This window comes from Vibrio azureus (assembly GCF_002849855.1).
In the GTDB taxonomy this organism is placed as follows: Bacteria; Pseudomonadota; Gammaproteobacteria; order Enterobacterales; family Vibrionaceae; genus Vibrio; species Vibrio azureus.
Map to the genome: position 1 here is coordinate 1,268,772 of NZ_CP018617.1, position 57,671 is coordinate 1,326,442.

Consider the following 57,671-nt stretch of genomic DNA (forward strand, 5'->3'; position numbering starts at 1 on the left):
CAGTATCAGTTACCACAGTAGCAGAGGCAGAAGAAAGCCCCATACCAATCGCAAGTGCTAGCACACTAGGTACAAAAGCAAATTTACTTTTTATCATTTTAAGTATTCCATCATATTTATAAAAAATTGCTATAGCGAACGGACCTCAAGGCGCCTTACATAGAACATGTCGTCTTGGGACCTAAGATGTCGCTATATTTATGTTTTTATTTTTTAATGACAATCTATGGATGTAACTGAATGTAATGGAAGTAAAAATGGAAAATATCTCTCAAAAAAAAGTGGCGGCTTTTCTATAAATTTTGCAAAAATTGGAGTTATTAATAAGTTTAATAAAAGGTGCGAAGTTGGCCTCACTTCTTAGCCTTCTAATATCTCATTAATATCTAATATTTCTCGACAAAATCCAATTAACCTGCGCAATAACCCCAGTAAAACAAAGGTCAATATAAAAAACATTAACCAATAGAAATAACTTTTACATATTTTTACAATCTGAGCAAAGCTGCATGATGGACAAAAAACATATCGTATTGATAAATAATGAAATAGTCATGAGAAGCCTCTATTGCTTTATCTATGGCATAGTTTTGTCTCATAAATCGTTTAAAACTGATCAATATCTAAAATGCTGAGTATAAATGTGCAACAAATTGTCAATTTCAAGTTCAGAGCACAGATACTAGTTAAAAGAATTGGATAATGATCCTTCGATTCAATCCGTTACTCAAACATCACCTATGGAGAAGTAGAATATGCCTTTACGCACCACTACAGCGATCATGCTTTTGGGAATGAGTCTTAACGTACAAGCAAGTGCAGATTGCGAGGTCTCAATTGATGCTAATGATGCGATGCAGTTTTCATCTAAAACCTTGAGCGTACCAGCAAGCTGTAAAGAAGTGACATTGACACTTAATCATACAGGCAAGATGCCAGCTCAATCGATGGGCCACAATTTGGTCATTACCGATACTGATAAGGTTCAAGCAGTGGGTACAGAGGGAATGTCGGCAGGCTTAGAAAATAACTACATCAAGCCCAATGATGAGCGTGTCTACGCCTCAACTAAGGTCATTGGAGGCGGAGAAAGTACATCAATGACATTTAACACAGAGAAGATGTCTCCAGATGGTGACTACACATTCTTCTGCTCTTTCCCTGGACATTGGGCCATTATGCAAGGCAAATTTGAGCTTACAAATTGATTGATGGTTCAACTTAGTTAGAGCAAATTAAGTTACAATAAATCAGTGATAGCAAGGTCTCACAGGGGGCATGGTGGTATACCCCCCTGTTACTATTGGTATACCCAAATGACCTCAAGATGCTTGATTCAGAGCTATGACACTGTTACAACCGAAAACGGTGTAGGCTTATAGATAAAATACCCTTGCACCTTGTTCACTCCACAGCTTTTTACAAACTCGTATTCCTCTAGTGTCTCAACGCCTTCTGCCACCACTTCACAATGGGTGATATTGCCTAACTTAGCCACCAGCGAATACAGTTCTCTCCCTTTCTCATCTGTAGCATCAAGCAGTAATGAACGATCTAATTTGATTTTATCAAATGGGTACTTAAGCAAGTGAGGAAAAGAGGCATAACCGGTTCCAAAATCATCCATTGCGATGCGAATGCCCTGCTCGTGAAGCGCTTTCATGGTGTTAGTTAAAGATACTTTATCACTTAAAATTGCCTCTTCAGTAATTTCAATCTCCAACCATTGCGACGGTATCTCATAGTGTTTTAATCGAGCAAGTAAATGAGGAACAAATGATTCTTGCTCTATCGAAGCCACCGAAATGTTAATAGCAACCCTACACTCAGGCGAAAGATCCATGGCTTTCATGTTGCCCAATACTTTTTCAATCACTAACTTGTCGAGTAAAGGCATGGCATTCAAAATTTGAAAATCATGAATAAAAGTTGGTGGGCACACTTGACCATCTTTGTCGATGTACCTTAACAAAGCTTCGTAAGAATAAAGGTTCTGGTCATCACAAGATTGTAGCTTTTGATAAAACATCACCAGCTCTCCCTGAGATAAGATTGTGTTAAGGCGCTTCTGTGCAAGCGATTTACTCAAGCTGGTTTTATTAGAATCTTTTACACTATCTAAAAGCGAGGTAAAAATAGAACGGTCAATATCACTATATTCAGGAGATGTGCGGCGTAAGGCACAACTTTGACCTGCGAAGGCAAGGTAAAATGGCCGATAAATCAAGATCCCTAATACGATGATAACGAACTGGAGGAGCGCACCTTCAAACTGGTCCCCCATCGCAAGATAACCACTGAACAGAGGGGGGGTCATCCAGTTAGTAATGGTTTCAACATGAGGGACCAGCCCTGAGGCAATCGCGAAATAAGTAATAATGAAGCTCACCAAAGGTACCAGAACAAAAGGAATAATCAATAATGGGTTAAAGATAATAGGTAAGCCAAAAATGAGCACTTCATTGATGTTAAACATCACTAAAGGCAGTGCTGCCAAACACAACATCAAGTGATGCCGCTGTTTAGTAAAAAGCAAAACACATAGCAATAAGCTGATACTATTACCCGAGCCTCCCATCGAGAGAAAAGCATCATAAAACCCTTGGCTGATAATATTAAGTGGCTCATCTCCAGCTTGCCAAGCCGAGACATTGGCCTCTGTCGCGGCAAAAAGTTTTTGCTTCACCGTAAACAACATATTATGACCATTGATTCCAATCGCCCCTAGCAGCCCTAGGATGGTTTGGTAAAGTAATCCGCCTTCCAAAGTCATTGGATTGAGTTCAAAGCTTAAAATTGTATCTCCAGAAAATACCATCACAAAAGTGGTAATGTGAGACAGTGCTAAAGCCAGCATAATAAATGCAAAAAAGTGCAGCACATGTTTCATCAACGCACTAGCAAAATCCAGAGCCTGTGGCTCAAGCAGCCGCACATGAAACATTCTTAGATATGAAAAAGTGATCATCGCACTCAGAAGTGCCAACAAGGGGTTATTGGGCAAACGAAAGGTCTGCGATAAGCTATTGTTATCGATCGAAACTAGGTAAAACAAAATCAGCGAATAGATAATGCATACCGCACTAGAGGCACGTGTTTTATATGACAAGTAATAGCCCGCAACAATACAAAATGCAGTGGGGTAAAGATTGACTAAAATATCTGCAACATGAAATAAAACTTGAGCCCCTTCCATCCAACCACTTAAACGAAACAAGTGACCAAGAAAAATAGCTAACGCATTTGACATGGTCAAAGGCAGAAGCAGCAGAGCGATAGAAGCAAGATCGGTAAAGTAAGATTTAGAGGCTGAACGCTGCGATTCGGTTTTAGAAAACCAATGCTGATAAAAATCTAACTGAAAGATTGAGCGGATTTGCATAAGGCATCTTTTGGTTAAAAAATCACTCCGGTTGTACATTTTACAACCGACCCTTTCCCAACTCATTGACCATAGGTGGTGACGGTCCTTTTGGTTGGTGTTCTGACTACTACAAACGTGTCGATCCCTTTTTCTAATTCAACGGCTTAAAAGCACCTGAACGGAAATATTTTGGCGACCCACGACTAACTGTAATATAGGGAGCGTAATTTAACGACTATATGCAACAAGATCCATTAGCATATTTTATGGTGACAATAGCAAATGGTAAACTTAGTGCTCGTGAACCAAGGGGAAACGCTGTTCATATAACTCCATAAAGTCTTTTCTAATCAGCTCTTCTAAATGATTGGCTTTATCGGTAGGACAGAAGATCATGACATGAACGATCTGCTCACCATTAATATTGCTAGAGATGTGTATGTGCGGCTCTGCTCCCGGCAGGTCCACCCCTGCGTGCTTCTCTATCATGGTATTGTAGCGATGAGCCACATCACTAAAGTAACTGCAATGCTCTTCTATCTTATCGTGCAAGATGGGTAAAATTGGGTATAGATTCACAAAGTCTTTCACAACAACCGAAAAGTTATGGTAAACGTAGCGCTTCATGAAGTTCAAGTTCTTCACCGGATAAGTAAAAAACATGCTATTTGGCAAGGTGGCCGTTTTCCCTGTGTAATGATATTGACCATGGTGAAGATCAATTTCTTGTATCACTGTCGCCATCATATTGTGTTCAATGACCTCACCACACAATTTACCGACTTCTATCCAATCACCGACACGAAAAGATCGAGAGCTTGCTCTCTGAATAGAACCGGTAAAACACAGAATGATCTCTTTTGAAGCAACCACAATTGCGACAGCAATAGCTGTAACACTTAAGGCAAACTCATTGATTTCAGATTGCCAAAGCATAAAAATAATGATCAGAGTAATAACAAAACTGCCATTTTTTGTCCTCGACATCCAATTACGCTGACTTTCTGTAATGAAAGCATCATCGCCACGGATTTGAGATAAAATGACTCGACGGAGAAGGGAGATGACAAGCAGAATAAGCACTGTCAGAATGATTTTGTGTGTAAAAAGAAAATTAACGGCTAACTGCAATGTCTCCATATCTTAGCTTCCTAATTGCTTCAGATTGGTCGTCTATATATTCGAAAATAACATGTTTAAATACAATATTATGGCATCACTTTATCAGAAAGGGAGCCGTACTATACTCAAATGAACTCAAGATAGTTGGAGCGGCTCCCTTTCTCATTTATTTAGTGAACGGGGGTAGCATTTGTTTGATTAAACTGGCCAAAGTGTTGTTCAAGTACTTCTGGCGTCAACTTACCTTCTGCTTCTAATTTTTTAAGCTTTGCGACCACTTCTTTTTGCTCTTCCAAAGAAGGCAACTTGACATCTTTCTCTTGAGCCGCTTCCTGAGCAATCATCTCAAGTTCAGTTTCGAAATCTTTCATTATTCTTACCTACTTATTATGGCCATATCGCCATTAACAATATCGTCTATCACCAAGTAGCCTCAAGGCACTTGGGTATATTCTATCCAACTCTGTTGTTTGAAGCTACAAAGCATCGCTTGCAAGTACGGTGTCGTCATTAACGTACTGCGAATCATTCTGCAATAAATTTTGCATTACAATGGCTTAGGCAGTAAATTTATCCTATCTCCAAGAGCATGGAACACACAAAGATAAATCTTAGACACAAATTTTACTCAGTAAAGGGAACTTTTACCTTTATGGAAGTGACCAATATTCAATGAAAAAAATCGATGGATAACGCAGAGAGTCTACAATGCATAAAACCAACTTTAATTCTCTTCAACACTATCTTGAGTCCCAAATCCTTGGCCAACCTAATTTAGTAAAACAATTACTCATTGCACTGCTTGCTGATGGGCATATATTAGTTGAAGGCCCTCCTGGACTGGCTAAAACGAGAGCCGTAAAATCACTATCTGATTGTGTTGAAGGTGACTTTCACCGTATTCAATTTACGCCAGATCTCCTTCCAGCAGACTTAACAGGAACTGATATTTTCCGTCCTGAAACGGGTGAATTCACCTTTCAATCTGGACCGATCTTTAATTCATTGATCCTTGCTGACGAAATAAACCGTGCACCAGCAAAAGTACAAGCTGCCATGTTAGAAGCCATGGCCGAAAAACAAGTCACCGCTGGCCGCAATACGTATGCACTACCCGAGCTATTTTTAGTCATGGCAACGCAAAACCCTATTGAGCAAGAAGGGACCTATCCATTGCCGGAAGCTCAGCTCGACCGTTTCTTGCTGCATTTAGATGTGGATTACCCAGACGCTGAACATGAGTTGGCCATTCTGCGCATTAACCGTGGTGAAGCAAAAGGTGACACTGCGATTGAGCGTCCAACTCTCACTCAACAAGATATTTTTACGGCACGTAAAGAAGTCCTCAATATTCACATGGCAGACACCATTGAGCAGTATATCGTACGCCTTGTCATGGCGACTCGTCAGCCCGGAGACTATGACTCAGAGCTTGAAAATTGGCTATCGATGGGCGTCAGTCCACGAGCAACAATCGCCCTCGATCGTTGTGCTCGTGCTCACGCATGGCTAAGTGGTCGCGACTTTGTTTCTCCTGAAGATGTTCAAGCCATGGCTTACCCCGTTCTTCGCCATCGCTTGCTGTTAAGCTACCACGCTCAAGCTGAGGGAGTGACAGCAAACCAAATTATCAGCAAGCTCCTAAACCTTGTAGGAAGCGCTTAATAGGTGATAAACATGTCGATATCACATGCACTACCACCTCACGCCAATGGGGTGACCTTAACCCTAGAAGAGTTGCTTCAGTACCGGACCCAATCTGTGCGTTGGTTACCTCCTGCTCAAAGTATTTGGTCACAAATGAGCGGCAACCACACAAGTCGTCAAAAAGGCCGCGGAATGGACTTTATGGAAGTCAGACAATACCAACCGGGTGACGATATCCGCAGTATTGATTGGCGAGTAACGGCAAGAACAGGCAAAGCTCATACAAAACTGTTTGCGGAAGATAAAGAACAAGCGGTCATCCTGTATATCGACTTGAGTCCAAGCTTATATTTTGGTTCTAAATATGTTCTTAAATCGATTCAGCTAGCTCACTTCGCAAGTGTCATGATTTGGCTCACGTTAGCTAAAAAAGACCGAATTGGCGCCGTAATTGATGATGGACAGAAATGCTTGGAATTTCGCCCATCTTCGTTACAAAAGCAGGGGCTGAGGATTTTAGATGCAATAGTAAACACACACAACCGGATGCTCGCGGCTCAAGAAGCCAACCCTGTTCGTCAGCAAAACTATCAGGCCGCAATTGAAACTTTGCATAATTTAACTCCCAAAGGGAGCGAAATTATTATGCTGAGTGATTTCTCTCAAATGAAAGAGAATGAGTTATTGCAATTGCGTCAGCTCAGCCAACATAACAGCGTCAGAACCGTCCAGTTTTATGATCCATTAGAACATGGAGAAACAGCGTTTCGTGGACAAGCAAAAGCATCAGATGGACAACGTAGCCAGTGGTTTAATTTTGGTTCTAAGACTCAACGGCGAGCCTTAGAGTCCAGTTTTCTGACGCACCAGAAAGAAATCAAGCAACGTTGTCACTCTATGGCGATCCCTTTTCACGGTCTATCCAGTGGTTTACCTTTGATTCAACAGCTAAGCTAACCATCGTTTACCCTATGGAGTATTAAAGTAATAATTCATGATGACAACAAATAATCCAAGCTTAGATTTAGCCCCTATTATCGTGCCAGAGTCTGTAAACTGGTTTCCTCTCGCATGGGGTTGGTGGGTTGTAATCAGTGGTGTTGTGTTTCTTTTCATCATCATTTCACTGTTTATAAAATCACGAGCGAAACGGCTACAGGCCAAAAAAACAGCCTTGCGTCTACTGACTGATCCAGATGTTTCACATACACCTTCTTCTGCATTACAAGTGCTACGGCAAGTCACATTCAGTTACTTTCCTCGAGAAGAAGTGGCAGCATTAACAGGAAGCGCGTGGTATCAATTTTTGGATAGTCATAGCAAAGACTCTCGCTTCGTCGATAAACAACAACAATGGCAAGCTGCGTTGTATCAAAACTCTCAAACAGAGCAGGATCAAGAGTTAATTGATGACTGTATTTTTTGGGTTAAACACGCACTTCCAGTAAAGAAAAAGGCAAAAATTCGTGACTGAGAACACTCTGATACCGAGTCTTGCACAATGGGCTAATATCGAGTTTATCTGGTGGTGGGCAATCTTCTTATTGCCTTTACCGTGGCTGGTTTATTGGCTCATTCCTGCAGAAACTCAGCAAGCTGAAATCAAACTTGCTTATTTACCGAACGGACAAGATGGCCAAAAGCCAAAACAGCTTATCGCTAAAGGCTTATCTGCCTGTATCTGGATCTTACTTGTCGTGGCTTGCTCAAGGCCTGTTTGGTATGGTGACCCTATTGAATTTCAACCAAAATATCGAGACATGATGCTTGTCGTCGATTTGTCTGGCTCAATGCAACAGCAGGATATGAATCTAAATGGCGAGTATATCGACCGTTTAAGTGCTGTCAAAAATGTCTTGTCTGACTTTGTCGCTAAACGACAAGGCGATCGGCTCGGACTGGTTTTATTTGGTGATCATGCCTACCTTCAAACGCCCCTTACCGCTGATCGTAAAACGGTTATACAACAAATCAACCAAGCTGTTATTGGCTTAGTCGGTGAAAGAACAGCGATTGGTGATGGCATTGGCCTAGGAACCAAAACTTTTGTTGATGGTGATGCTCCTCAACGTGTCATGATTTTATTGAGTGATGGAAGTAATACCGCGGGCGTTTTAGACCCTGTGGAAGCGGCTGAAATCGCCAAGAAATACAACGCAACAATCTACACTGTCGGTGTTGGTGCGGGTGAAATGATGGTCAAAGAGTTTTTCATGACGCGTAAGGTCAATACCGCTGCCGATCTTGATGAGAAAACCCTGACTCAAATTGCGCAAATGACCGGAGGCCAATACTTCCGAGCTCGAGATACCCAAGAGCTAGAAAAGATTTATGACACCATCAATCAGCTAGAGCCCGTCTCAAGTGACACACAAACTTGGCGACCTCAATCAGAATGGTTCACATATCCACTATTTGCCGCCCTACTCCTATCTGTATTTTTATTTATTTTGAGGAGGAAACATGGCTGAGTTTACTTTTCTCTCGCCTTATTGGTTGTTAGGACTGATACTCATTCCTATTGTCATCGCGATAAATAGCCGCTATCAAGTCCAGCGATCCTCACTGATTGCCCCTCACCTAGCTAAAGCCTTGGGGCAAGCCGTTAAGAAAAAGCATTACTCTGCTATATGGGCGGGAGCATGGATGATCGCTTGCATCGCACTGTCTGGACCAAGCTGGCAGGAGAACGCGTTGCCTAGTTTTAAATTAGGTCAGAATCGAGTCTTAGTTTTGGATATGTCCCGTTCTATGTATGCGACCGATATCAAGCCAAACCGACTAACCCAGACTCGCTATAAAGCTCTTGACCTACTCCCCAAATGGAAGGAAGGCGCAACGGGGCTCGTTGCTTATGCTGGTGATGCCTATACTCTAAGTCCTCTAACAACCGATTCAAACACTCTGGCGGGCATTATCGAACATTTGTCTCCAGAATTAATGCCGTTTCAAGGTTCAAACCTAGCCTCTGCGATTAAAACCTCTCTGGAACAGTTGACTCAAGCCGGCGTTGATCAGGGTGACATTATTCTGTTGGCTGATGACTTAAGTACTCAAGAGCTCTCCGATTCACTCGCGCTACTTCAAGGTAAAAAAGTTCGAGTTTCTGTTCTTGCGGTTGGTACAGCAGATGGCGCTCCAATTGCCCTTCCAGATGGCTCTTTAATGAAAAATCGTCAAGGTAATACTGTAATTGCTAAAACCAACCTCAAAAATTTACAAAAGCTCGCCAGAGACACAGGTGGCTTATTTGTTCCTATTCAACATAACAATCGTGATGTTGAAAATATTGCGGCTTTTACAAATTCAGCCAATGACAGTATGACCACAACTAAAAATGAAGATATGCAGACTAACTCGCGTATCAATGATGGCTTTTGGTTACTGCCGATCCTACTGATACCAGCTGTTTTCTTGTTCCGTAAAGGAATGATATGGATGGTGTTTATCACGGTTATGCCCTTTACCATGTCACACAAAGCACAAGCCAACCCATTCTTAAATCAAGATCAGCAAGGTCAACAGTGGTATCAGCAAGGAGAGTTTGAGAAAGCTCAGCAAACCTTTACTGACCCAACTTGGCAAGGTGCCGCAAGCTACCAAGCAGGAGACTACCAAGCTGCCATTAATTCCTTCAAAAACAACACAACGCTTGAAGGGCGTTATAACTTAGCCAATGCATTAGCCCAAAATGCTCAGTTACAAGACGCGGCGGACCTGTACAAACAACTACTTAAAGAGAAACCTGATTTTGAATCGGCAAAAAAGAATCTCGCTATTGTCGAAGAAAAACTTAAGGAACAGCAACAGGACCAGCAACAACAACAGCAAGACCAGCAACAACAACAGCAGGACCAGCAACAACAGCAGCAGGACCAGCAACAACAGCAGCAGGACCAGCAACAACAACAGCAGGACCAGCAGCAACAACAGCAGGACCAGCAGCAACAACAGCAGGACCAGCAGCAACAACAGCAGGACCAGCAACAACAACAGCAGGACCAGCAGCAGCAAGCAGCAGAAAAAAGTGACACCCAAGAAGAAAAAGAAAAGCAGCAAAGCGGAGAGCAAGATAAATCGGACTCTAAGCAAGAAAATGCAGAGCAAAAAGCCGAGCTGGAGGGAGAGCCAGAGCAAGATCAACCAACAGACAAGCCTTATCTGGACGATCCTGAATTCCGCCGTTTAGAAGCCGTAGAAAACGCTCGTGATCCAAGCTTTTTAATTCGAGCTCAAATGCAGTTGCAAGCGCAACAAAAACAATCTCCACAAAAATCAAATAAGGAGTGGTAAGTCTATGTTCAAGCAAGGCGCAAAATTGGTCTTTGTTTTTGTGGCCAGCCTAATCGCTAACTGTTCAGCGATTGCTCAGACCCTTCAAGCAAGTGTCAATACAACACAAGTCGCTAAAAATGAAGTCATTAATCTGAGAATCATTGCCGATACTGAGCAAAGCTCAGACGCGATCAACTTTGATGTATTAGAAAAAGACTTTTTCTTAGGTCAACCTAGATATGGTCGTTCAAGTAACAGCATCAATGGCCAAAAAAGCGTCCGCACAGAATGGAGTATTTCTATCGCTCCAATCAGAGAAGGTGACGTCACCATACCAAGCTTTTCAATAGATGGAATGAAAACACGGCCCATCATGCTACGCGTTTCAGCAAATAAAGCGGAACCGGAATTGGATGATTTATTTCAATTTAATCTTAACTTAAGTAATAAAGTATTATACCCAAAACAGTCAGCAACATTGAAAATTCAACTTTTGATCAATGTTGATCCTCGTCGTCTTGATAATCCTGTTATCGTGCCACCTTCTGTCAATGGAATGCATATTGAGGCAGCCAGTGACATGAGACAAGGTAAGCGCATCATTGATGGACTTGAGGTCAATGTTGTAGAACAAGATTTTCAACTGACCGCCGAGCAACCAGGAACGTTTGAACTTAATGGACCGAGGTTAACGGGCTCTTATATTTACAGTGATCGACAAACTGGCTCAACCAAGATCATGCCGATCAACACAAAAGCTGAGCAAATTCCAATCACCGTTAAACAAATACCGAGCAGCTTCGAAGGTAATTGGCTTCCCGCTTCTGCTTTAGAAATGACGCAGACTTGGCAAGACGAGCAAGGTAATTATCTTTCTAACACTTCAGTAAATAACATCAAGCAAGGCTCATCGATAACTCGTACTATTCGCATTAGAGCAAGAGGGACGCAATCTGAGTACTTGCCAAGAGTGAATATCTCATATCCTGATTCTTTGAGAGTATATCCAGAGCAACCACAATTTGATACCGCACCTGATGGAACACTCACCATGGTAGTCAAACAAGTTTTAATCCCGACTAAAGCTGGTGAATTGGCGTTACCGGGTTATAACGTAAAATGGTGGAACAGCCAACGTGACCAAGCCAGACAAAGTAACCTCACAGGGCTAAAATTGAATGTGGAGAAGAGCGATAGTGGACTGCTCACGCTGCCTGACCTCAATCCTAACCTCCAAGCTGCCCCCACAGTCGCCACAAACACCAGCCAAATTGGAGTTGACCCCATCTGGCGAACTCTAACCATTATTTTTGCTCTTTTATGGTTGCTCTCCTCTGCCACGGCTTTTGCTTTATGGAAAAATAAAGGAGTGCGACCATCTCATAGTAAAAACAGTAAAAGTGATGGTTCGGCTCAGTCCCTAGAGCAAATCATCAAGCAAGGTGATTGTGCAAAAATAGAGCAAGCCGTTAATCAGCATCTTAAACATTATGTAAATCATGCTGAACCTGATGCTCTTGAAGCCATTAAAGAAGAGCTCAAAATGATGAACCAAGCGCATTTTGGAACCAATAAAGTGGACTGGACGTCAGACTCCTTGCTCAACAAGCTCAAAAAGTTGAGTAAGCCACAACAAAGTACATCGACCACTTCACTAGAAAAGCTCTAACTCGACAGTCCTAGAACAGCAAAATAGGATATTAAACACATGGCGGCAAATAACGCCGCCATGTGTTAGGGACAAGTAGGTTTATTCCTCTCATCCTATTTCGCTCAACCTATATCACCTGTGTAGTGACATCGCTCTGAATCAAGCATCTTGCAGTCACTTGGGTAGAATGACTGAAAAAAAGCCCCTCAGTTAGAGGGGCAAATATATACCATCGCTTATCGTTATTTTTATCCGTACACCGCACAAGCCCACTTTATGAAGCAAGCTCGCGTTGTAAAAATAATTCACAGCGTGAGTGATAACCTGACGCTTACTTAACCAAAATCACCATTAACATAACCTTGAGTACGGTCATCTTGTGGGTTGCTAAAAATAGTATTGGTATCATTATGCTCAACCAACTCCCCCATCAGAAAAAATGCCGTTCGGTCGGAGATACGACGTGCTTGCTGCATCGAGTGAGTCACAATAACGATGGTGTAATCTTTTTTTAACTCTTCCATCAACTCTTCAATTTTATGTGTGGCAATAGGGTCAAGAGCAGAAGTCGGCTCATCCATTAAGATCACATCGGGTTCCATCGCTATCGTACGAGCAATACACAAGCGTTGCTGCTGACCTCCTGATAGACCAAATGCATGCGATTTCAGGCGATCTTTGACTTCATCCCACAGAGCAGCACCACGCAATGAACGCTCAACGATTTCATCAATATGCTTTTTATCTTTGACGCCTTGTGCCCTTAAACCATAAGCCACATTCTCATAGATGCTCATAGGAAAAGGGTTTGGTTTTTGGAACACCATCCCGACTTTTATCCTTAAATCTGCAACATCGATATTGCCATAAATATCTTCACCATCCATCGTCAGCTTACCGGTAATTTTCACTCCCTCGATAAGATCGTTCATGCGATTTAAACAACGCAACAATGTCGATTTTCCGCACCCTGATGGACCAATAAGTGCCGTGACTTGACGGACGGGGATCGGCAAATTAATCGATTTTAACGCTTGGTTCTGACCATAGAATAAATTGAGGCCTTCAATATCAAACTTGTTCATTTTTCTAAATCTCACAATGTATTTTGTATCTTAACGTGCTGTTTTCTTTATTTATACCCAAGCATCTTGAGGTTACTTGGGTATAACTAGTTAGTAGTTTGCACGATTAAGACGTCGGGCAATCAGTTTCGTTAATGTATTGATAATGAGAACGACAACAATTAAAACCGTTGCTGTTCCATAGGCTTGATTCCATTCATCAATAGTAAATAGCTCAGTGGTCAACTTATATAAGTGAACAGTAAGGGTTCTCCCAGAATCTAATAGCGAATCAGGAATACGAGCAACCATACCAGCGGTTAAAAACACAGGCGCTGATTCTCCAATAACTCGACCAATACTCAGGATCACCGAGGTCAAAATGCCAGGGATAGCACTGGGTAAAATCAATCGCCAAATCGTATAAGTTTTTGATGCGCCAAGACCATACGAACCTTCACGGTACGTCTGTGGCACCGCCATTAACGCTTCTTCTGTTGTACGAATAATGACAGGAAGAATGAGGATACTTAATGTCAGCGCCCCTGATAAAATCGAGAATCCTAACCCCAATATGGCGACAAAGAATGTCATACCAAAAAGACCAAAGATAATAGAAGGTATGCCCGCAAGGGACTCCGTACAGAATCGGATCACCTTAACCAATCGACTACCGACTTTGGCGTATTCGGTTAAATAGATTGCTGTCATAATACCGATTGGTGCTGCTACGGAAATCGATGCGATGACCATGTAAATAGTCGATACAATCATCGGAAAGATACCGTGCTCATCACCAGTACGAGTATAGTTATCGGTAATGAACTTCCAATCTACGTGTTGTAAACCATTCGATAAGATGTACCACATAATCCAGAATAGAAAGCCGACAGTTAGGGCGGCTGAAGCCCACACCAAAGCGTGAAAAATTTTGTCTTTACGCTGGCGAGTTTGCTTTAATTTTACGCGATTCATATTTGCCTCTATTTTATTCAGCGTCTATTTCGCTTTTTCTCGGTTAAAGTAAAGAAGTAGCGCATTTAACGTCATAATAAACACTAAAAGGACCACACCGGTCGCGTAAAGCGCATTGGCATGCACACCGCTTGCATAAGACATTTCAATCGCAATATTTGCCGTCAATGTCCGAGCTGAATCCAAAATTCCTTCAGGCATCGCAGGTGCATTCCCCATCACCATAATAATGGCCATCGTTTCGCCTAATGCTCTGCCAATACCTAAGATCACCCCCGTCATAATGCCTGAACGAGCAGCAGGAACGAGTAATTTGAAAATTGTATATACCTTGGATGCTCCAAGCGCTAACGATCCTTCTTTGTAGGTTTTGGGCACTGCTCGAATCGACGTTTCAGAAACGGTAATCACCGTCGGCAGGATCATAATGCCTAAGACGATGATGCCAGCTAAAATCGTATTACCAGCAGGGACATCAAAGACATTTTGAATCAGTGGCACAATGATCACGAGGCCAAAAAAGCCATAAACAACCGAAGGAATCCCAGCAAGCAACTCAACCGCTGGACGTATGATATTCGCTAATCGCTTAGGGGCGATTTCTGCAATAAAGATAGCGGTTAACACCCCAATAGGCACGCCAACGATAACCGCTCCTGCCGTAGAAGCGACAGAAGCCACAATCATGGTTGCGACACCATACAAGGCAGGAGGTAACCAATGCTGCCCTAAAACGATGCCAGAGACGCCAGCCTCTTGGAAAGCAGGAATACTCTCTTTAATAATAAAATAAGCAATAATGGCTAGCGATAAAATACCGATGACAGCACTAGTCAAAAACAGGCCATGAAAAATGCGTTCTTTCCAATCAACTCGACGTTTAGTGCGCAAAGCGGATTTAGGACGAGAAATTGTCTCGGTGGTAATAAATTTTTTACTGTCTGTTGCGATGGTCATTTAAAAATCTCACGGTTCTCAGTGATGCCTTTGAACACAATCGATAAATAGGCTCAGCCCGAAGATGTAGGCTGAGCAAAGAGTCAATCAAACAAAATTAGTTAATGGCAATGTAGCCATTTTGCTCAACAAGCGCTTGAGCTTCTTTGGTTAGCATCCAATCTAAAAATTGTTGAGCTTGAGCAGAAGGTTGGCCATCTTTGTACAATACCAAGAACGGGCGAGCGACTTTGTAAGAGCCATTCTTAACATTATCAACCGATGCTTGAACGCCATCGATAGGCAGCGCTAGAACAGATTTATCTACGGTACCTAAAGAGATATAACCAATTGCGTATGGGTTAGAAGCAACCATGGTTTTCAATGCGCCATTACCATTCGCAACCTGGGCACGTTGTGAGATAGCAGAAACTTTCTTACCCGCTAATTTCATTTTTAGGGACATGATGTCTTCAAATGCACCACGAGTGCCTGAAGCAGTATCACGAGTGATGGTGACGATAGGTTTATCAGCCCCCCCCACCTCTTTCCAGTTGGTCACTTCCCCTTTATAAATAGCCGTTACTTGTTCAGCAGTAAGACCTGGCAGTTGGTTTTGAGGGTTTACCACAACAGCAATACCATCAAGGGCCACTTTCTCTTCTTTCAATGTGGGCTCTTGTTCAGAATCTTTGAGATTACGAGAAGACATACCTAAGTCAGCAGAACCATTTTTTGCGGCTTTAACACCAGCAGAAGAGCCTGGACCTTGTACTTCTATAAATACATCTGGATGAGTTTTCATATAGGTTTCAGAGAAAACTTCCATCAGTGGCGTAACACTACTTGAACCTACAGCAGAGATTGTTTCTTTGGCAGAAACAGAAGTTACAGCCATTAACCCTAGAAGTGCAAGAGCACCTGTTACTGTCTTTTTCATCACAATTTCCTTTAATGCGCTTATTGACGCCGTTGTATTTAACTGGACGATAGACACTTTAGGATTTGAGTGTGACATTTATGTTGCAGTTGTTTGAAACCTCTATGACATCTATAACCAAATCATCTTAAGGTGCTTGGGTATAGGCACACTGAATTGCAATATCGATTTGTTTTGAGGGATAAAAAAGTCCGAGCAAGCTCGGACTTAGTCGTATTCTTTGTTAATGGCTCAAGCCACATTGACTTTAATCGTCTGAACTTGGCTCAACAGGCTTCTTTTTAGGGATAAAGACATTATCACCCACTGCAACATTTTGATAAAAGCCTTTGTCACGTTTGACTGGCTTCTTCGATGTTTTCTTCGCCGGAGCTTTTGCTTTATTCGGCGCAGCTTTCTTACCACGGAAGTCTGGTTTACGCGGTTTTAATCCTTTGAACTTACCTTTAAGTCCTTCAAGTGTCGAAAAACTAAGGTCTTGCTGCAGATAAGCTTCTACACGTTTAAAGCTGTCCCAATCTTTAGGGCCCACCAATGAAATAGCATCGCCTTTATTACCCGCTCGTCCCGTTCTTCCGACTCGGTGAACATACTCCTCTGTATGCTTTGGCATATCAAAGTTGATGACATGAGTGACAGTCGAAATATCTAAACCACGAGACGCAACATCTGTCGTCACCAATATTTTAAACACGGCACGTTCAAATTGACTCATGATGGTATTGCGTTGAGTCTGATTTAAATTGCCACTCAGAGCAATAGCCTTGAGTTTCTTCTCATTTAGCTTGGCGGTTAGCCGATCTGTATCATCTCGGGTCGCCGTAAAGATGATCACTTGACGATACTCGGCGTCTTCAAGCACACGATCCAGAATCGCTTCTTTATGATCTAAGTGGTCACACAGATAAAATGTCTGAGTGATGTCTTTGTGCTCTTCATTAGAAACACCAATTGCAATACGCTTAGGATCATTGAGCATTTCAGAGGCAATATCGTTGACCTCAGCATGATCTAACGTTGCTGAGAACATCAAGGTTTGACGACGACGATGCTTAGCCGCTTTATGAATTCGACGCAGTTCCGGAGCAAAGCCTAAATCAAGCATACGATCCGCTTCATCAAGCACCAATGTTTCTAAGCCATCTAGGTACAGAGAGCGGTGCTCCAAATGGTCAGCCAAACGTCCTGGCGTTGCGACAATAAATTTAGGGTATCGACGCAATGCTTTCACTTGGTCATTAAAGTTTTCACCACCAAGAATTAATGCAGCCTCGTAAGATAGCCCCATGAGCATAGAACGCAATTCACCATATACTTGCTTCGCTAACTCTCGCGTTGGAGCAAGAATCACAGCCCTTGGATCTTTCGCAGTAAACGACTTGTTTTTGAGAGATTTATGAAGCATAGGCAATACAAAAGCCAAAGTCTTACCTGAACCCGTTTTAGAAGATGCCAGTAGATCCTTGCCTGCAATAGCAACGGGGATAGCCTGTTGCTGTATGTCAGTCGCTTTTTTAAAATCGTAATGTTTTAGGTTCTTCAACAATCGGTTGTCTAGGCCTAGATCTTTAAATTGCAAAGTATTCTCCAATCAATAGTCGGTGTCTGAGCGCTGTCCATATCATTTTTACTCTAGGGTCTGCTATTTTCCAGATAAACTTGAGTATCCGTAAGGTATCAAAACCTTCGGTAATGGTCATCAAGAGTGCTCAACAGACTCTAGCACAGCACAAAATAAAAGCGCGCTATGATAACGCAAACCCTAGGAGTATAGATAGAGATCACACAAACTAAATTGTATTAGAAGGCCGAATATTTACCATTTGGCGTTTACATTAACTACAATTGATACTAACTCGTTGATAGTAAAGATATAGAGACACACTACTTATAAGACTGTGTACCGTGAAAAAGTCATTAATTTATAAAAACATACTCAATTGATTCAACCCATGTATTGGGTTCTCTATGAAATACTTGGTTTTTTTTGACTTTTGCTACATCATATACTGATAGATTCATTCTATACTCGCTCTACTTATGTGAGGATTTTTCTCACGGTGTAGAACTTTCATTCAAAGCAAGGAGTTCATTTATGAACAAAACGTTGATTGCAGCTGCAGCTACTTCTGTTTTTCTTCTAGCAGGTTGTGCGTCTTCTGACGATGCTACAACATCTAAACTAAACGAGCTAAGCAACCAAGTTAGTGAGCTAAGCCAAAACGTTCAATCTCTTCAATCTGACGTACAAAAATCAGGTGCAGCAGCAATGGCAGCACAAGAAGAAGCTGAACGCGCTAACGATCGTATCGATAACATCGCTCAGTCTTACACTAAGTAAGACCGACCTTAAAATATAACCTTTATTTATCATTAGGTTATATTTTTATAAGGGTTTAAATGGCGGTGAAGTGGCGACGAAGTTTGATGTCGCCACTTTTGTTTTTACGGTTGTACGACCGCCTCAGAAGTTTAACGCAATATCTCTTTCAGCCTCAGCCAGCCCTAGCTTTAACAACGCTTACATTTCACGTCCGGCTAAACATGCCATAATTCCTTCCATTGACTTTCAACCTAGTTCTAGCCGAGAAAGTGAAAGGCAGTGAGCGGAACTCCGAGTTATTGGGGTAAAAAGAGAGCCCATTTTGATGGCCAAACTCTCTGTTATCGTTGATTAATCGTCGATACAGCTGCCTTCAAATGACCAAAACCAGTAGTTCTGATACGGGTCAGCACCCCAGCTATCTTGTATCGCAATAAAGCGGTTGCCCCAATACTTCACTGAAGAACCTTCAGAGTAGTAGTCGTAAGGTGACCACTCTTGAAGCGATTCGCACTGTTCTTGTAGCCCTGAGGTTTGATGAGCTTCCCATTGGTCCATAATCTCACCTGATTTAGCATCTACGAGCGTGATAAAATGAGAATGGTGTAGATTGTTCATTTTCACTGCATCGATTTTGTAGATAAGGTACGCGATATTCTGTTCATCAAGCCAGATCATAAGTTCAGCGTGAGCATCATTCTCTGAAGGCGCATTAGATGTAAAATCATGATGAATACCAGTTGCGATTTCAATCGCTTGGTTGACACTGATCATTGGTATTGTCGAGTTCAAATCGTTTTCTATCCCAACGACTACATTGCCGTCTATCGATTGAACAAAACCTGTCGCGGAGAGCTCTACTACAACAGATTGGCCATACACAGGAACGCCGTAATGCAACTGCTGTTTACGAACTAACGTTTTTTGGCCAATATCCACTTGATTCATGTTTTGATAACTCAGCTCAGTACTTATTGAGGTATAGTGTGATTCACCAGCGATATTGAGTGCTCTAGAGAGATCAGTTTGAGTGTATTCCACAACTTGAGCTGCCTGTGAAACGAACGCGAAAGGGACAAGCGATAATAAAATGACGTTTCGCATAATTAACCTTTTACTATGTTTATGTATGTTCTTGTTTACTTTTGCTGGTCTCATCCCCGCCCACACTTTCAATCAGCGCAAAGGTAAAACATTTGAAAAAAGTTTAATCTCGTCTGTTACGACTGCAAATAGTCACCTTACAGAACAGAGTAAACTTTCTGCCTTGTGGCCTCTTTCATAATTTGCTTACCCTACTGGCGCAACAACAATCGAATCGTTAAAAACTCATGTAGACTCCAAAACCAGCTGCTATCGCCTCTTACGCCATATATCTCCACCGTCATTAGGCGAGGTTTACAGCGACATGGCTAAAATAGCGTAGATGGTTTTCTGGCACTTGTTACTAAAACAGCCAAATGAGTAAACAATTACACCTAATGAATCACAGCCCTAACTCACTTCATGTTTGAGCAGCCTATGAAAATACAGATGGTGGTGGAGGGGATTACCCGGTACTCCAGCCCAAAGATTTATATTCCTCAAACGTCAGCTTGCAAAGCTTAAGTAGGTTTTGTGCAATGAAAGATTGAAGATCTAAGACTAGGTAAGTAAGCAGCACAACCTAGGTTACGTTGTAACTTGGGTTGAGCTCACTTTGCTTAATCATGCCTGAAAGAGGGCCGCTCAACGACTTTACTTAACATAATGTTATTAATGCGTACCGACAGTGTTATAACAAAGCGAAAATGTCCTGTGTAGGCTGTGACGATCTCTGGAAACATTATTAACCAGAGAATAAAAATGAGGTGCTCATAAGAACACCTCAGATATAACTTTACTTGTTGCAACAGACCGATTTAGAGTGGAATAAGACCTAATTCGATGTCATACAACCAGGGGGCCGGTGTTTGCCAATTAAAATAAGTGAGCCTTTGCGAGGGTGTTAGTTTGCTTTCAGCACCTTCTGGATAGTTGACACAACAACAAGGTTCAGGCTTGTCGATCCCGATCATATCCCTCTCCTCGAAAACTATCGCTTCGATAAACTCATCTAAATTTGAGCCTAAAAAGTATAGCTCTCCCTCTAAGTAATAAAAATCACCATTTTTATCTATATATAAGTAACCTGCAAATTCAGAGTGTTCGCCAATTGGGTAAAAATCTACAGGAAACTTAAAGTCTTCTATAGCTTCAACAACATATTCTTTTGCAAGATCAAAATCCTTACTCGTTAGAAGTAAAGGTCTCTTATAACCATCGTCATCAATTAAAGTGAGACCATATATGTTTCTTAGAATGCTTTTGACATTGTCATTGATTGAATACGTTGAATATTCTTCAGGTAATTCAACCATACGCTCACTACTCCAGCCCATGGAGGTTAAATACTCTTCAGTTCTTTTTTTCATTATCTATTACTTCATTTTTTACACCGTCAAATGGGTCAGTTTGATTTTTGGTTACGTAATGATGAGCCGAAACTGAGGGTACAGGAGAGCTCCGCCTTCCTTAATGAACTCTTCAATATCTTTGGAATTTACGCATGAAAAGAGGTGCTCAGTTAGGCACCTCAGACACATCTTTAATTTTTGCAACAAGCCCGCTTAAACAATAGATATTATGGGTTAGTAATTAAGATTCATTAGCCAGTAGCCAAGCTCGGAGCAGTTGGGATAGTTGTTCACACTGTTCATTTGACAGAGGTTCAAGCATCTTTTTTTCATTAACTAAGTGATCCTCTAGAGCTTTATTAACATGGATGGAGCCCTCTGGGGTAAGAACAACACGACAGCTTCTTCTATCTTCTGAGTTAGCAATACGTTCAATAAACCCTCTTTGTACAAGTTTTTCAATACGTGTGCTCATAGCACCAGAAGATAACATTAATGTTTGATAGAGCTCAGTTGGTGTCATGGGTTCATTGAAGCGCCGAAGTGTAGTTAAGATGTCAAACTCCACTGAACTTAATGAATGTTTTTTAAATGTAGCATTGATTTTACTATCAAACATTCTACTCATTCGGCTGAGTCGGCCAACTACTGCCATCGGTGAACAATCCAAATCTGGTCTTTGATGATGCCACTGCACCAACAAACGGTCGACATGGTCATATTGCATTTTTACTCCTCATTTGTTTTTACAAAAAGAAACTTGAAAAAAGCTTCTTGGGATGCGGCCTTGCCAAACTATCTTGTTTGAAAGATACCTTTCTAAAAGCATGCTTGATTCTATCATCTATATGAGTGTGTGCGGTGGTATGGCCCTATCCTACATAAGAAGTTACGCCGTTATCAATTCACCCGGACAACTTGATGAAACTTACGTCAGGGTGGAAGGCAAATGGCATTACCTCTATCGAGCCATCAATAAACGCGGGGAAACGGTGGATTTTTTCTTCTCTCACAAGCGTAATAAAGAGGCCGCTTATCAATTTCTCAAATGCTGCTTACGTCGCTACAAAGCCCTCAATGAACTCTTCAATATCTTTGAAAGATACGCATGAAAAGAGGTGCTCAGATAGACACCTCAGACACATATTCAATTTTTGCAACAAGCCCAGAAAAAGTATCTTGAAACCTGAAACACATATTACAAGGTTTTTCTAGCAAATAGTCGTAATAACCTCCCCCAAACTACTCATGTACTATCTCACCAGTTGCTTTTTTTTGGTTAAATGCAACAGCTATCAATATGAGTAATAATGCTACCCAAGTGTTTAAACCAACATGTTCATGAGCGAAAGCAAAGCCAATCAATACACCGAAGGTTGGGACAAGGTAGTTAGTTAATGAAGCAAATACTGGGCCAGCATTTGAGATGAGTATCATATATAGGAAATACACTACTCCTGCACACATTACACCTAGGTAGACGATAGATAAAAATGAATCTAAGGTTATATTTCTTGGTATTTGACTACCAGTAAATAGTGAAATCAGTAATATCTGTAAGCTAGCTGAGCCCAATACATTTCTTGCCACAATTAATGGGTGCTCATCTCCACATTTAGACAGTAGTAGAAGCGCTACACCAAACGACGCGGAGGCACCAAGGATGGCTGTGGCCCCCCAAAAGTTTAATGAGTTATTACCCTCTATAATGCCCGGTGCAAATAGAAACAGTAAGCCGAAGAAACCGACGAAGACGCTAAGAATACTGGCACGAGAAATTTTGTTCCCTGCACTTAGTAGTGGCGTAAATAAGATGACAAAAAATGGAATGGTGCCAATAAGCACTGAGGCAATGGACGAGGAGACATACTGCTGTCCCCATGGCACTAGCGTAAATGGTATTGATGCTTCTAGCAGTCCGATCAGCATGTAGACAATCCAAGAGGTGCCACCCTTGGATTGTACGTTTAGCATCTTACACATAACAAATAGTGTAATAAAACCCACGATGGCTCGACCAACGCCAACCAGCTGTGGTGTTAAAGCGGTGAGTGCAATTTTTTGAAATATAAACTGAGAGCCCCAAATTAAACCAATGACTGCCAGCAGAAAATATTTGTTCTTCATGTTTTAAAACCTCCAAGCTAGTGATCACGGAAAATTCGGCTGGCATTGATGAGCTTATCCGAGATGCCGTTACTTCGCAGTGCATGCCAAAGCACAACGGCGTTGATACTAAGTAGAGGGACGCCGATTCTGCTCTCTAATTGTTCTGCGAGGTTCACAAAGCTCATATTTGTACCACATTGAACGATTGCGTCTAAATTATTGCTTTTCACATCGAGTAAACCCAAGATAGCGCTTTGCTTGAGTGAATCTGGGATATGGGCAATATGTTGAGTGTTACCACACGCTAAGCCAACATCGGCGACCACGTTGTAACCCAAATCCTGGAACATTTTTTTCGCAGAAGCGTTCCCTTGCGCTTCAAATGGCGTGATAATTCCAATATTTTTCGCTTGATATTGTTTGAGTGCGAGATCTATGGCTTGATGGCAAGTTGACCAGTCCATATTGGTGGTAGCTATAGTGCTATCAATGGGCGTAGAGACTTGGTCAATGCCGTATAAGATATGTTCTAAGCTCATGCCCAATATCAGGTGATCGGGGTCCGCAAGCTTGGCTATATTGACTGCGTCTTGTAACCCAGCTAAGAAGCTAGTTTTATAGCGCTCAATATCTTGTTCACTGTTAATCTCAGGTTTTGGGGTCAGTACATTCGACGTGTGAAAGCCAATACCACGCAGTGAATCAACGTTATGGTTATCAATAAGGATGCTCCAGATTTCTTTTTCCATCGTCGTATTGGTGGCAGGAACAATGAGACCAAACTTCTTATTGGAATGAAGTGGGTCTGCATGATAAGTACTTCGGTCTATCTCTCCATACTTTTCAATGAACTTACCATTGAAATAAATGCCATCTTTGGTAAAACTTGGCTTGATGGTGTTGCTTTTTCTCGAGGCTAATTTGTTCATAATCCGCTCTTAAGATTAAATAGCGTGGTCTTGGACCACGCTGTGTGAATTAGTAGTTGGGTTTCTTGACTAAGATGTCTTGTCTATCTTCTATATCAGGTTGGTAAACATCTTTATTCCAGAGCTCTTGCTCCACATCCTGCATGGAGACGGAGACAACCTCATCTGGGCAGTCAAACCCTGATGAAATGACGTTCGCTATCTTATTGGCAATGCGTTCTTTGTCTTCCCGAGAAATGTGTGAGGGGAAGTGTTTAATCAATACATGTGGCATGATGTGTCTCTCTTATGAAGCTTGGTTAATGGTGTTGTAAATAGTGCTGGATTCATTGAGGATTTCTGATATTTCTTTAGAGCCACCAACAGACAGCGATTGGTAATGATCATAGGTTAAGCTGAATACGCTTGGTGTTGTCAAATAGTAGCTATCACTACCATCAACAAATGCATAATCGTCACCAATGGACTTTAATATAGAAATCTCAGCCTTGATGGTTCGTTTCTCTAACTCTCTAAAGCTGTATTTAAAATCATAGGTTTGTTCAACAATGGAAACAATACGCGCGATTGTACCTGTGTCTATTTCCGGTAGGTGATGTTGAACAAAATCGATAAATGATGCTTTGCTATTCACCTGTAATAAGCACTGTTCAAGATCACTACCTGTAATTTTTCTAAAGAAAACGGAATACAATATTGTGAGGTATTTGTGATTGGTATAGCAGGCTACTTCCTCTACATGAGATGCAATATTGAGTTTTGGTGAGCCAGGCGCGATGAGAGCGAGTTGTTTTACTACCTCTCCTTGTTTTTCCAGTTGGTAGGCCGTTTCAAACGCAACCCTAGCACCAAAAGAGTATCCCCAAAGATAATATGGGCCTGTAGGCTGCACTTGTTTAATTGCTTTAACGTCTTCAGCGGCCATATCCTCTATGGTCGAGTAAGGCAGCTCATTTTCATTAATCCCATAGGCTTGAACGCCATAAAATTGGTCATCAACTCTTTCTGCTAGGTTCTTAAGCCCCATTGGGTAACCTCCTAGGCCTGGCCAGCAGAATATTTTTTTATCACCTTGTCGTTGATTTAATGGCAAAACTCTAAGCGTTGTTGTTTCACTGCATTTTACAATATGATGTTCAATTTTTCTTACGCTGCATTGATTAAACAGGACTTGGAGAGGTAGGGAAACACCCAAAGCCTCATTGATCTCAGATATCAACATGACGCCACTGAGTGAGTCCCCGCCAGAGGCAAAAAACTCATCGTCTATTGAGACATTGTTGTATCCTAAAATTGATGACCAAATTTGCGCCAGTGTGGTTTGTAGATCGTTTTCTGGCTGAGTAATGACCGCATTGTTACTATTTTCCCCTTGAAGAGCGAGTTGTTTGAGCTGGTTATTATCCACTTTACCATTTGAGGTAAGTGGCATGGTATGCAAGATAGCAATATTATTTGGAATCATATGGATAGGGAGCGTTCTCTTTAAGTCATCTCTGAGGATTTCAGTTGGGCCTTTTGAGTGAATGAGATCTTCCTTCATACCTTGTGAACGAATTTGCTCTTTGGTGATAGGACCGCCAATGGCGAAATAGAATGCGCCGACCTTTTTGTTTTCGCCACTGAGTATGTCTCTCATTCGCTTACAAGAAGGGAGGTCATGACCTGTTTTAGAGCTGTAGCCAGACGACATCAAACCTATTCCTTGTTTGTTTAGTTGCAGCCTTTGTAGCTCACGGCCGAGCCATATATACGCATCCCAACGGCTTTCATCGGAGACCACTAACGACACACCAAAATGAGACTCGTTGTAGACTCTTTGATTGATGGCTATCATGTCTTTCTTGCGAATGTTTTTTTCGCAGATAAATCTAATATCACCATTCATGCAGAGGTATGTTCCAGACGTTAGTTGGGCAATTTTTGAGTTGTTAGCTTGAATGTACGTTTCTACAGGAGAATTGTGAGCGCTTTTGGGGTCAGTAATGACATCAAAACTCGCCAGGTACAACGAGTCGCTGCTTGTGATCACTCCACTGGCAAGGTCACTGGATTGGTACAACTTTGAAGCATGCAAGCCGTAGTCAGATAAGACATCATCAAACATGCCTATGATATGACCGGCTTCCATTTCCAACACTTCAAGGACATTGTTTGTATATACACAGGAAATGGCCGAACGAATGCCGACTAGGTGAATTTTTATTTGGTTACGTTTAGTCGTTGTATTGACCAAAGTGAATAAGTGGTCAATTGGGTTGTAATAATAGACACCATTTGCAATTCCCGATATATCAGATAATTCAACGTAGATTTGCACGGCATAGAGCGCACCCGGAGAGGCGTAAGAATACTTAGGTAGTAATCTCTCTGAGCTATGAAACTGACCGAACATCCTCATGATGGATCCTAATTCTTCAATCGTGTGATTGAATCCAGCGTCTTTATTGGTCTGATTGGAGCGAGACACTAACGAGATTAAATCTTGAACGTCCAATTTCTCTCCTTTGAAGCTCCGGTATGTTTTTCTCGCAAACGCTTTTTGTGACTGCGCTGTGGTCTCGGATTGACCGGGCAGTTTGACGCTTCGCTCATTTGATGAAAATGTTCTCACCCCAGGGTTAGACAGCTGGGCTTTGACTTGCTTTTTGCTGTTTTTGGAGACGTGATGGCTTTGGTCTAGCCCTTGGTCCATTAGCGCAGCTTCTCTTGGATTTAGTTCTACATAGGCTGATATTTCTTTGTTTTCCGTTCGAGAATTTTCCGTAACAATAACTCCAGCATGCTTAACCCAGTCATGGCTTTCTATTGCGACTTTCACTTCGTCCAACTCGATGCGATACCCTCTGACTTTAACTTGGTGATCTTTTCTTGCTACAAAGTGGAGGTTACCCATGTTGTCGCGAAAACCTAAATCTCCGGTTTTATAGATTAACTGCTCAGCTTGATGGTTTAGGCCTTGAGTCAGAATAAACTTTTCGGTAGTTGCCCTTTTATTGTTATGGTAGCCCGGCGATAGCTGAACCCCGCTGATGCAGATCTCACCCACTTCATGGCCTTCGACCAATTCCCCTGAATCACGACAGATGAATATTTCGGTATTACTAACAGGAGTGCCAATCGGAATAACCTCTGGATAGTGCTCTAGCTTATTCAGATCAACATAAAGATAAGAGGCGTTAATCGTGCATTCTGTTGGACCATACAGGTTGATCAATCGCTTATTGGGTAGATGCTCTTTGAACTCCAACGCCAGCTTTTTGGTGAGTGCTTCTCCGCCACAATACACTTCCACTAAGCTATCGCATGAATAAAATTCACGATATGACAGCAGAGCTTTTAGTAGGGTTGGTACACATTGAAGAGATGTCACATTATGCTGTTTTATTTCAGCAATAATTTTGTTTGGGTTCTTATACAAGTCTGAGTCACCAAGAACGACGGTTGTACCACAACAAATGGACAGTATTTCCCACTGGGCGGCATCAAAACTCATTGGTGTTTTTTGCAAGATGGTTTTGCTGTTATTGAACTTCAACTCTTCCGATACCCACTGCATCTGATTGGCAATATTATGGCTATTGATAGCAACACCTTTAGGCTTTCCTGTGCTCCCTGAGGTATAAATCATGTAAGCTGGCGAGTTTTCGTGCTCTTGAGGCTGAGCAAGGAGTTCAGGAATAAATGCATCTGATGAACAAAAGTCAAGCTGTTCTAGTATGATGATGTGTGTATCGTCATCAATGAAGTTGCGAAGTTTATCTACATATTTCTGCTTGGTGAAAATGACCTTTACACCAGAATCTGAAATCATATATTCGATACGTTCGTCGGGGTATTCTGGAGCTAGAGGAACGTATCCCATGTTGGATAATAGGGCGCCAAATACGCCGTAATACATACTTTCGTCCTGTTCAGTATATATACCAATATACTGCCCTTTTTCAGTAAATATCTTTTTTAATAGTTGTGAAACAGCCCAAGCACCTTTAATAATATCCTTGTATGTATATTGTAGGCTTCCTTTTTTAATAGCTGTCCTATTTTTATTGGCTGAAAGTTGGCCAATAAGCATTGATAATAAACTTGGATTATTAGTATTCATTAATATTAACTTCTGATGTTTTTATTATATAAAAATTTATGGATTTTAGTAGGGTATTGAAATTAAATGGTTTACTTCCGTTACTTTTTTAAGATTATCAAGGTGCAACTGATTGTTCAAGAAATTTGTTTTAATTATATCATTTGCATTCTTTGCATAATCGACTGTGCTGGGCTAATTCCTCAAACTGTAAAAAACTAAAGATGTATCTGAGGTTTTTTCAACAAGCCTTTAATTATGCCCAAGTCTCCAAAAGTTTGCGACAAAACCAGATTTAGAGAATAAATTAAAATTAAATTTGTAATTTAATATCCCAGTTAATGTTTGATAGATCACACTATATGAAGTCGGAATGATTTACATTTGAATTTTATAAATATATAAATATAATTTATCTCCACGATTAATAAGAATTAAAGATTATGTCTTCAGTAGTTAAATATTTAATTGACAAGTTCAACTTAAGACCACACCCAGAAGGGGGGTATTTTTCTGAGAATTATCGTTCAGAAGAAATATTAAACTGCCCACCAAAGGGGCTTGTTGCAAAAACCGGTCATGACTCCAACCTGTTGATTGTGTGATAGAATATGACCTCACTTTTTAGAGGTATTTCGATGGCTACCATTCAAGTAAACTGTCGCTTTTGTAATCAAAGCGAGCCTGTACGGAAACATGGTATAGGGGCTGCTGGCTTTCAGCGATTTCGTTGCCTTGATTGCAAGCGTTCATTCCAACTCGATTATGCCTACGAAGCCTACAAGCCATGGGTTAAAGAACAAATCGTAGATATGGCTATGAATAGCTCTGGTGTTAGAGAAACCGCACGTGTATTAAAGGTGGGATATAACACCGTACTACGCACTTTAAAAAAAGCTCACGCCAAAACAAGTCACAACGATACCTTTTGACTTCGCCAATATTGAATTGATATGCGAAGTGGACGAGCAATGGTCATTTGTTGCTAAGAAGAAAAATCAACGTTGGCTTTGGTACGCATGGGAACCTCGATATAAACGTGTGATTGCTCATGCTTTTGGGAAAAGAGATACCGATACCTTTAATGAGCTACAACGGCTATTATCAAAATTCACAATCCCATTTTATTGCACCGATGACTATAGCGTGTACTCATCGAGTCTCCCGAAAGAGAAACATATCATTGGAAAACGATACACCCAAAGGATAGAAAGAACCAACCTTACACTCAGATCTCGTATTAAGCGTCTAGCCAGGAAAACCATTGGTTTCTCTAAATCAGAAGAAATGCACGATAAGGTTATCGGCACCTTTATTGAACGAGAATATTACACTTAATCAACAGGTTGGAGTCATGACCCTGGAAACATTATTAACCAGAGAATAAAAATGAGGTGCTCATAAGAACACCCCAGATATAACTCTACATTTTAAAAAAGCGATTTACAGCGGAATAAGACCTAATTCGATGTCATACAACCAAGGTGCTGGCTTTGTGGTACTATAATAGGTGAGCCTTTGTGAAGATGTTAATTTTTTCTCAACACCTTCTGGGTAGTTGGCACACATACAAGGCTCTGGGTACTCGATAACGACCCACTTTCTTTCCCTAAAAACTATAGTTTCAATAAACTCATCTAAATTTTCACCTAGAAAAGAAATGTCTCCATCTGAGTGATAAAAGCGTCCATGTTTATCCAAAAATAGGTAACCAGGCATATCGTCCATTGTACCAATTGGATATAGTTCAAAAGGAAGCATAAATTCTTCAATCGTTTCTGACACAATCCTTTTTACAGAAACGAAATTATCTCTCGTCAGAATTAAAGGTCTTTTATAACCACCGTCATCAATTAAAGTGAGACCGTATATATTTCTCAGAATTCTTTTGATATTGTCATTGATTGAATAGGCTGAATACTCTTCAGGTAATTCAACCATACGTTCACTACTCCAACCCATGGAGGTGAGATATTCTTTAGTTTTTTGTTGCATTATCTATTACACTGTAAAGTAGTTCAGTTATATTTTTGGTTAAGTTGTGATGAGCCGAAACTGAGGGTGCAGGAGAGCTCCGCCTTCCTCAATAAACTCTTCAATATCTATGGAATTTACGCCTGAAAAGAGGTGCTCAATTAGGTACCTCAGAAACATCTTCAATTTTTGCAACAAGCCCGTTTGGAACTAGGGCACTACGTCAGCTCGCATCAAGGTAACTTTATTAATTGTCTCTGAGCCCACACGATACTCGATATGGATAGCAAACCCAGCGCGTGAAAATCGATCCCAAGCTCCGTACTCACCGAGAACTGGGTCACTGATCGCGTCACCGCTTTTAGATGGAGAACCGAATAAGACAATGACTTCATTGCGCCTTGAATTCAACTCCAAATCTTTAAGGTCTTCGCCAAAGTTTCGGCACCCATCGAAGTATAGATAAATACTACTGACCTTATCTTGCTCATCAGTTACGAAGTCCATTCCATCGTCCGGAAAGACATAATCAAATTGAGTACTTTCAAGGTCATTCTCAGTCGATTTTTCATACTTCCAGTCTTTAAAAGGATGTTCGGAAAGAATCGCAGAGCTATTTTTACCTAAGTAACTCGCTATCATTTCAATAGTTAAAGTCATCGGTTTCTCATTGCCTCGTTAAAAATCGCACGATCTCGTGCAGCAGCTGATCCAAGATCTGCTGCATCTTCAGCTATTCGCGCCGGAGTATTTCTGCCGCCATAAGTCGGGCTGGTCTGCTGATGTATTTTCCTTGGTGACGCTACTGCTGGCGTGTTAGCTTTCAAAGCAGAACGTTCGGCTTTTGTTAGAGTTCTACCTAATGCCGCTTCTCTACCGGCTACTTGGGCCGCAAAAGATGGCTGATGGTCCATATCAAGGGGCTTGTTGCAAAAACCTCGGCACTGCTGCTGGTAAATGGGGAGCTGATTTTGCGTATGAGTGGGCTACCGAATGATAGAATCTATTGATGTAATATTATTTTTTGCTCGAAAGTTTATAGCTATTTATGCCATAGCCTGGTGCTTTCCATCGGTAGTTGTATTACCAATGATCTCGCTGGGTAGTTTTAAACACATTATTTTCATAGATAAGCAGTTGGCTAAAGATTTAAATAAGTATTACGACTATAACGGTTATATGAGACCGAAGTATCAAGCATCGTGGGATGTTGGAAGTCGGTTTATTAATTACTGTATTGCTTATCCTTTTATTCGGCATCGTGAGCAAACAGATTCTAAAAAATTTAAGGCCTTTATGTGGTGGAACGCTTTGGGGCTTTGGTGTTGGATCATGGTTTTTTTCTAGCTTTCCTTGAGAAAGGTCTAGGCATTTCATTCTGATTTAACTTAAGTTGTTTAGTACGAAACTAAAAAATTTTACTTTTTGCTAGTGCGATTTTGCTCATCGTACTAGCACTTCACCACAAATTTTCCATATCTGTGTAACCCTCCCTAAAACTGAGGGTGCAGGAGAGATCCGCCTTCCTTAATGAATTCTTCAATATCTTCGGAATTTACGCATAAAAAGAGGTGCTCAGATAGGCACCTCAGACACATCTTCAGTTTTTGCAACAAGCCCGCCTTAACTCGGCTCTATCAGGCAAATCATGAGGTAAAACTACATTCCAAACCAAGCCAAAACGAGAAAACAACCTCAATACATACCACCCAAGATCAATTTGTCCGTTATAAAGTGCCAATTTAGCAGACCCCGGATATGCATGGTGATTGTTATGATAACTTTCACCCATCGTAAGAATTGCAGCAAAACGCACATTATGACCTTGAACACTGGCACCATCTACGTGCCAATCTCGATGACCTTCGTTATGGGCATGATAGCCAATTAACCAATGACCAAAGATAGATACTGAGACTCTAACAAACACTCCCCATATTACCCATGATACCCCGCCCAACATGAACAAAAGCACCGCAATTGGTAATTGTTGGAGCATCCAAGTTTTTTCCATCAATTGATAGACTTTGTCATTGGCAACTTCAGGCTCAATTTGTATTTTTGGCGGACTTTTCAACTTAATATCGCAAAACAACTGCCAATAAAAATCGACTAGCATTGGCTGTTGATGACCGAAGTAGCTGTGGCATTGTTCCTGCCTCTGTGCCCAATCACGAATATCATGAGTCCAAATCATACCGAAAGGGCCTCCAAGTCCAACGATAACTCCCAAATGAACAAACAAATACTCCATCCATTTAGGGCACTGGTAACTTTTATGTATCAACCGCCTATGCATTCCAAGTGAATGCCCTAAACATAAAGAAATTGCTGTTGAAATGGCGAAAACAACGAGCGCATCCCAAGAAAATGTGAGTAAGCCTCCAATGATAGATATTAGAAAAATGCCACCAACCCAAGCCACCTTTAATGGAGAAATGACCACGTACCCAGAGTTAGCATTGACTTGTTGTTTGGTGATAACCCTCTCATTGCTATACATATACCCGTCCTGTTTTATGCATCTTGGATAGAATCTGTGTAGTGGCATAGTTAATTTAGTCATTTAGTTAGAAGTGAGTAACGCAACACTGATGTAACCTCATACCACCTTAATCACTAAAACCAACGCATAGTAAAAATGCGGGCTTGTTGCAAAAAACCTCACAGGCAGGTTGTGAGGTTTTGCAACAAGCCCCTTATAACCATCATGTCATGCATATTTTATTTATTTGTAATCACAAATTCATGAAAGCCTTCGGTCTCAGATGGTTCAACTTTCAATACATTCTCAATCGGTAATTTCGCAAAAATTCTGTCCCAAAACTTTAATGCTTCGCAGTCTTTTTTATAAACGGCTACATGCCAATTTGATGAGCTATTTAACATTAACTGGCGAACAGCATGCACAGCGATCCCTTTTGAACGATACTTAGGTAGGATAAAAATATCAGACAGCTCAGGCATTTCACGCTCTAATATTTCTGTGGACTCCACAGTCACGAAACCGGCGAGATTGTTTTCAACAACGATTAAGTAAGCGTCACAGTCTTCGTCACCCGCAGCGACACCTCTGAGGTATTCTTCATCAATATCAAATCTGCCTGAACTATCGATATCTTCGTTATCAAAATTACTTTGATGGTATTGATAAAATTGCCAAAGCATTGAAAATGCAGGTAAATGTTTTTTAGTTAATTTTCGGAGTGCTATGTTCATTTTTATCTCTAACGTTTTAGTACTTATGCGACACGCTGTTTGTGTGGGCTTGTTGCAAAAACCTCACAACCCGCCATGCTAAATAACTCTTTAATACGTTTGAACTAAGGTTCTCAGATAGGAATTAGCTTCCAATTACTTACTGTTAACTTCCCAACTAGACAGTAATTTGAGATAGCTAGAGTTAATAGAGTTCATGATTTTTATGTTATCACCATATAAAGACATCTGGATTTCAACAGTTTTGTAATAACTAATAAGATGGCAGTAAACTTTTGATAAATCTTTGCCATCCGTTCCTGGAGGAGACATACAACTGGATACCCAGTTTAACCGAAATTCCCCCCCAACAATAGGTGATGTTTTAAAGTAATGCCACGTAGTTGGGTACCCAGCTTCTGGATAAACCCGATAAAGTTTCATTTCATCATCAAACTCAACAATTCTATTTTCAAATAAACCTTTTCGATTCCATGCATCTACAGCATCGGGATTGAGTCGATTACTCAATCCCGAGATCAAAGTAGTTACCTGATCAATAAGGCCTGAGTGTGATTTAGAAGTAAAACCTAAGTCAGACACAGGCACACCAAGCAAGATGCTTTTCTCAACATCAAATTCTTTGCCTTTGGCTACCAGCGACTGTGGAAAACCTGACAAAAGATACTTCTTGGGGATTGATAACTTTGTATTTCCAATATCTACATTTATATCACCTGTATCTCCCTCCGAACCGGGGCATCCAATTAGGCAAAAAGACAAAGCAATAACTAAATATACTCTAATCATCCTATAAATCCTTACAGTGTGTTATCACAGCCGGACGCTGTAGGCCACAACATCCAAATTAAATTTGATGTGGACACGTAATATCCTACACATTCAGGCATTACCACATAATAATGTGGCAACACCCAAAAACGTATTAATTTCGTTTAATTTTCACACTATCATCAAACGCCCCCTGTCCAATGGTGGTCACTGAATCAGGAATCGTCACGCTGGTAAGATTGTTGCCTCCAAACGCCCACTTCCCAATGGTGGTCAGTGAATTAGGAAGGGTCACGCTGGTAAGATTGTTTTCTGTAAACGCCCCCTGCCCAATGGTGGTCACTGAATCAGGAATCGTCACGCTGGTAAGATTGTTGTATCTAAACGCCCACTCCCCAATGGTGGTCACTGAATCAGGAATGGTCACACTGGTGAGATTATTGTAAGCAAACGCCCCATACCCAATGGTGGTCACTGAATCAGGAATGGTCACACTGGTGAGCGGGTTGTATGCAAACGCCCCCTCCCCAATGGTGGTCACTGAATCAGGAATAGTCACGCTGGTGAGATTATTGTTTGCAAACGCATTCTTCCCAATGGTGGTGACTGAATTAGGAATGGTCACGCTGGTAAGATTGTTGCCTCCAAACGCATTCTTCCCAATGGTGGTCATTGAATCAGGAATCGTCACGCTGGTGAGATTGTTCATTGAAAACGCCCCCCCACCAATGGTGGTCACTGAATCAGGAATAGTCACGCTGGTGAGATTGTTTTCTGCAAACGCCCCCTCCCCAATGGTGGTCACCGAATCAGGGATGGTAACGCTGGTGAACTTGTTGTTTGCAAACGCCCCCTCCTCAATGGTGGTGACTGAATTAGGAATCGTCACGCTGGTGAGATTGTTGCCTCCAAACGCCCCCTCCCCAATGGTGGTCACTGAATCAGGGATGGTCACACTGGTGAGATTGTTGCCATAAAACGCCCACTCCCCTATTTCTTTAACTGTTACACTATCCAATACTTTAGGAATGATAATACTAGGATACGATGCAGAATATCGATTTATCATCCCCGTTTTTTTATCAAAGTCCACCATCGCCAAAGTTAGCACCATTGACTTCGTACTTCCTTCTGGAGTTTTGGGGATGGGATTAACACTTATCCGGCCATTTGCCACGTACGTACTCCCCACGGCCACCACAATAGAGGCTAAAAACACTATAGGAACTTTACTTTTTTTCATTTTAAGACCTCAAAAAAACCATTACTCACTTTAAACACTCACAAATTTGCAACAGAAACCACGTTTCCCAGTACTTAGAAGTACGACTAGGAAAGGGAAAGCCACGGCCAAGGGGTACAGACATACCAACCTCATTGAATTTAGTTTTTTAGGTATGCTACTAAAGTTTATAAATTTATAGTGTTCAAAAGGCTAGGCAAAACGTGCTTTCTATAGGCAGAATGTCTGTTACATCGACCTGATACAAAATTCGACTTAAGACTCTCCCCCATGTATCCAACCCAGCGCCAAATCAAACCCTTCAGGCGTGATATTCACATACCAGTCCAACTCTTCCTTCCTGCGCATAATTAGGCCGTGTTCTTCTAGGGTTCGACAAGAGACTCGAAAATTGTTGGGATGGACCGTCTTCCCCATCATTCGATTCACTGCATAATTCAGAAACGTCGATTTCACTTCTTTGGGGCTTGTTGCAACAACCTTGAACAAAGGCCAGTTTGATTTTTGATTGCGTCGTGATGAACCGAAGATGAGGATGCAGGAGAGAACCGCCTTCCTCAATGAACTCTTCAATATCTTTGGAATTTATGCATGAAAAAAGGCACCCAGATGGGTACCTCAGAAACATCTTCAATTTTTGCAACAAGCCCCTTTAAAGACGCTTACCCAATATAATTATCTTTCAATGAGGATATTAAGACCGGAAGCGTAGTGCTGAACCTTTTCTCCAACCAGCTCCGATTTTTTATCATTAATATTATAGCTATATATATCTAACATTTCTGATAAAAAGCTACCTTTATCAAAAGAGAGTGAGGTTACCATAAAGAAAACTACATTTTTATCTTTTGATAGTGACAATATATGGTGACCAGTAAAATCTAGATCAATAACCTCTTCCAATTTATTATGGACATCATATATTATTGACGGACTACTACTTCTTAGGCAAAAGGTTTTTCCATTTCCTAAATAAATTGCATCAGTACAATCTAAAGTGAAATCATCGACTAACTGTCCGGAAAATGTATATATAATCATCCTCATTTCACGAGGTATATACCATGATACATAACTATTACCAATAATATCACCACTAACCGCACTAGAATTAGTGATGGTAGTTAGCTTCTTCAAATTCTCACCACTTTGAAAAAAGAGATATTGCCTCGGAGGATCAGCATCTTCAAAGAAAAACCTACTTTCATCGGAGATAACTACACTAGCAATAGTGTTTTTATTATAAGAGACTTTTCCTGAATTAAGATCTATTACATGTTCATCTTTACCATACCCTTCAGTAAGAGATATAAAGTCATTGTTTCCCTGAATAATAATAGGCTGACTGATATTTTCCAAAACAGGAAATGAGAATTTTTTAATTTTAGTAGTGATATCTTTAATTTCTAATGCTTGTTCTTTCTCATTAAATATAAGAACTGAACCTCCAATTTCTTCATCATTAGAACATCCGAAAATTAACATCGACAAAAAAGTACATACTATGCTTTTTTTTATAGTCATTTAATCATTACTCTTGTTTAAAAGAAGATTCAATCTCTTCCCGAACAGCACTAGTGTAAGATTGACAGTTATTAACACCTGTTCCTAAAAGCGTGTAATCACCATTACTTCCCCATTTCCCAGGTATTGTTTCTAGAAAACTTTGGTGGTTAAAAGCACCATCAATAACATAGGGCTTGTTGCAACAAGCCCGTTTTTTTTAATACGCTCCCTCTTGTTAGGCTGTAGACTCTCAAATAAAATGGATATACTCATTATCGTATTCTGCAAATAAATCAACTGTTAGCTCTGTTTCCATAGTACACATGGCAAGAGCCCCTATGAAGTTACCAGAACTAAGCGGCAAGCTCGGTTTAGTTATTAACTCACCACACCGTGAAAATACCATTGAATTAAATTCAGATTCAGATATTTCCTTAAAATCTGAGCTTTGAATGAAGCGCTGAAAGTATTGCTCTCTACCACTCCAATTTTCTTGAAGTTCAGCGGCTAGCCAAAACAACAAGCCATTATCTTTTTCTAGCTTAGGTGCCCGTGTTATTCGAATACTTTCTTCAGACGCTGCCACTCTAAATGCAAACTGATTGTAATAAGTCGAGTAAAGCCCTCGATAAAATTCTAATTGATCATTTTTGAAATCTATACTTTTTAGATCACTTCTTTTGAACATATTGGTCACTCTTCCACATGAAATGCTACATACCGCCCTGTATATGGGCTTGTTTTATTGTACATAGCTGCCTTTACCCGCTTCACGGTTGAATGGCTTTTGTCGGTCAGTTCTGCCGTCTTGTTTATTGATTGGCCAAGATAGCGATGCTGCGCATCGAGCTAGGACGCTGTAGGCCACCACATCCAAATTAAATTTGATGTGGACACGTAATATCCTACACATTCAGGCATTACCACATAATAATGTGGCAACACCCAAAAACGTATTAATTTCGTTTAATTTTCACACCATAATCAAACGCCCCCTCCCCAATGGTGGTCACTGAATCAGGAATGGTCACACTGGTAAGATAGTTTTCTGAAAACGCCCCCTCCCCAATGATGGTCACTGAATCAGGAATGGTCACACTGGTAAGATTGTTGTATCTAAACGCCAACCCCTCAATGGTGGTCACTGAATCAGGAATGGTCACACTGGTGAGATTGTTGCCAACAAACGCCCCATACCCAATGGTGGTCACTGAATCAGGAATGGTCACGCTGGTGAGATTGTTGTAAACAAACGCATCCTCCCCAATGGTGGTCATTGAATCAGGAATAGTCACGCTGGTAAGATTGTTGTTTCTAAACGCCCCCTCCCCAATGGTGGTCTCTGAATCGGGAAGGGTTAAACGGGTCAGGGCATTATAAGCAAACGCTCGCTTTCCAATGATGGTCACTGAATCAGGAATAGTCACGCTGGTAAGATTGTTGTTTCTAAACGCCCCCTCCCCAATGGTGGTCACTGAATCAGGAATGGTCACGCTGGTGAGCTTGTTATCAACAAACGCATCCTCCCCAATGGTGGTCACTGAATCAGGAATATTCACGCTGGTGAGCTTGTTGCGATAAAACGCCAACTCCCCAATGATGGTCACTGAATCAGGAATGGTCACACTGGTGAGATTGTTGAATGCAAACGCATACTTCCCAATGGTGGTCACCGAACTAGGAATGGTCACGCTGGTGAGCTTGTTATATCTAAACGCATACTTCCCAATGGTGGTCACCGAATCAGGGATGGTCACGCTGGTAAGATTGTTGTTTCTAAACGCCCCATACCCAATGGTGGTGACCGAATCGGGAATAGTTACGCTGGTAAGATTGTTGCTTGAAAACGCATACTCCCCGATGGTGGTCACCGAATCGGGAATCGTCACGCTGGTGAGCTTGTTGCTATAAAACGCATACTCCCCGATGGTGGTGACCGAATCGGGAATAGTTACGCTGGTAAGATTGTTGCTTGAAAACGCATCCTTCCCAATGGTGGTCACTGAATCAGGAATCGTCACGCTGGTGAGCTTGTTGCTATAAAACGCCCACTCCCCAATGGTGGTCACTGAATCAGGAATAGTCACACTGGTGAGATTGTTTTCTGCAAACGCCCCATACCCAATGGTGGTCACCGAATCAGGGATGGTCACGCTGGTGAGATTGTTGCCATAAAACGCCCACTCCCCTATTTCTTTAACTGTTACACCATCTAATACTTTAGGAATAATGATACTAGGATACGATGCAGAATATCGATTTATCATCCCCGTTTTTTTATCAAAGTCCACCATCGCCAAAGTTAGCATCATTGACTTCGTACTTCTTTCTGGAGTTTTGGGGGTGGGATTAACACTTATCCGGCCATCTTCTACAATTTTTTCCGCGTACGAGCAGTTACTCCCCACGGCCACCACAATAGAGGCTAAAAGCACTATAGGAGCTTTACTTTTTATCATTTTAAGACCTCAAAAAAACCATTACTCACTTTAAACACTCACAAATTTGCGACAGAACCCATGTTTCCCAGTACATAGAAGTACGACTAGGAAAGGGAAAGCTACGGCCAGGGGATACAGACATACCAACCTCATTGAATTTAGTTTTTTAGGTATGCTACTAAAGTTTATAAATTTATAGTGTTCAAAAGGCTAGGCAAAACGTGCTTTCTATAGGCAGAATGTCTGTTACATCGGGCTTATTGCAAAAACTTCACAACCCGCTGGACTTATCTTATGGTGTGTGCGGTGCTATGGCAGCGGGTTTGGTCAACGATTCAAGGTTTTGAGTGGATAAGGATGTTGAATATCTTTGGAATTTACGCATGAAATGAGGTGTTCAGATAGGCACCTCAGACACATCTTCAATTTTTTCAACAAGCCCAATAATGGAGCTGTAGAGCCTGAATATCCCAATTCAGCACACCATATAGTTATTTCTAACTCCACACATCCAGACGTTGCTACTAGAGATCATTTGTCTCAACATGGCGAAAAATGACTATGGATTAGATAGTGTTGCTCACTCTCGAGTACATACTAATAGTTATAAGAAACTAGTTCTAGATAGAATGACTAGTCAAAATAGTGCTGAAGGTATAATACATGAGCTTAACAATATATCAAATGAATTACTCAACGGAAAATTCGGAAATTAGAAGGATATAAAGTGTTAGTAAATATTTTAAAAAACATTATAGATAGTTATACTCAAAAAAACTCGCTAAGACCTCACTCCATTGGTTTTACTCTAGTATTTGATGAAAACGAAACTCCTGAAGTTCTAGTCGGGATATCTTCAGAAGATGAAGTTGAGAAGTGGAAGTCTGAACATAATGAAAACGCCAAGTATTACGTTTGGAATACAGCTGAATATGAGCACTTTGAAATAGAAGGCTTTCATGATTTAAAAATTTTTTCTATGGATAACAAGTATAGAGAAGACTATTTATCCGAAATAAACTCTATAATTAGAAAACTTGATATAGAGTTTAGAAAAGATGGAAAGGACTTTTATATATTCTCAAATGATGTTGATGATGATAACTTTATGGATTTTCTTAATAAGTCACTATCTAAAGAAAGTTTAAGTCATCTAGAATCGGAAGGTCTACTCTAGAAAAAATCGGATAATGAGTCTGTATAGGGGCTTGTTGCAAAAACCTCACAACCCGCCAGACTTTAAGTATGAATCATCACTGAGCAATGCGTTATGGCCAAGTCTGAATTCAAATGGCGACATTTCACCCCCGAACTTATCTTATGGTGTGTGCGGTGGTATGGCACTACCGCAATGAGCTACGCAAACCTCAGTGATATGCTGGCCGAACGCGGTGTATTCGTGAATCGCTCCACGATTTATCGTTGGTTTATACACTATGGGCCTATCCTACATAAGAAGTTGCGTCGTTATCAATTCACTCGTATCGATTCTTCCTGGCAGCTTGATGAAACCTACGTCAGGGTGAAAGGCAAATGGCATTATCTCTATCGAGCCATCAATAAACGTGGGGAAACGGTGGATTTCTTCTTCTCTCATAAGCGTAATAAAGAGGCCGCTTATCAATTTATCAAACGCTGCTTACGTCGCTACAAAGCTTCCTTTCATCCCAACGCATTGAATACTGACAAACATTCGTCTTATGGGAACGCCATTGATCGTCTCAATCGTGAAGGCCGCTTACGGCAAGATGTAGAACATCGACAAGTGAAATATCTCAACAATGGCATTGAATCTGACCATGCTCCCATCAAAAAGCTTATCGAAGCCACCGGCGGCTTCAAGGTTCGAAAGCGGGTTTGGTCAACGATTCAAGGTTTTGAGGGGATAAGGATGTTGAATAAAGGCCAGTTTGATTTTTGGTTACGTCGTGACGAGCCGAAGCTGAGGGTGCAGGAGAGATCCGCCTTCCTCAATGAGCTCTTCAATATCTTCGGAATCTACGCATGAAAAGAGGCACCCAGATGGATACCTCAGAAACATCTTCAATTTTTGCAACAAGCCCATCATAAGAAGGTGTCGATTTAGAGACGCTTGCGCAGTAATTTGCGGTATCTGTGTTAATACTTGAAAATCAATGAGTCGATTTAAAGACGCTTACATTCCATTTAATTTTCACACTATCATCAAACACCTCCCCAATGGTGGTCACCGAATCGGGAATGGTCACGCTGGTGAGATTGTTTTCTGCAAACGCCATATACTCAATGGTGGTCACCGAATCAGGAATAGTCACGCTGGTGAGCTTGTTTTCTTCAAACGCCCGCTTCCCAATGGTGGTCACCGAATCGGGAATGGCCACGCTGGTGAGTTCGTTTCCTGCAAACGCATACTCCCCAATGGTGGTCACTGAATCAGGAATGGTCACACTGGTGAGATTGTTGTAAGCAAACGCCCCATACCCAATGGTGGTCACTGAATCGGGAATGGTTACCTCCTTTGTTCTTCCACCATAGGAAAGGACAACCTTCTTGTTTTCAGTACCATCCTCATTACGAGCAAAAATAAAGCCATCTGAAGGCGCATTGTTGATAGTAGAGAGGGCATTATTATTAAATGCCCAGTTCCCAATGGTGGTGACTGAATCAGGAAGGGTCACGCTGGTGAGATTGTTGCTCGAAAACGCCCCCTCCCCAATAGTGGTCACTGAATCGGGAATGGTTACCTCCTTTGTTGCTCCACCATAGGAAATAACAACCTTCTTGTTTTCGGTGCCATCCTCATTGCGAGCAAAAATAAAGCCATCTGAAGGCGCATTGTTGATAGTAGAAAGAGCATTACCATTAAACGCACGCTTCCCAATGGCGGTCACTGAATCAGGAAGGGTCACGCTGGTAAGATTGTTGTTTGCAAACGCCTCCTGCCCAATGGTAGTCACCGAACTAGGAATGGTCACGCTGGTGAGATTGTTTTCTGCAAACGCATCCTCCCCAATGGTGGTTACTGAATCAGGAATGGTAACGCTGGTAAGATTGTTGCCTCCAAACGCCCACTCCCCAATGGTGGTCACTGAATCAGGAAGGGTCACGCTGGTAAGATTGTTGTGGTCAAACGCAAACTCCCCAATGATGGTCACTGAATCAGGAATGGTCACACTGGTGAGATTGTTTTCTGCAAACGCCATATACCCAATGGTGGTCACTGAATCAGGAAGGGTCACGCTGGTAAGATTGTTGTTTGTAAACGCATACTTCCCAATTGTGGTCACCGAACTAGGAATAGTCACGCTGGTAAGATTGTTGTTTGCAAACGCCCCCACCCCAATGGTGGTCACTGAATCAGGAAGGGTTACGCTGGTGAGCTTGTTGCCTCCAAACGCCCACTTCCCAATAGTGGTCACTGAATCAGGAATCGTCACGCTGGTAAGATTGTTGTCACCAAACGCCCCCTCCCCAATGGTGGTCACTGAATCAGGAATCGTCACGCTGGTAAGATTGTTGTTTCTAAACGCCCACTCCCCAATGGTGGTCACTGAATCAGGAATGGTCACACTGGTGAGCTTGTTGCTATAAAACGCCCCCTTCCTGATGGTGGTCACTGAATCGGGAAGGGTTACGCTGGTGAGATTGTTGCCTCCAAACGCCCACTCCCCAATGGTGGTCACCGAACCAGGAATGGTTACGCTGGTGAGATTGTTGTGGTCAAACGCCAACTCCCCAATGGTGGTCACTGAATCAGGAATAGTTACGCTGGTGAGTTCGTTGAATGCAAACGCCCCCTCCCCAATGGTGGTCACCGAATCAGGAATCGTCACGCTGGTGAGATTGTTGCTATAAAACGCCTCCCCCTCAATGGTGGTCACCGAATCGGGAATAGTCACGCTGGTGAGATTGTTGTCACCAAACGCCTTCTTCCCAATGGTGGTCACCGAATCAGGGATGGTCACGCTGGTGAGATTGTTGCCATAAAACGCCAACTTCCCTATTTCTTTAACTGTTACACCATCCAATACTTTAGGAATAATAATACTAGGATACGATGCAGAATATCGATTTATCATCCCCGTTTTTTTATCAAAGTCCACCATCGCCAAAGTTAGCACCATTGACTTCGTACTTCTTTCTGGAGTTTTGGGGGTGGGATTAACACTTATCTGGCCATCTTCTACAATTTTTGCCGCGTACGAGTAGTTACTCCCCACGGCCACCACAATAGAGGCTAAAAGCACTATAGGAACTTTACTTTTTATCATTTTAAGACCTCAAAAAAACCATTACTCACTTTAAACACTCACAAATTTGCGACAGAACCCATGTTTCCAAGTACATAGAAGTACGACTAGGAAAGGGAAAGCTACAGCCAGGGGGGGCAGACATACCAACCTCATTGAACTTAGTTTTTTAGGTATGTTACTAAAGTTTATAAATTTATAGTGTTCAAAAGGCTAGGCAAAACGTGCTTTCTATAGGCAGAATGTCTGTTACATCGGGCTGATACAAAATTCGGCTTAAGACTCTCCCACATGTATCCAACCCAGCGCCAAATCAAACCCATTGGGAGCCGTTCTTCGTTACGGAGTCACGCGATTGAACATAATAGGAATTAATACGTACTTTGTGTGTAGGCGCAATTTAGTAATGCCCTGTTTAGGCTGTGACAATACTCATCAAGACATAGGTCGATGTGTAGTGTAGAGACACAGGCTCTGGAAACATTATTAACCAGAGAATAAAAATGAGGTGCTCATAAGAACACCCCAGATATAACTTTACCTTTTAAAAAAGCGATTTACAGCGGAATAAGACCTAATTCGATGTCATACAACCAGGGGGCCGGCGTTTTCGAATTGTAATACGTTAACCTTTGCGAGGGTGTTAATTGGCTCTTAATTTCTTCTGGATAGTTGACACAACAACAAGGTTCAGGCTCGTCAATCCCGATCATTTTCCTCTCATAGAAAACTATCGCTTCGATAAATTCATCTAAATTTGAACCCAAAAATAATAGTTCTCCATCTAAGTAATAAACCCCCCCCTGTTTATCTATATATAGATAACCCCCAAATTCAGACAGCGAGCCGATTGGGCACAAATCTAAAGGAAGTTTATAATCCTCAATCATTTCCTCAACATGTCTTTTTGAGAATTCAAAATTCTTACTCGTTAGACGTAAAGACCTCTTATGACCAGTCTTAGTAATTAGAGTAAGCCCATATATATTCCTTAATATGCTTTTGGCATTATCATTGATTGAATAATCTGAATATTCTTCAGGTAATTCAACCATACGTTCACTACTCCAACCAATGGAGGTTAAATACTCTTCAGTTTTTTTTTGCATTATCTATTTCTCCAAATCTACAGCATCGATTGCACCAAGGGACCCCAACTTGAGAGGATAAGGATGTTGAATAAAGGCCAGTTTGATTTTTGGTTACGTCGTGACGAGCTGAGGGTGCAGGAGAGATCCGCCTTCCTCAATGAACTCTTCAATATCTTCGGAATCTACACATGAAAAGAGGTGCTCAATTAGGCACCTCAGAAACATCTTCAATTTTTGCAACAAGCCCCCTGGTAAAGCCGCTTTGGTATCACTTGATGTTAGTCCGTCTAATAAAGCTTTTGACCAAGTAGTTTAATAGCATCCCTATCAAGGCGCCGTGAAACAAATAAGTAAGTATAAATACGGAGGTTGTCTCAACGTCCCACGACAAGCAAGAATGTTCGCTTGACCTTACGTTACAAAAATCAGACAAGTCGTGATTGATGGCTATGTAGAAAAAAAACGAGCAAAAGAGGAGCGATGTAATGACCACGATTAATTTTCCCATAGCCTATCCTCATAAATTCTTTTCACATGCATACCATAATCCGAAACTTTTTCCTTGCCCGTATAATTATAGATTGAAGCGATCTTTTCAATAGTTGGGTTTGGCACTCGGTCTATTATTCTAGATAGAATCAACGCCCCCAACTCGACATTGCATTCCACGCGATACTGAACTTGCCATTCACTAAAACCAAGTTCATCGGCTAATTTGCTCCACGTTTTATATCGCACGTTCATTGGCCTGTAAGATGTGTTTACCAAGTTCAATAGAAAAATGCCGTCATAAAAACCATGGGTATTTTCCATGTAAGCAATAGCCTTTAGCCAATCTGGGTCAATGCCGTACTTAGTAGCCATAACGTTATATATTTCGCTCGACTCTATTGGATTAAGCATGCCACTTTCCCAAAATGGTTTGCTTCCATCAGCATTTGGGTTTTCTATAATCTCAAAAATTGCGGGCGTATTTCCGATTATGCTTGCGATCCTATCGGCCTCCATGTTTATAACTGGTATGTCACTAGAAGAGCTCTCTGATAATACACGCTCTCGATGGGGAAGCTTCGAAGATTTTGTAAAGACCTTAGGAGGGGCTATTTCTGGTGCTGCAGCATCATCACCAACACTTTTTGTTTTAGTTTCATCAGAGCCCTTAATGCCGTCAACCGTAGGAGCATCATAGCTATTAATATGATCAACTAGGCTCTTGGCACTTTGGTTACCTGTTTCTTTAACCTCAAGAATTCTTTTTTCAAGGTCCAACGATTTTTCTATCGTTTGCTTTGAGTATTCCACTTGAGCTTCATGAATAGAAGAATACTTAACCCGCTTTAACTTAGTTGAGGAGACGATAGGGTTTTGTCCCATTGCTTGTTGTGTTGCTGTTTGAGCGTTAAACATCTCGACAGCTTGATCATAAGTCACATGACATGTTTCCCAGTACATAGAAGTACGACTAGGAAAGGGAAAGCTACGGCCAGGGGGGGCTTGTTGCAAAAACCTCACAACCCGCCAGACTTTAACTATGATTAGTCACTGAGCAATACGTTATGGCCAAGTCTGAATTCAAATGGCGGCATTTCACCCCTGAACTTATCTTATGGTGTGTGCGATGGTATGGCACTACCGCGATGAGCTACGCAAACCTCAGTGATATGCTGGCCGAACGCGGTGTATTCGTGAATCGCTCCACGATTTATCGTTGGTTTATCCACTATGGGCCTATCCTACATAAGAAGTTACGCCGTTATCAATTCACTCGCATCGATTCTTCCTGGCAGCTTGATGAAACCTACGTCAGGGTGAAAGGCAAATGGCATTACCTCTATCGAGCCATCAATAAACGTGGAGAAACGGTGGATTTTTTCTTCTCTCATAAACGTAATAAAGAGGCCGCTTATCAATTTATCAAACGCTGCTTACGTCGCTACAAAGCTTCCTTTCATCCCAACGCATTGAATACTGACAAACATTCGTCTTATGGGAACGCCATTGATCGTCTCAAGCGTGAAGGCCGCTTACGGCAAGATGTAGAACATCGACAAGTGAAATATCTCAACAATAGCATTGAATCTGACCACGCTCCCATCAAAAAGCTTATCGAAGCTACCGGCGGCTTCAAGGTTCGAAAGCGGGCTTGGTCAACGATTCAAGGTTTTGAGGGAATACGGATGTTGAATAAAGGCCAGTTTGATTTTTGGTTACGTCGTGACGAGCCGAAGCTGAGGGTGCAGGAGAGATCCGCCTTCCTCAATGAACTCTTCAATATCTTTGGAATTTATGCATGAAAAGAGGCACCCAGATAGGTACCTCAGACACATCTTCAATTTTTGCAGCAAGCCTGTCTGTTACATCTCCAGCTATATTTGCGACATAACCCTTTCTCTTCCAGAAATCAACATAGCTCCATGAGCAGTACAGCTTTACATTTCGCCTTTTATATAAAAATTAAAAATCTAAATGTGATAAACCAGCCAATAAAATCTACCTACAATACCACCATCAATTATGTATTTAGAATAAATTTGGTTTTAAAAAATGGGTAACTTAACAAACTGTTTTCAATTATTATTAAAAAAAGTCGGTCTTAATGCCAACGCTAAAGATTTAAACAAAGAGATTATCTCTCTAGAGATCGGAAACTTTACATACCATTTTAAAGAGTTCCCAAAAGGTCACTTAATTATTTATTCTTTGCTGGATAATGAATCAAAAGTCAGTTCTGACACACAACTAAATGCTCTAAACGAAAATCACTTCTCTGAGCAATTAGTTCAACCCATTTTTTCATATGATCAAAAAAATGAGAAGTTTATTCTTTGGAATAGACAATCAATACCATTAATAACAGAGCAAACTATTTTGGATCAACTGGAAGCTATGGTCTCTTCTACCGAAGCGATTCAAGCGAAGCTCAATAAAAATGAAACTGACGAGCAACTTTCGGTACCACCGAGAGCGCTTCATACAATTAGCGGTTAAAAAATAGAAATAGAGGATAAAAATATGATCATGAGTTTATCAGGAAGCAAGCCAGTAATTTCACCTCAGGTGAACGATCAATCTAAGACACAGGTTGCAGAAGCAAATAGCGGTAAGGTGACACAAGAAAACGAGCTAGAGTTGGCTGGAGAAACACGCTCAGTGAGGCTGGCTGAAACACCACTCAAGGCCGAAGAAGTAGGTAAAGGTAGAATGCCTTCACAGACTTATGTTACCAATTTCCTTGCTAGAATCAATGATTCGTTAAGCAGTCTCTTTAACAACATTCTGAATTTTGTAAAAGAAAAGGTGTTACCCCAAGATAAAGCCAAGGCTGCCATGGCACAAAATGAAGCAATCCTTGCCTTTGTTAGCGGGAATGAGGACATTCTAAAAGAAGTGGGTTTTCTTCGTTTATCTGGAGGCTTTGGGGAAATAAATGAACTGAAGAAATCTGCAAGAACGGAAGGTTTCGAAGGTACTGGACCTCACGCCCTTGGAAGTACTTTTAAACAGAATATCAGAGATAACTTGTCAGAAGAAGATGCCGAAAGTATTAGCAAGATGGTTGATACCATGGTAGAGAGCCGGGGACGTGATGAGCTGGATTTGCCAGCATTAGACGAAATGCCTAAAATCGCTCAAGATGCTATTATGCTTGGAAAACAAGTCGCAGCTTACAGTGATGTGAATAAAATGGATGCGAATAACTTGGGAATTGTTTTCGGGCCTAACTTCAGGCTTGATGACCCTTCAAATCTAAGCAGAACTTCTCAGTATAATGATTTCTTCGCAAAAATGATCGCTTCTTAGTCGAATTTTTGATGTGCGGGAAGCCTTTGCCTTCCCGCTTATTACAGATAGAAATCCGAATACTCACAAATAATACCCGTCCTCATAAAAAACAATATGGTTATGTCACAAATATAGCTAGAGGTGTGACAGAAGGGGCTTGTTGCAAAAACCTCACAACCCGCCAGACTTTAACTATGAATCATCACTGAGCAATGCGTTATGGCCAAGTCTGAATTCAAATGGCGACATTTCACCCCTGAACTGATCTTATGGTGTGTGCGGTGGTATGGCACTACCGCAATGAGCTACGCAAACCTCAGTGATATGTTGGCCGAACGCGGTGTATTTGTGAATCGCTCCACGATTTATCGTTGGTTTATCCACTATGGGCCTATCCTACATAAGAAGTTACGCCGTTATCAGTTCACTCGCATCGATTCTTCCTGGCAGCTTGATGAAACCTACGTCAGGGTGAAAGGCAAATGGCATTACCTCTATCGAGCCATCAATAAACGTGGAGAAACGGTGGATTTTTTCTTCTCTCACAAGCGTAATAAAGAGGCCGCTTATCAATTTCTCAAACGCTGCCTACGTCGCTATAAAACCTCTTTTCATCCCAACGCATTGAATACTGACAAACATTCGTCTTATGGGAACGCCATTGCTCGTCTCAAGCGTGAAGGCCGCTTACGGCAAGATGTAGAACATCGGCAAGTAAAATATCTCAACAATGGCATTGAATCTGACCACGCACCCATCAAAAAGTTTATCGAAGCCACCGGTGGCTTCAAAGTGCGAAAGCGGGCTTAGTCAACGATTCAAGGTTTTGAGGGGATAAGGATGTTGAATAAAGGCCAGTTTGATTTTGGTTACGTCGTGATGAGCCAAAGCTGAGGGGGCAGAAGAGATCCGCCTTCCTCAATGAACTCTTCAATATCTTTGGAATTTACGCATGAAAAGAGGTGCTCAGATAGGCACCTCAGACACATCATCAATTTTTGCAACAAGCCCGCTCAAATTATGGCAGCGTTGCGTGTTTGTTGAGTCTCTAAAAATGCTTGATACATCTCAATATTAATCTGCATATACTTTGATTGTACATAACGAGGACGAATTTTGGTTAACTGCTCTACCGCTTCATGGTTAGTTCTGCCTTTAAACAGTAGCCACGCCCAGATAACCAATACCGAGCGAGACAAGCCCAGCGCACAATGTACGTAAACCCCCTCAGTTCTGTATTTTTCAATTAATAATACTGCTTGGTGTAAAGATGCTGAGCTTTGAATTGTTTGATCAAGAAAGTTAAGACGATGTTGGTTTAACAACGTTTTATTTAGCTGTAATTCAGTTGCTAAGTTAATCACGTGTTTAATGCCTAATGTCTCAATGTATGTATATTCGTGTGCACTTGGATGACGCCCTAAATAGAGCCCTTCATCGACTTTTGCAAGTAAGGGTAGCGAGCGTTTATAAAAAATCCAAGATAGCTTACAACCTAAAAAGTATGGAGTAAATAACAGCCATTGTATAATTCCAACTTTGACATCATTAGCAACTAATAGGTGGTTTGCTCCAAATGCATAAATGAGACTGACACCAAAAGTACAGAGAAAAAAGTATATAAACACTGGGCTTACTGTAAAACTTAGAAACATGATTAAAGTACTTAACAATAAAAAATAAATGCCCACTTTTAAATGCCTTGGTGTCATGAACTGGTTAATTAATTTGTCATTTTTGTCCTCTTTTATGATGTGGACAGCAAGCAGTCCAACTAACAGCCCTGTTGGTATGTCTAAAAAATGATGTTGATATACGAATAGTGTAGAAGCAATAATAAGTATTAACCAACCTAATAATGCTAACTTAACGATGGGGTTAAGGATGTGTTTCTTCATGCTAAACCAAAATACAACAGCAAAGCTTACATGTAAGGAAGGAAGCTGATTAAAAGGCTGGTCGTTTTCTAATAAATTGAATAGAAATATAAATCTTTTCACTTCCGGCTTTTCAAATGAAAATTGTAACGGAAAAATAATAAATAATGATACAGACAGTAGAACAATAAACAGAGTTTGCAGAGCTAATTCACGGAGTTCAACACGAGTTTGTGCGAGTAAGAATGCAAAGATAAACACAATGTCCGAAGACATATAAGGTATAATGAACACAGGCTTAAACTCAATGCTACGCTCCCATTCAAAGAAAACTGATAAATGTGGGGAAGTGATATTAGCAAACTCATTTGCTGATCCATACAATAAGAAGAAAACTGCGCCAAGGTATATCATCCAAATGACGCGCTCTTTTAAGGTACTCTGCGCTTGCATTGCAGGATCAAATACTGACATTATTGCACCTTGAATAATGCCGATGAAACGGTAAATATTCCCCAGTTATCAATGTGCATATTTTCTTTTTCGAAGCCATATTGGCTGAATAATTTATCTAACTCGTATTGACTCCTGCAACGCATTACCCATTTGTTCTTTTGGTGGTTACCCAGAACATGAGCAATTTGTCGTAAATTAGGATGCCATGGTTGACCTGTATAAATTAGATACCCAAGATCTTCAATAATTGAAGCCACTCCTTGTATTGCGTTAGTTATTAACTGGTTGTTTGGGAACAGTTCAAATATTCCGGATATAACAACTATATTAGGCTGAAATTTCTCAATATTGTAATTTTCAATATTAAATGCGTCACTTTGCTCATAAATTATATTGGTTAATCCACGCTGCTCTGCAAGTTGACGGCCTTGTTCAATATTTTGTATTTGGTAATCTCTGACTTGTATTTTTATGTCCCTAAATTCATCTGCAATTTCGATAAGGTAACGTGCTGGACCGCCAGCAATATCAAGTATTTTGACTTCTCTGCCAGTGGCTTTTAAGGATATTATTTTATTTTTTATTTCTGTGATACTATGCGCTTTACGTTGGCGAATACCCTTCCAACCAATGTTGTTGAGATATACTTTATCAATCAGTTTTCCTAGTATAGTGACGCCCTCTGCTTGATTTTTGTAGACGTGATCTAAAGTTACGCCAGAATCAAATCCATATTGCAGGCCTGTTTCCATACCTTTACTCATAAAACCTAAATGTTTGAGTGAGATACGTTGAACTGCGTAATTAATGCGGGTGGTTATTGGCAATGAACCGTAACAAATCTTATCGCACTTTTGCTGTGCCACGTCGATCAATTTCTCACTGACATCTGTAGAGTTGTAGTCAAATGCCTCATTTGCAAATTGTGCTATTTCGTTAAAAACTAATTGAGCATTATTTTCATAAAGTACTCCATGATAGAAACTTTCTAATTCGATAAAGCGCTTTAATGGAGATGACAATTGTGAATAAAAATCTCCTTGGACTTTTGAATCTACGACATAATCTTTACCAGCTGAAAGCACTAAGGTAGGAGTTGTGATCATGGCTGCGTCAGCGACAATACGTTCGCCAGTATCAAGTAAAGTTGTTAATTGACGAGCTGGAATATTTGGGGTGATAAGATCGTCATTATCATATTTTATTTGCTCAGCTTTATTGTGAGTCAAAAATTTAGATTTTACGTAAGAGGTGATGTTAAGCGTTGGCTTAAATAGTAAGGCAAGCTTTAGCAGTGGCTTTGCAAAAGGTATATAGAGCTTAATTCTAAAGGCAGGAGCTACCAAAGCCATACCCGCAATTTTGGGGGCATAGTCATGTACCCATGTTGAAGCCACAACACCTGATACTGAGTTTGCAATCAAAAATATATATTGCTCTTCTTTTTTTTCTTGGATACAAATAAATGAGACAAATGAATTTAAATCTCGTACTAAATTCATGAACTCGAAAGTGGGTTTAGCTTCGCTGTAACCATGACCTCTACTATCAAAAGAATAAATAGTATAGCCATTGAAGGCTGTATTTTTTGTTATCTCTTCTAAACGAGCAGAATGCTCATGCCCGCGGTGTAAAAATAACAATATTTTACCATTACTATTGGTGCCTTTCCAAACTCTATAAGATAATGACTGGCCATCAAAAGTCGTAAAACTTTCTGCTTTTTTATTCATAGTATCAACCTGATTATTTGCAATAGAGGAGCTCATTCTCTTGACCCATTTCTCATGCGTTTATAGAGTGTGACTAAACCTAGCAATGTACCTATGGCTAAATAATAGGCACACCAAGTTTCAGATATCAGTTCAAATGCTAATAACAATGCCAATAATCCCATTAAAAAGGCCCGATCACTCTTCCCCATCGGGCCATCGTATCGACGGTCTTTATTAATTGTCTGGGCTACTACGCCGGCCATTTCGGTGAATATACCAATAATGACAAATACTACTATTAGATTAAGTGAAACAATTGAGGATACAGCTAACGGTAGATACATCGCAGTATCGGCGATAACGTCAGCCATTTCATTTAACATTGCACCTTTTTTTGTTTGCATGTTGTGCTCGCGAGCAAGCATACCATCAATTGCATTTAGCGCCATTCGGATAAACAGGACGATAGATAAGAGCAATAAGGACCACACTGAACCGTGGTTTAAATAAATTGCCCAACCGCATAAAATTGATAGTAGCAAGGTAAACCAAGTCACCTGATTAGCGCTAACTCCTTTTTCAGCAAGCTTTAAAACGATGGGCCTAAGTAAGTTTTGAAACCTTGGTTTAAGGTCATATATAGTTAACATAAATGCATGTATGCTGGTTATTGAAGTTTCTATAGAAAAAATATTTAGAGTTCTGAAAAGCCTATTCTCTTTCATATTCTCTGTAACTGAGCTTGTAAGCGAGGTAGCAGCGAATCGTTACAAGAGTGACTTAGAAAGGAAAATGACAGCCTCTAAAAATGAGAGTAGGTATTTATTATATTTATGACTAATTATGCCGAAATATCCGAAATTTTGCTACAAAACCATTTAAAATTACACTAGTCATAATGACGTAGAGAATAGGCGAAATATATAAAAAACGCATAGTGTGACTTTTGTCACTTTTTGTGAATTTAGAGGTTATTGATTTAGTGGAGCTTATTACAAATAATTAACAAGGTTAAAGGGACAATTATGGGTGAACCGTTGACCACTATTTTTTACCTAATGTAGCCTCACCAATGAACTCTCTAATATCTTTGGAATCTTCGCATGACAAGATGTGCTCAGATAGGCACCTCAGACACATCTTCAATTTTTGCAACAAGTCTATCTAAGCGAAAAATAGGGTAGAAGCCAATACGAGTAAAATCCTATGCGCACTACTCTTTAAGATTTCACAAAAAATGAAAAGCATCAGCAGTCCCATAAAAAGTCCAAACACTCCGAATTTGAAGGCGTTTATAGAGCCTAAAAATAATATTGCCATCCCCATTTATATTTCCTTCTTATTGATTCATTTAACGTAACGTCACTTAATACGCACCAAGGGTGTAGGCGCAATTTAGTAATGTCCTGTTTAGGCTGTGACAATACTCATCAAGACATAGGTCAATGTTTAGATACACAGGCTCTGGAAACATTATTAACCAGAGAATAAAAATGAGGTGCTCATAAGAACACCCCAGATATAACTTTACTTGTTGCAACAGACCGATTTAGAGTGGAATAAAACCTAATTCGATGTCATACAACCAGGGGGCCGGTGTTTGCCCATCAAAATAAGTGAGCCTTTGTGAGGATGTTAATTTGCTCTTAATTTCTTCTGGGTAGTTGATGCAACAACAAGGTTCAGGCTCGTCAATCCCGATCATATCCCTCTCCTCGAAAACTATCGTTTCAATAAACTCATCTAGATTTGAACCCAAAAAACATAGTTCTCCATCTGAGTAATAAAAATTCCCATGTTTATCTATATATAGGTAAGCTGCAAATTCGGACATTCTGCCAATTGGGTATAAATCTAACGGGAGTTTATAATCCTCAATAACTTCTAAAACATATTCTTTTGCGCGATCAAAATTCTTACTCGTTAGGAGTAAAGGTCTCTTATAACCATCCGAATCAATTAAAGTGAGACCGTATATATTTCTTAGAATGCTTTTGACATTATCATTGATTGAATACGTTGAATATTCTTCCGGTAATTCAACTATGCGCTCACTGCTCCAACCAATGGAGGTTAAATACTCTTCAGTTTTTTTTTGCATTATCTATTTCTCCAAATCTACAGCATCGATTGCACCAAGGGACCCCAACTTGAGAGAATACGGATGTTGAATAAGGGCCAGTTTGATTTTTGGTTACGTCGTGATGAGCCGAGCTGTAGATACCATCTCTCAACTTAATCAGCAAGCATAGTTCTAGCTCGTTTGGGGCTGATATTCAGTCTGCGTTTTGAGTATCCCAAAGCAAATCTGAATAAGTTTCCTCATTGCCGCTCCAAGCGCTTGCATTTTGGTTTTACCTGCTGCCAGCAACCTTCGTTTCTGCTCTTTAATATCAGGGTTGTGGGTGCTAGCACTTACCGCCGCCAAGAACAATTTAGCACGAACTCTTGATGGGCCAACCTTACTCAAGGTAGTCCTACCTTTGAGGTTTCCCGATTCATTTAGTCTAGGGATGAGCCCAACAAAAGCTGCGGCCTGCTTTGCACTAGAAAACTGTTTAGCACTGAATAAGTAAACAAGTTCGCGAGACATGACCTTACCAACACCAACGATGCTTTGTAATAGTTGATGATTTTTATTCATGGTAGGGTCTGATCTAATTGCTAGATCAATCTCTTCCTCAATCGAGGCTATTTCTTCGTCGATTAAGCTAATGACGCGCTTTATCGAGCATATCACTCGCTCATGAGCATCACTGATTTCACTAGCTTCCAAACGGTTTGATTCTCTCAGTCTATCCTTTTCTAAAGCACTCAGGCGACGAGATAATGATTTGATATTCCTTACGTTTAGGCTATCTGGTGTCCACAGATGAGCTCGGCTTCCCTGTGCATCACCATACAAAGCCAGCATATATGAATCCGATTTATCGGTCTTATGTATAAGGCCCAATGATTGAGAGAACTTTTTTGCTTTGCCGGGGTTAGATATAAACACCAAAAAACCAGCCATATGTAAGTAAAAAGCTATTGGCTCATGATAGACACCAGTCGCCTCCATAGTGATTAAGATATCTTCTGCTTTACACTTTGCTGTTTTTAGCAACCAAGAGTTCAAGTCAGAATGAGCCTCTTTATCGTTCTTAAACTTACGATATCGTTGTCCGCTCTTGGTTTGATTGTTAAGTACACAAACATCTAGACTTCCCTTACTTACATCAATGCCAACATTTATACTCATATCAACGACTCCACTTGTACATTCAGCATCATTAGCTACCGAGCTATGCGCTTGGATACCATCCAGTATTTGAGTAAGTAAAATCAGGGGATAATCTACAGAACAATGTCTAGCATTATGTGGTCAAGCATCCTCACTGATTTTAGAGCTTGGTGATAGCTAATCATCCAAAATCTCAACATACAAGTGGTCAACTAAAATTGGCCACAGTTTTGTAAGTTTCCCAGTAAAGTCGTTCCGACTCATTTGGAGTTAGGCCACCGTTGTACTGGTGTGGCCTGATTTGACTATAGTATCTAATGATATAGCCAACGATGCTCTGCCAAGCTTCATCTAAACTACAATAACCACTGGCTGGCACCCATTCTGTTTTCAAGCTTCTAAAGAAGCGCTCCATCGGACTATTATCCCAACAGTTACCTCTACGAGATAAACTCTGTTTAATTTGGTATCGCCATAGGGCCTGACGGTATTTTCGACTCGTGTAATGCGTTCCTTGATCACTATGGAACATCACTCCTGTAGGCATTCCTCGTGACTCATAAGCCATCTTTAACGCTTTGACTGTCAACTGACTATCGGGCGAAAAGGACATAGCCCAGCCAATAGGCTTTCGAGCAAATAAGTCGATGACCACCGCCAAATAAGCCCAACGACTCCCAGCCCAAACATAAGTGACGTCTCCTACCCATACTTGATTTGGAGCTGTGACAGCGAATTGTCTCTCCAAATGATTCGAGATTTCTACATGCTCTAGCGGCTGTTTCCGATATTTGTGCTTGGGCAGTTGTCGACTGACTAAGCCGAGTATTTTCATAATCTTAGTCGCTCGATATCGACTTAGGCTAATGCCCATATTGGTGACGATATCGGCAACAGTTCGAGCCCCAGCAGAACCATTACTGACATTATGAGCTTCTTGAACGAGCGCTCTAACTCGAACTTCATGCGCTGGTATATCTTTTGGCCGTTCCAGCCAATATTTATAGCTGCTGCGATGAACACCAAATATGCGACATAGTTTTAAAGTGCTGTAGCTCTGTTTGAGCCTCTTGATTATCAAGAATTTTTCAGTGAGTCCGACATCAACAGAGCTGTAGCCTTTTTTATGATTTCATTATGCTCTTCCAGCTCGGCAATCCGCTTTTTGAGCTCACGGATCTCGATCTGTTCGGGGGTAAGTGGCGAAGCTTTTGGTGTGACACCTTGCTTCTCTTGCTTGAGCTGTCGAACCCACTTATCCATTGCAGACTTGCTTACGTTCATCGCCTTCGCTGCTTCAGCAACGGAATAGCCCTGGTCAGTGACTAATTGAGCGGCTTCTAGCTTAAACTCGGGACTGAAAGTTCTTCTTGTACGTTTTGTCATAGTTTCACCTGTTGTGTACGAGGTGTATTCTAACACCTCTAATCAGGTGGCCAAATTCACTATGCCACTACATCAATTCACCTGCATTGATTCTTCCTGCCAGTTTGATGAAACTTACGTCAGGGTTAAAGGCAAATGGCATTACCTCTATCGAACCATCAATAAACGTGGGGAAACGGTGGATTTCTTCTTTTCTCATAAGCGTAATAGGTAGGCGGCTTATCGAACACGAGCGAGAAAGTAACAAAGAAAGATGTTTTCACATAAAAATTCAGAAGTTCACACGACTAATTGCTGATAGTTAATGCTAGGGTCACCCCCATATTTTTGATAAAGCGACTTAAATGATGATTAAAGTTAATCCCTTTAACGTTACCGTTCCAAAAGCCCAGCATTCTGATAGTACAACTCCGGAAATCCACGTTAGTCACATAAAAAATTTAGCAGAGTTAACTCAACTTTTTTCTATTAATGAGAAATCGCAAAGTTTGCTTTTGATGCGAAGGCAACATCCTTCGGGTAAAGAGCGTAAGATCCATCAATCGATTTCCAGCCTAAAGTTGGTGACCAAGGGTCTCCAGACATCCGAAGAGAGGGGGCTAGATAAGAGTTTTATGATCCGTGACTTCGACAACAAAGAAGGTGTTGTAAAACGCGAATTTCAGGATAGTAAACTTCCACGTTCAAGTGAAGAGTCCTATGTTCCTTACGGTATCACTTCAAACTCTACCGTCGTTTACGCTAAAACCGGAGAGCATCGCGGATTTAATCAAGTTGCCAGTGACCTCAAGCCTTATACTACTGAAGTAAGTCAGGAACGTAGAAGGCTAGCGGCATCAGAACTAGGTGCGTTCGCACTGAGTAAAAGTCAGTACACAGAAAAGGCGGTCAAGAAAGTGTCCG

General features: G+C 41.0%; 54 protein-coding genes and 6 pseudogenes (2 of these 60 cut by a window edge). 23 read left to right on the forward strand and 37 right to left on the reverse strand.

Annotated elements, in window-relative coordinates; all coding sequences use genetic code 11:
* Nucleotides 1–97 carry the start of an Ig-like domain-containing protein gene (locus tag BS333_RS19425; protein WP_021710809.1) on the reverse strand. It extends 3,218 nt beyond the left edge of the window, so the window shows 97 of its 3,315 coding nt (coding positions 1–97); the start codon lies at nucleotides 95–97; its stop codon lies beyond the left edge, outside the window.
* 658 nt (nucleotides 98–755) lie between these two features.
* On the opposite strand from BS333_RS19425, the gene azu reads away from it, so the two are divergent.
* Nucleotides 756–1,208, forward strand: a complete 453-nt coding sequence (azu, locus tag BS333_RS19430; protein ID WP_021710810.1) for an azurin — start codon at nucleotides 756–758, stop codon at nucleotides 1,206–1,208.
* Nucleotides 1,209–1,342: 134 nt separating this feature from the next.
* On the opposite strand, the gene BS333_RS19435 is transcribed toward azu, so the two are convergent.
* From BS333_RS19435 to BS333_RS19445, 3 genes are all read right to left on the reverse strand, one after another.
* Entirely contained in the window at nucleotides 1,343–3,382 is a 2,040-nt protein-coding gene (locus BS333_RS19435) for an EAL domain-containing protein (RefSeq protein ID WP_021710811.1), read from the reverse strand.
* A 273-nt stretch (nucleotides 3,383–3,655) separates the two neighbouring features.
* A complete protein-coding gene (locus BS333_RS19440) occupies nucleotides 3,656–4,504 on the reverse strand; it encodes a mechanosensitive ion channel family protein (RefSeq protein ID WP_021710812.1) in 849 nt (282 codons plus the stop codon).
* A gap of 152 nt (nucleotides 4,505–4,656) precedes the next feature.
* Nucleotides 4,657–4,857, reverse strand: a complete 201-nt coding sequence (locus BS333_RS19445; protein ID WP_021710813.1) for a hypothetical protein — start codon at nucleotides 4,855–4,857, stop codon at nucleotides 4,657–4,659.
* A 337-nt stretch (nucleotides 4,858–5,194) separates the two neighbouring features.
* On the opposite strand from BS333_RS19445, the gene BS333_RS19450 reads away from it, so the two are divergent.
* The 6 genes from BS333_RS19450 to BS333_RS19475 are packed head-to-tail and all read left to right on the forward strand — an operon-like array spanning nucleotide 5,195 to nucleotide 12,077.
* Nucleotides 5,195–6,151, forward strand: a complete 957-nt coding sequence (locus tag BS333_RS19450) for an AAA family ATPase (protein WP_021710814.1) — start codon at nucleotides 5,195–5,197, stop codon at nucleotides 6,149–6,151.
* Nucleotides 6,152–6,163: 12 nt separating this feature from the next.
* Complete coding sequence (locus BS333_RS19455) at nucleotides 6,164–7,090, forward strand: DUF58 domain-containing protein (protein ID WP_021710815.1); 927 nt, start codon at nucleotides 6,164–6,166, stop codon at nucleotides 7,088–7,090.
* A gap of 40 nt (nucleotides 7,091–7,130) precedes the next feature.
* Nucleotides 7,131–7,607: a DUF4381 domain-containing protein gene (locus tag BS333_RS19460; protein WP_033004201.1), complete on the forward strand. Its 477-nt coding sequence runs from the start codon at nucleotides 7,131–7,133 to the stop codon at nucleotides 7,605–7,607.
* Complete coding sequence (locus tag BS333_RS19465; RefSeq protein WP_021710817.1) at nucleotides 7,600–8,604, forward strand: vWA domain-containing protein; 1,005 nt, start codon at nucleotides 7,600–7,602, stop codon at nucleotides 8,602–8,604. The genes BS333_RS19460 and BS333_RS19465 overlap by 8 nt, the downstream gene beginning before the upstream one ends.
* Nucleotides 8,597–10,426 carry a vWA domain-containing protein gene (locus BS333_RS19470; RefSeq protein ID WP_021710818.1) on the forward strand — a complete coding sequence of 610 codons (1,830 nt, stop codon included), beginning with the start codon at nucleotides 8,597–8,599 and terminating at the stop codon, nucleotides 10,424–10,426. Before BS333_RS19465 ends, BS333_RS19470 begins: the two co-directional genes overlap by 8 nt.
* Nucleotides 10,427–10,430: 4 nt before the next feature.
* Nucleotides 10,431–12,077: a BatD family protein gene (locus tag BS333_RS19475; protein WP_021710819.1), complete on the forward strand. Its 1,647-nt coding sequence runs from the start codon at nucleotides 10,431–10,433 to the stop codon at nucleotides 12,075–12,077.
* A gap of 317 nt (nucleotides 12,078–12,394) precedes the next feature.
* Here the strand turns inward: BS333_RS19475 and pstB are convergent, their stop codons facing one another.
* The 5 genes from pstB to BS333_RS19500 form a co-directional block, all read right to left on the reverse strand.
* Nucleotides 12,395–13,144: a phosphate ABC transporter ATP-binding protein PstB gene (pstB, locus tag BS333_RS19480; protein ID WP_021710820.1), complete on the reverse strand. Its 750-nt coding sequence runs from the start codon at nucleotides 13,142–13,144 to the stop codon at nucleotides 12,395–12,397.
* Nucleotides 13,145–13,234: 90 nt separating this feature from the next.
* Nucleotides 13,235–14,098, reverse strand: coding sequence for a phosphate ABC transporter permease PstA (gene pstA, locus BS333_RS19485; RefSeq protein ID WP_021710821.1), 864 nt, complete (start codon nucleotides 14,096–14,098; stop codon nucleotides 13,235–13,237).
* A gap of 24 nt (nucleotides 14,099–14,122) precedes the next feature.
* Nucleotides 14,123–15,055 carry a phosphate ABC transporter permease subunit PstC gene (gene pstC / locus BS333_RS19490; RefSeq protein WP_021710822.1) on the reverse strand — a complete coding sequence of 311 codons (933 nt, stop codon included), beginning with the start codon at nucleotides 15,053–15,055 and terminating at the stop codon, nucleotides 14,123–14,125.
* 97 nt (nucleotides 15,056–15,152) lie between these two features.
* Nucleotides 15,153–15,974: a phosphate ABC transporter substrate-binding protein gene (locus tag BS333_RS19495; protein ID WP_021710823.1), complete on the reverse strand. Its 822-nt coding sequence runs from the start codon at nucleotides 15,972–15,974 to the stop codon at nucleotides 15,153–15,155.
* A gap of 247 nt (nucleotides 15,975–16,221) precedes the next feature.
* Nucleotides 16,222–17,565, reverse strand: a complete 1,344-nt coding sequence (locus tag BS333_RS19500) for a DEAD/DEAH box helicase (RefSeq protein ID WP_033004193.1) — start codon at nucleotides 17,563–17,565, stop codon at nucleotides 16,222–16,224.
* A 504-nt stretch (nucleotides 17,566–18,069) separates the two neighbouring features.
* Here BS333_RS19500 and BS333_RS19505 point away from each other — a divergent pair.
* A complete protein-coding gene (locus BS333_RS19505; protein WP_021710825.1) occupies nucleotides 18,070–18,315 on the forward strand; it encodes an Lpp/OprI family alanine-zipper lipoprotein in 246 nt (81 codons plus the stop codon).
* Between the two features lie 333 nt (nucleotides 18,316–18,648).
* Here BS333_RS19505 and BS333_RS19510 read toward each other — a convergent pair whose 3' ends face one another.
* Together BS333_RS19510 and BS333_RS19515 are read right to left on the reverse strand one after the other, a co-directional pair.
* A complete protein-coding gene (locus BS333_RS19510; protein WP_021710826.1) occupies nucleotides 18,649–19,401 on the reverse strand; it encodes a hypothetical protein in 753 nt (250 codons plus the stop codon).
* A 797-nt stretch (nucleotides 19,402–20,198) separates the two neighbouring features.
* Nucleotides 20,199–20,750, reverse strand: coding sequence for an SUKH-3 domain-containing protein (locus BS333_RS19515; protein WP_021710827.1), 552 nt, complete (start codon nucleotides 20,748–20,750; stop codon nucleotides 20,199–20,201).
* Between the two features lie 33 nt (nucleotides 20,751–20,783).
* Between BS333_RS19515 and BS333_RS22675 the strand changes: the two are divergent.
* A pseudogene (locus BS333_RS22675) lies at nucleotides 20,784–20,888 on the forward strand (IS6 family transposase); the annotation flags it as partial.
* 85 nt (nucleotides 20,889–20,973) lie between these two features.
* Here the strand turns inward: BS333_RS22675 and BS333_RS19520 are convergent.
* The gene (locus BS333_RS19520; RefSeq protein WP_021710828.1) at nucleotides 20,974–21,459 is read right to left on the reverse strand and encodes a MarR family winged helix-turn-helix transcriptional regulator; all 486 of its coding nucleotides are present in this window, start codon (nucleotides 21,457–21,459) and stop codon (nucleotides 20,974–20,976) included.
* 132 nt (nucleotides 21,460–21,591) lie between these two features.
* Between BS333_RS19520 and BS333_RS19525 the strand changes: the two are divergent.
* A pseudogene (locus BS333_RS19525) lies at nucleotides 21,592–21,814 on the forward strand (DDE-type integrase/transposase/recombinase); the annotation flags it as partial.
* Nucleotides 21,815–21,974: 160 nt separating this feature from the next.
* On the opposite strand, the gene BS333_RS19530 reads toward BS333_RS19525, so the two are convergent.
* From BS333_RS19530 to BS333_RS19545, 4 genes are read right to left on the reverse strand one after another with little or no spacing between them, the layout of a single operon-like run.
* A complete protein-coding gene (locus BS333_RS19530; protein WP_021710830.1) occupies nucleotides 21,975–22,859 on the reverse strand; it encodes a DMT family transporter in 885 nt (294 codons plus the stop codon).
* A gap of 17 nt (nucleotides 22,860–22,876) precedes the next feature.
* Entirely contained in the window at nucleotides 22,877–23,770 is an 894-nt protein-coding gene (locus BS333_RS19535) for a maleate cis-trans isomerase family protein (RefSeq protein WP_021710831.1), read from the reverse strand.
* A gap of 49 nt (nucleotides 23,771–23,819) precedes the next feature.
* The gene (locus BS333_RS19540; RefSeq protein ID WP_021710832.1) at nucleotides 23,820–24,044 is read right to left on the reverse strand and encodes a tautomerase family protein; all 225 of its coding nucleotides are present in this window, start codon (nucleotides 24,042–24,044) and stop codon (nucleotides 23,820–23,822) included.
* 12 nt (nucleotides 24,045–24,056) lie between these two features.
* Nucleotides 24,057–27,875 carry an amino acid adenylation domain-containing protein gene (locus BS333_RS19545; RefSeq protein ID WP_021710833.1) on the reverse strand — a complete coding sequence of 1,273 codons (3,819 nt, stop codon included), beginning with the start codon at nucleotides 27,873–27,875 and terminating at the stop codon, nucleotides 24,057–24,059.
* A gap of 422 nt (nucleotides 27,876–28,297) precedes the next feature.
* Here BS333_RS19545 and BS333_RS22130 point away from each other — a divergent pair, with 422 nt between their 5' ends.
* Both BS333_RS22130 and BS333_RS19550 read left to right on the forward strand, forming a co-directional pair.
* Nucleotides 28,298–28,459, forward strand: a complete 162-nt coding sequence (locus tag BS333_RS22130; protein WP_158297090.1) for a cupin domain-containing protein — start codon at nucleotides 28,298–28,300, stop codon at nucleotides 28,457–28,459.
* Nucleotides 28,460–28,492: 33 nt separating this feature from the next.
* Nucleotides 28,493–29,192, forward strand: a protein-coding gene (locus BS333_RS19550; protein ID WP_101903957.1) for an IS1 family transposase whose coding sequence is annotated in 2 segments (ribosomal slippage) — nucleotides 28,493–28,744 and nucleotides 28,746–29,192 — 699 coding nt in all. Because the reading frame shifts where the segments join, the coding sequence is not laid out codon by codon here.
* Between the two features lie 105 nt (nucleotides 29,193–29,297).
* On the opposite strand, the gene BS333_RS19555 is transcribed toward BS333_RS19550, so the two are convergent.
* The 3 genes from BS333_RS19555 to BS333_RS19570 all read right to left on the reverse strand — a co-directional run bounded on the left by BS333_RS19555 (nucleotide 29,298) and on the right by BS333_RS19570 (nucleotide 30,742).
* The gene (locus BS333_RS19555) at nucleotides 29,298–29,849 is read right to left on the reverse strand and encodes an SUKH-3 domain-containing protein (RefSeq protein WP_081691989.1); all 552 of its coding nucleotides are present in this window, start codon (nucleotides 29,847–29,849) and stop codon (nucleotides 29,298–29,300) included.
* 189 nt (nucleotides 29,850–30,038) lie between these two features.
* Nucleotides 30,039–30,488: a hypothetical protein gene (locus BS333_RS19565; RefSeq protein ID WP_021711915.1), complete on the reverse strand. Its 450-nt coding sequence runs from the start codon at nucleotides 30,486–30,488 to the stop codon at nucleotides 30,039–30,041.
* The gene (locus BS333_RS19570; protein ID WP_021711914.1) at nucleotides 30,485–30,742 is read right to left on the reverse strand and encodes a hypothetical protein; all 258 of its coding nucleotides are present in this window, start codon (nucleotides 30,740–30,742) and stop codon (nucleotides 30,485–30,487) included. Before BS333_RS19570 ends, BS333_RS19565 begins: the two co-directional genes overlap by 4 nt.
* 79 nt (nucleotides 30,743–30,821) lie before the next feature.
* Between BS333_RS19570 and BS333_RS19575 the strand changes: the two genes are divergently transcribed.
* On the forward strand, nucleotides 30,822–31,175 hold the full coding sequence (locus tag BS333_RS19575; RefSeq protein WP_021711913.1) for a hypothetical protein: 354 nt from the start codon (nucleotides 30,822–30,824) through the stop codon (nucleotides 31,173–31,175).
* A 253-nt stretch (nucleotides 31,176–31,428) separates the two neighbouring features.
* On the opposite strand, the gene BS333_RS19580 is transcribed toward BS333_RS19575, so the two are convergent.
* From BS333_RS19580 to BS333_RS19600, 5 genes are all read right to left on the reverse strand, one after another.
* A complete protein-coding gene (locus tag BS333_RS19580; RefSeq protein ID WP_021711912.1) occupies nucleotides 31,429–32,331 on the reverse strand; it encodes an acyl-CoA desaturase in 903 nt (300 codons plus the stop codon).
* 221 nt (nucleotides 32,332–32,552) lie between these two features.
* Nucleotides 32,553–33,047, reverse strand: a complete 495-nt coding sequence (locus tag BS333_RS19585; RefSeq protein ID WP_021711911.1) for a GNAT family N-acetyltransferase — start codon at nucleotides 33,045–33,047, stop codon at nucleotides 32,553–32,555.
* Between the two features lie 135 nt (nucleotides 33,048–33,182).
* A complete protein-coding gene (locus BS333_RS19590) occupies nucleotides 33,183–33,836 on the reverse strand; it encodes a hypothetical protein (RefSeq protein WP_021711910.1) in 654 nt (217 codons plus the stop codon).
* Between the two features lie 136 nt (nucleotides 33,837–33,972).
* Nucleotides 33,973–35,061, reverse strand: a complete 1,089-nt coding sequence (locus tag BS333_RS19595; protein WP_218927354.1) for a leucine-rich repeat domain-containing protein — start codon at nucleotides 35,059–35,061, stop codon at nucleotides 33,973–33,975.
* Nucleotides 35,062–35,316: 255 nt separating this feature from the next.
* Entirely contained in the window at nucleotides 35,317–35,517 is a 201-nt protein-coding gene (locus BS333_RS19600; protein ID WP_418369079.1) for a hypothetical protein, read from the reverse strand.
* Between the two features lie 25 nt (nucleotides 35,518–35,542).
* On the opposite strand from BS333_RS19600, the pseudogene BS333_RS22375 reads away from it, so the two are divergent.
* Nucleotides 35,543–35,656: pseudogene (locus tag BS333_RS22375) on the forward strand (IS6 family transposase); the annotation flags it as partial.
* Between the two features lie 80 nt (nucleotides 35,657–35,736).
* Here BS333_RS22375 and BS333_RS19605 read toward each other — a convergent pair.
* The 4 genes from BS333_RS19605 to BS333_RS19615 form a co-directional block, all read right to left on the reverse strand.
* Nucleotides 35,737–36,585 carry a hypothetical protein gene (locus tag BS333_RS19605; protein ID WP_021711925.1) on the reverse strand — a complete coding sequence of 283 codons (849 nt, stop codon included), beginning with the start codon at nucleotides 36,583–36,585 and terminating at the stop codon, nucleotides 35,737–35,739.
* Between the two features lie 232 nt (nucleotides 36,586–36,817).
* Nucleotides 36,818–37,255 carry a hypothetical protein gene (locus BS333_RS19610; protein ID WP_021711924.1) on the reverse strand — a complete coding sequence of 146 codons (438 nt, stop codon included), beginning with the start codon at nucleotides 37,253–37,255 and terminating at the stop codon, nucleotides 36,818–36,820.
* 54 nt (nucleotides 37,256–37,309) lie between these two features.
* Complete coding sequence (locus BS333_RS22135) at nucleotides 37,310–37,480, reverse strand: hypothetical protein (RefSeq protein ID WP_156007164.1); 171 nt, start codon at nucleotides 37,478–37,480, stop codon at nucleotides 37,310–37,312.
* Nucleotides 37,481–37,523: 43 nt separating this feature from the next.
* Nucleotides 37,524–39,026 (reverse strand): leucine-rich repeat domain-containing protein, encoded by a 1,503-nt coding sequence (locus BS333_RS19615; protein WP_050568089.1) that lies wholly within the window; start codon nucleotides 39,024–39,026, stop codon nucleotides 37,524–37,526.
* Nucleotides 39,027–39,735: 709 nt separating this feature from the next.
* Here BS333_RS19615 and BS333_RS19620 point away from each other — a divergent pair.
* Together BS333_RS19620 and BS333_RS19625 are read left to right on the forward strand one after the other, a co-directional pair.
* Nucleotides 39,736–40,185 carry a hypothetical protein gene (locus BS333_RS19620; protein WP_021711933.1) on the forward strand — a complete coding sequence of 150 codons (450 nt, stop codon included), beginning with the start codon at nucleotides 39,736–39,738 and terminating at the stop codon, nucleotides 40,183–40,185.
* Between the two features lie 93 nt (nucleotides 40,186–40,278).
* Nucleotides 40,279–41,016: an IS6 family transposase gene (locus BS333_RS19625; protein WP_101903961.1), complete on the forward strand. Its 738-nt coding sequence runs from the start codon at nucleotides 40,279–40,281 to the stop codon at nucleotides 41,014–41,016.
* A gap of 124 nt (nucleotides 41,017–41,140) precedes the next feature.
* Here the strand turns inward: BS333_RS19625 and BS333_RS19630 are convergent, their stop codons facing one another.
* Nucleotides 41,141–43,258 carry a leucine-rich repeat domain-containing protein gene (locus BS333_RS19630; protein ID WP_101903962.1) on the reverse strand — a complete coding sequence of 706 codons (2,118 nt, stop codon included), beginning with the start codon at nucleotides 43,256–43,258 and terminating at the stop codon, nucleotides 41,141–41,143.
* Nucleotides 43,259–43,794: 536 nt separating this feature from the next.
* Nucleotides 43,795–44,346, reverse strand: a complete 552-nt coding sequence (locus BS333_RS19635; RefSeq protein WP_101903963.1) for an SUKH-3 domain-containing protein — start codon at nucleotides 44,344–44,346, stop codon at nucleotides 43,795–43,797.
* Between the two features lie 51 nt (nucleotides 44,347–44,397).
* On the opposite strand from BS333_RS19635, the pseudogene BS333_RS19640 reads away from it, so the two are divergent.
* Nucleotides 44,398–44,520 (forward strand): annotated as a pseudogene (locus BS333_RS19640) (IS6 family transposase); the annotation flags it as partial.
* Nucleotides 44,521–44,823: 303 nt separating this feature from the next.
* Here BS333_RS19640 and BS333_RS19645 read toward each other — a convergent pair.
* Nucleotides 44,824–45,759: a hypothetical protein gene (locus tag BS333_RS19645; RefSeq protein ID WP_039991356.1), complete on the reverse strand. Its 936-nt coding sequence runs from the start codon at nucleotides 45,757–45,759 to the stop codon at nucleotides 44,824–44,826.
* A 125-nt stretch (nucleotides 45,760–45,884) separates the two neighbouring features.
* Here BS333_RS19645 and BS333_RS19650 point away from each other — a divergent pair, with 125 nt between their 5' ends.
* The 4 genes and pseudogenes from BS333_RS19650 to BS333_RS19665 all read left to right on the forward strand — a co-directional run bounded on the left by BS333_RS19650 (nucleotide 45,885) and on the right by BS333_RS19665 (nucleotide 49,067).
* A complete protein-coding gene (locus BS333_RS19650) occupies nucleotides 45,885–46,622 on the forward strand; it encodes an IS6 family transposase (protein ID WP_101903964.1) in 738 nt (245 codons plus the stop codon).
* Between the two features lie 250 nt (nucleotides 46,623–46,872).
* On the forward strand, nucleotides 46,873–47,316 hold the full coding sequence (locus tag BS333_RS19655) for a CesT family type III secretion system chaperone (RefSeq protein WP_021711878.1): 444 nt from the start codon (nucleotides 46,873–46,875) through the stop codon (nucleotides 47,314–47,316).
* Between the two features lie 24 nt (nucleotides 47,317–47,340).
* Nucleotides 47,341–48,129: a RhoGAP domain-containing protein gene (locus BS333_RS19660; RefSeq protein WP_021711879.1), complete on the forward strand. Its 789-nt coding sequence runs from the start codon at nucleotides 47,341–47,343 to the stop codon at nucleotides 48,127–48,129.
* A gap of 201 nt (nucleotides 48,130–48,330) precedes the next feature.
* Nucleotides 48,331–49,067: pseudogene (locus tag BS333_RS19665) on the forward strand (IS6 family transposase).
* A gap of 57 nt (nucleotides 49,068–49,124) precedes the next feature.
* Here the strand turns inward: BS333_RS19665 and BS333_RS19670 are convergent.
* The 6 genes from BS333_RS19670 to BS333_RS19695 all read right to left on the reverse strand — a co-directional run bounded on the left by BS333_RS19670 (nucleotide 49,125) and on the right by BS333_RS19695 (nucleotide 56,768).
* Nucleotides 49,125–50,462 (reverse strand): dual specificity protein phosphatase family protein, encoded by a 1,338-nt coding sequence (locus BS333_RS19670; RefSeq protein WP_021711883.1) that lies wholly within the window; start codon nucleotides 50,460–50,462, stop codon nucleotides 49,125–49,127.
* On the reverse strand, nucleotides 50,462–52,177 hold the full coding sequence (locus BS333_RS19675) for a bifunctional alpha/beta hydrolase/class I SAM-dependent methyltransferase (RefSeq protein WP_033004576.1): 1,716 nt from the start codon (nucleotides 52,175–52,177) through the stop codon (nucleotides 50,462–50,464). The genes BS333_RS19670 and BS333_RS19675 overlap by 1 nt, the downstream gene beginning before the upstream one ends.
* Nucleotides 52,178–52,209: 32 nt before the next feature.
* Nucleotides 52,210–52,884 (reverse strand): CDP-alcohol phosphatidyltransferase family protein, encoded by a 675-nt coding sequence (locus BS333_RS19680; protein WP_217995539.1) that lies wholly within the window; start codon nucleotides 52,882–52,884, stop codon nucleotides 52,210–52,212.
* Nucleotides 52,885–53,708: 824 nt separating this feature from the next.
* Nucleotides 53,709–54,260 carry an SUKH-3 domain-containing protein gene (locus BS333_RS19685; RefSeq protein WP_101903965.1) on the reverse strand — a complete coding sequence of 184 codons (552 nt, stop codon included), beginning with the start codon at nucleotides 54,258–54,260 and terminating at the stop codon, nucleotides 53,709–53,711.
* A 153-nt stretch (nucleotides 54,261–54,413) separates the two neighbouring features.
* A complete protein-coding gene (locus BS333_RS19690; protein WP_039990897.1) occupies nucleotides 54,414–55,400 on the reverse strand; it encodes an IS110 family RNA-guided transposase in 987 nt (328 codons plus the stop codon).
* A gap of 190 nt (nucleotides 55,401–55,590) precedes the next feature.
* Nucleotides 55,591–56,768, reverse strand: a protein-coding gene (locus BS333_RS19695; RefSeq protein WP_101903966.1) for an IS3 family transposase whose coding sequence is annotated in 2 segments (ribosomal slippage) — nucleotides 55,591–56,501 and nucleotides 56,501–56,768 — 1,179 coding nt in all. Because the reading frame shifts where the segments join, the coding sequence is not laid out codon by codon here.
* A 70-nt stretch (nucleotides 56,769–56,838) separates the two neighbouring features.
* Between BS333_RS19695 and BS333_RS19700 the strand changes: the two are divergent.
* Nucleotides 56,839–56,979: pseudogene (locus BS333_RS19700) on the forward strand (DDE-type integrase/transposase/recombinase); the annotation flags it as partial.
* 133 nt (nucleotides 56,980–57,112) lie between these two features.
* Nucleotides 57,113–57,671 carry the start of a hypothetical protein gene (locus BS333_RS19705; RefSeq protein WP_021711874.1) on the forward strand. Its footprint extends 923 nt past the window's final position, so the window shows 559 of its 1,482 coding nt (coding positions 1–559); the start codon lies at nucleotides 57,113–57,115; the stop codon falls past the right edge of the window.

Coding starts and splice junctions, on each gene's coding strand:
- BS333_RS19690 (WP_039990897.1), bottom strand. CDS start 55,400: ATGAGTATAAATGTTGGCATTGATGTAAGTAAGGGAAGTCTAGATGTT.
- BS333_RS19565 (WP_021711915.1), bottom strand. CDS start 30,488: ATGACTTTAACTATTGAAATGATAGCGAGTTACTTAGGTAAAAATAGC.
- BS333_RS19555 (WP_081691989.1), bottom strand. CDS start 29,849: ATGCAACAAAAAACTAAAGAATATCTCACCTCCATGGGTTGGAGTAGT.
- BS333_RS19440 (WP_021710812.1), bottom strand. CDS start 4,504: ATGGAGACATTGCAGTTAGCCGTTAATTTTCTTTTTACACACAAAATC.
- BS333_RS19520 (WP_021710828.1), bottom strand. CDS start 21,459: ATGCAATATGACCATGTCGACCGTTTGTTGGTGCAGTGGCATCATCAA.
- BS333_RS19505 (WP_021710825.1), top strand. CDS start 18,070: ATGAACAAAACGTTGATTGCAGCTGCAGCTACTTCTGTTTTTCTTCTA.
- BS333_RS19570 (WP_021711914.1), bottom strand. CDS start 30,742: ATGGACCATCAGCCATCTTTTGCGGCCCAAGTAGCCGGTAGAGAAGCG.
- BS333_RS19445 (WP_021710813.1), bottom strand. CDS start 4,857: ATGAAAGATTTCGAAACTGAACTTGAGATGATTGCTCAGGAAGCGGCT.
- BS333_RS19660 (WP_021711879.1), top strand. CDS start 47,341: ATGATCATGAGTTTATCAGGAAGCAAGCCAGTAATTTCACCTCAGGTG.
- BS333_RS19635 (WP_101903963.1), bottom strand. CDS start 44,346: ATGCAAAAAAAAACTGAAGAGTATTTAACCTCCATTGGTTGGAGTAGT.
- BS333_RS19580 (WP_021711912.1), bottom strand. CDS start 32,331: ATGTATAGCAATGAGAGGGTTATCACCAAACAACAAGTCAATGCTAAC.
- BS333_RS19605 (WP_021711925.1), bottom strand. CDS start 36,585: ATGACTATAAAAAAAAGCATAGTATGTACTTTTTTGTCGATGTTAATT.
- pstB (WP_021710820.1), bottom strand. CDS start 13,144: ATGAACAAGTTTGATATTGAAGGCCTCAATTTATTCTATGGTCAGAAC.
- BS333_RS19595 (WP_218927354.1), bottom strand. CDS start 35,061: ATGAAAAAAAGTAAAGTTCCTATAGTGTTTTTAGCCTCTATTGTGGTG.
- pstA (WP_021710821.1), bottom strand. CDS start 14,098: ATGAATCGCGTAAAATTAAAGCAAACTCGCCAGCGTAAAGACAAAATT.
- BS333_RS19680 (WP_217995539.1), bottom strand. CDS start 52,884: ATGAAAGAGAATAGGCTTTTCAGAACTCTAAATATTTTTTCTATAGAA.
- BS333_RS19510 (WP_021710826.1), bottom strand. CDS start 19,401: ATGCGAAACGTCATTTTATTATCGCTTGTCCCTTTCGCGTTCGTTTCA.
- BS333_RS19545 (WP_021710833.1), bottom strand. CDS start 27,875: ATGAATACTAATAATCCAAGTTTATTATCAATGCTTATTGGCCAACTT.
- BS333_RS19575 (WP_021711913.1), top strand. CDS start 30,822: ATGATAGAATCTATTGATGTAATATTATTTTTTGCTCGAAAGTTTATA.
- BS333_RS19455 (WP_021710815.1), top strand. CDS start 6,164: ATGTCGATATCACATGCACTACCACCTCACGCCAATGGGGTGACCTTA.
- BS333_RS19675 (WP_033004576.1), bottom strand. CDS start 52,177: ATGAATAAAAAAGCAGAAAGTTTTACGACTTTTGATGGCCAGTCATTA.
- BS333_RS19590 (WP_021711910.1), bottom strand. CDS start 33,836: ATGATTAGAGTATATTTAGTTATTGCTTTGTCTTTTTGCCTAATTGGA.
- BS333_RS19435 (WP_021710811.1), bottom strand. CDS start 3,382: ATGCAAATCCGCTCAATCTTTCAGTTAGATTTTTATCAGCATTGGTTT.
- BS333_RS19475 (WP_021710819.1), top strand. CDS start 10,431: ATGTTCAAGCAAGGCGCAAAATTGGTCTTTGTTTTTGTGGCCAGCCTA.
- BS333_RS19495 (WP_021710823.1), bottom strand. CDS start 15,974: ATGAAAAAGACAGTAACAGGTGCTCTTGCACTTCTAGGGTTAATGGCT.
- BS333_RS19630 (WP_101903962.1), bottom strand. CDS start 43,258: ATGATAAAAAGTAAAGTTCCTATAGTGCTTTTAGCCTCTATTGTGGTG.
- BS333_RS22130 (WP_158297090.1), top strand. CDS start 28,298: ATGTCTTCAGTAGTTAAATATTTAATTGACAAGTTCAACTTAAGACCA.
- azu (WP_021710810.1), top strand. CDS start 756: ATGCCTTTACGCACCACTACAGCGATCATGCTTTTGGGAATGAGTCTT.
- BS333_RS19655 (WP_021711878.1), top strand. CDS start 46,873: ATGGGTAACTTAACAAACTGTTTTCAATTATTATTAAAAAAAGTCGGT.
- BS333_RS19585 (WP_021711911.1), bottom strand. CDS start 33,047: ATGAACATAGCACTCCGAAAATTAACTAAAAAACATTTACCTGCATTT.
- BS333_RS19450 (WP_021710814.1), top strand. CDS start 5,195: ATGCATAAAACCAACTTTAATTCTCTTCAACACTATCTTGAGTCCCAA.
- BS333_RS19610 (WP_021711924.1), bottom strand. CDS start 37,255: ATGTTCAAAAGAAGTGATCTAAAAAGTATAGATTTCAAAAATGATCAA.
- BS333_RS22135 (WP_156007164.1), bottom strand. CDS start 37,480: ATGTGTAGGATATTACGTGTCCACATCAAATTTAATTTGGATGTGGTG.
- BS333_RS19535 (WP_021710831.1), bottom strand. CDS start 23,770: ATGAACAAATTAGCCTCGAGAAAAAGCAACACCATCAAGCCAAGTTTT.
- BS333_RS19470 (WP_021710818.1), top strand. CDS start 8,597: ATGGCTGAGTTTACTTTTCTCTCGCCTTATTGGTTGTTAGGACTGATA.
- BS333_RS19625 (WP_101903961.1), top strand. CDS start 40,279: ATGGCCAAGTCTGAATTCAAATGGCGACATTTCACCCCCGAACTTATC.
- BS333_RS19650 (WP_101903964.1), top strand. CDS start 45,885: ATGGCCAAGTCTGAATTCAAATGGCGGCATTTCACCCCTGAACTTATC.
- BS333_RS19685 (WP_101903965.1), bottom strand. CDS start 54,260: ATGCAAAAAAAAACTGAAGAGTATTTAACCTCCATTGGTTGGAGCAGT.
- BS333_RS19460 (WP_033004201.1), top strand. CDS start 7,131: ATGACAACAAATAATCCAAGCTTAGATTTAGCCCCTATTATCGTGCCA.
- BS333_RS19615 (WP_050568089.1), bottom strand. CDS start 39,026: ATGATAAAAAGTAAAGCTCCTATAGTGCTTTTAGCCTCTATTGTGGTG.
- BS333_RS19540 (WP_021710832.1), bottom strand. CDS start 24,044: ATGCCACATGTATTGATTAAACACTTCCCCTCACACATTTCTCGGGAA.
- BS333_RS19515 (WP_021710827.1), bottom strand. CDS start 20,750: ATGAAAAAAAGAACTGAAGAGTATTTAACCTCCATGGGCTGGAGTAGT.
- pstC (WP_021710822.1), bottom strand. CDS start 15,055: ATGACCATCGCAACAGACAGTAAAAAATTTATTACCACCGAGACAATT.
- BS333_RS19530 (WP_021710830.1), bottom strand. CDS start 22,859: ATGAAGAACAAATATTTTCTGCTGGCAGTCATTGGTTTAATTTGGGGC.
- BS333_RS19670 (WP_021711883.1), bottom strand. CDS start 50,462: ATGTCAGTATTTGATCCTGCAATGCAAGCGCAGAGTACCTTAAAAGAG.